Below are 57,671 nucleotides of genomic sequence, written 5' to 3' on the forward strand. Positions count from 1 at the left end.
GCGCATGGCGTCCGGATGATCCTTGGCGACCACGCGCACGCGGCGCTCGCCGGCACCGGCGCCGGAACCGTCGGGCAGCAGGTATTTGGCAAGCGGCGCATCGAGCACCTTCTTGTTGGCGGGCCAGTCGCCCTCGACCAGCGCCAGATAAGTCTTGCCGGTCTCGCGCTCGCGGAACTGGTCCTGCAGGGCGACCAGCGCGCTGCGCTTCTTGGCGACCAGCAGGATGCCGGAGGTCTCGCGGTCGAGCCGGTGCACCAATTCCAGGAATTTGGCGCCCGGCCGCGCCGTGCGCAGTTGCTCGATCACGCCGAAGCTCACGCCGCTGCCGCCGTGCACTGCCACGCCGGCCGGCTTGTCGATGGCCAGGACGGCGTCGTCTTCCAGCAGCACCGGAAATTCGCGCGCCGGCGCGGGCGGGGCCGCGCCCTCTTCCGCGCGCGCCGAAATACGGATCGGCGGCAGCCGCAGCACATCGCCGGCTTCAATACGGGTTTCGGCCTGCACACGGCCCTTGTTGATGCGCACCTCGCCCGACCGGATGATCCGGTAGACATGCGTCTTGGGCACGCCTTTCAGATGGCGGAACAGGAAGTTGTCGAGCCGCTGCCCGGCGGATTCGGCATCGACCGTGAGGAATTTGATGGCGGCATTCGGCGCCCCGGACTCGCCTGAGGCTTTTTGGCCTGCGGGATTTGGAGCAGCCGCGAGGCTCTGCTTCGCACCTATAATGTTTTTCACCAGCGCGGTCATGTAAGTGCTTGATTAGACAGAAGTTTAGTCCACTGCCATCAAATACCCAGGGCGGCGCTGTGAGGTCGATGCCGCTTTGGCGCCGAGCTGCAAACCCCGCGCAATTGCGCAAAGTGGCAGGCCCGGCACCCGAGTCAAGCCGACACCCACGAAACACCGATACGGAATACCAGCCTGCAGCTGTCCAAGCTGCCGGCGGATCGAAGCGAGTCCCTTGTTGTGTTGATGCTGCTGATTCAAATGTGCCTGCACTGGCTGATGCCAGTGGCCTCAGGCATTGGATCGCCCGCAGCGCGCGCCACCATTGCGCAACCGGCTATCAAAAAGATAGCCACTCAACACCGAATCTGGCTCGCGCCCATCCACGCGCCCCCACCCCGACTGTCTTCTTGAGCTAGCGCTCTAGAGGCCTGCTCGCGCCTGGCGCGGCAGTGAACAGCATTCGGGGCCGAAGCGGCAATTCCCTGGTTTCGCGGGCGTCGTCCGTGCATCGTTGGCTCGTCAAGAGCCGGTAGAACGATACATATAAGGACAACGCATCATGAAGCGGATGCTGATCAATGCCACGCAGGCCGAAGAACGCCGCCTGGCCATCGTCGACGGGCAGAAACTGCTCGACTACGAAATCGAAATCGAAGGGCGCGAACAGCGCAAGGGCAACATCTACAAAGCGGTCGTGACCCGCGTCGAGCCGTCGCTCGAAGCCTGTTTCGTCGACTACGGCGAAGACCGCCACGGCTTCCTGCCGTTCAAGGAAATCTCCAAGCAGTATTTCGCCGAAGGCGTGTCGGCCAGCCAGGCCCGCATCCAGGACGCGATCCGCGAAGGCCAGGAACTCACCGTCCAGGTCGAAAAGGAAGAGCGCGGCAACAAGGGCGCTGCCCTCACCACATTCATCTCGCTGGCCGGCCGCTATGTCGTGCTGATGCCCAACAACCCCCGTGGCGGTGGCGTTTCGCGCCGCATCGAGGGCGACGACCGCGCCGAACTCAAGGAGGCGATGGACCAGCTCGAGTACCCGAAGGGCATGAGCATCATCGCGCGCACCGCCGGCATCGGCCGCATCGCGTCCGAACTCCAGTGGGACCTGAACTACCTGCTCAAGCTCTGGAGCGCCATCGACGGCGCCGCCAAGGGCGGCAAGGGCGCTTTCCTGATCTACCAGGAATCCTCGCTCGTCATCCGCGCCATCCGTGACTATTTCAATCACGACATCGGCGACATCCTGATCGACACCGACGACATCTACGACCAGGCGCAGCAGTTCATGGCGCATGTCATGCCCGAGCATGCCGCCCGCGTGAAGCGCTACCGCGACGACGCCGCGCTGTTCAGCCGCTTCCAGATCGAGCACCAGATCGAATCGGCCTACGCCCGCACCGTGCAGCTGCCCTCGGGCGGCGCCATCGTGATCGATCACACCGAAGCACTGGTTTCGGTCGACGTGAACTCGGCCCGCGCCATCAAGGGCGGCGACATCGAAGAGACCGCCACCCGCACCAACCTCGAAGCCGCCGACGAAGTGGCCCGCCAGATGCGCCTGCGCGACCTGGGCGGCCTGATCGTCATCGACTTCATCGACATGGACGAGTCGAAGAACCGCCGAGAAGTCGAAAGCCGCCTGCGCGACGCACTGCGCCAGGACCGCGCCCGCGTGCAGTTCGGCTCGATCAGCAAGTTCGGCCTGATGGAAATGAGCCGCCAGCGCCTGAAGCCGGCGCTGTCGGAAGGTTCGTCGATCCCCTGCCCCCGTTGCGGTGGCTCGGGCCACATCCGCGACACCGAATCGAGCGCGCTGCAGATCCTGCGCATCATTCAGGAAGAGTCCATGAAGGACAACACGGCCGCCGTGCATGTGCAGGTGCCCGTGGAAGTCGCCTCGTTCCTGCTGAACGAAAAGCGCCCCGAAATCGCCAAGATCGAGCTCAAGCAGCGCGTCACCGTGCTGATGGTGCCCAACAAGACGCTCGAAACGCCGAACTACAAGCTCGAGCGCCTGAAGCACGACGATCCGCGCCTCGACCACATCGAAGCCAGCTACAAGATGGCCGACGAGATCGAAGACCCGACCTCGGTCACGCGCCGTTCGCAAGAACCCACCAACAAGCAGACGCCGGTCATCAAGGGCGTGCTGCCCGATGCGCCCGCGCCCGTGGTGCCGCCCAAGCCCGAAGCCGTGCGCGCGCCCGTCGCAGCACCCGCGCCGGTCGCACCGCCCGTGGTCAGCGCGCCGGTTCCGGCACAGACCGGCTTCTTCGCCTGGATCAAGAACCTGTTCGGCGGCACGCCGGCCCCTGCTCCGGCGCCGGCCCCGTCCGCGATTCCGGTCGAGGCACCGAAGCCCCGTCGCGATGGCCGCCCCGGCCGCGACGGCGAAGCACGCGGCGGTTCGCGTGACGGCGAACAGCGCCGTGGCGGCCGTGGTGGCGAAGGCCGCGGTGAAGGTCGCAACGCGGAAGGCCGCGGCGAAGGCGGCGGACGTTCGGGTGGTCGCGACGGCGAACGCCGTGGCGGCCGCGGCGGCGAGCGCCGTGAAGGACGCGAAGGCCGTGAAGGTCGCAACAGCAGCGAACTGCGCGCCGACGGCGCCCCGCAGCAACCGCGTGAACAACGCGAGCCGCGCGAACAGCGTGAACCCCGCGAGCCGCGCGAAGCACGCGCACCGCGCGACGGCGAACAACGCCGCAACGGCCGTGGCGAGCGCCGCGAAGGCGAAGGCCGCGATGGCCGCAACGCACCGGCAGAAGCACTCGAAGGCAACCTGAACCTCGAAGCCCAGCAACTGGTCTCGGGCGAAGAAGGCAATGCAGGCGAACGCGCACCGCGCGCCCGCGGCGAACGCCGTGAACGTGGCGAGCGCAACGAGCGTGGCGAACAACGCGGCGAGCGCAACAACGACCGCGCCGAACGCAACGGCGACGCCCAGCAGCCCCGCGGCGAAACCGCCGTTGCCGGCGAAGAAGCCGCCCAGGGCGAGCGCCAGCCGCGCAACGGCCGCGACGAACAGCGCGCTCCGCGCGGCGAACGTGGTGGTGAACGTGGCGAGCGCAACGATGGCCGCCGCGAGCGCCGCAACGACGCGCCGCAGGCCGAAGCCGATGCAAGCGGTGCCGAGGCGGCAGCAGCCGACGTCGAACAGACCAACGACGGCGGCAACGAGCAGGCACCTCGCCGCGAAGGCGACGAGCGCCGTGGCCGTTCGCGTGACCGTTACGGCCGCGATCGCCGCGAACGCGGTCCGCGCGACGAAAACGAAGCCGGCGCACCAACCGCCGATGCCGCCGAAGTCGCCGTGGCGGAAGCCGCACCGACGGCCGAGGTGCAGGAAGAAGCCCCGGCGCAGCGCCGCCAGCAGCAGCAACTGCCGATCGCGTCGGAGCAGGCCGTCGTGGCCGAAGCCGCAGTCGCCGCGCCGCAAGCACGCGAGCCCGCGCCCCAGCCGGTGCGCGCCGAGCGCCCCGCGCCGGCCGTCGTGCCTGCAGCCGCTGCGGTACCTGTCGCCAACGGCCGCGCGCTGCCGAAGGTTCAGCCCTTCGAACTGCCGCTGGACGAACTCGCGCAGATCGCCCGGAACTCGGGCCTGCAGTGGGTCAACTCCGATGCCGAACGCATTGCGCAGGCACGCGCCGCCATTGCCGCCGAGCCGAAGCCGGTGCATGTGCCGCGCGAGCGTCCGCCGCTGGTGGTGCTCGACGAAGGCCCGCTGGTGCTGGTCGAGACCCGTCGCGACCTCGGTTCGATGTCGCTGCCGTTCGAACAGCAACAGCAGCAACATCCCCTCTGAGCGGCACCCGCAGGCCGTGTAACCGGTCTGCTGGTCGCTTGAATCGAAATGCCCCGCAATGAGCGGGGCATTTTTCATTGGGCGAGCGAATTGCGCGATGGTCTCGTGATCGAGCGCGCAAGACGCCCGCGCCGTCTTCAGTCAGTCCCGAAGCATCGCGCCGCCGCGTCCGCCGTGTCCTGCGGCGTCGTGTTGAAGGCGATGGCCGTGCCGGGTGCGGCCCGGTGCACGGCGTTCACCAGTTGCTCGAAGAGCAGCAGGCTCTTCGGCGGGATGCGGATGCCGCCGCCGATCACCACGCAATCGTAGGCCTGGCCGGCGAGCTGCTTCTTCACCATCTCGGTCGCCGAGGCGTCGGGTGGCACCAGGCACAGCTCGGCGGCCCAGCCGCGATCGGCCATCTGCTGCATGCCGATGGCGATGCCGGCATGGATCTTCGCGGCGTCGAAGCCGGGCGGCAGCGCCGGGTCCGAAAAATCGACGGTCTCGGGCTGCTGGCCGATGAACAGCACGCGCTTGGGGGCAATGGACGAGGTCATGAAAATCTCCTGCTGGTTCGTTGAAGAAATGAAGTGCCGTGGACGGACAGTCGATCACGCCTGCCAGCCGAGGGCCGTCTCGCGCGCGAAGTCGCGGTAGCTGCGCGGCGGGCGGCCCAGCAGGGTCGTCAGCCGCTCGATGTCTGCTGGCGTGGCGACCGCGCCGTCGACCTGGTAGCGACGCATCATCGCGCGCAGGTCATACGCCAGCCAGGCCGGCGCCTGGGTCTTGACGGCCCTCTCGAACGCGTCGAGATCGCCGCCCGCGTAGCGAACGTCGCGGCCCAGCGCGTCTGACCAGAGGTTGGCCAGCGAGGCGCCGGTGAGCGCGTCGGGGCCCGACAGCTCATAGGTTGCGCGTGGCAGCGCGGCTGGCGAGCGATCGCGCCGCAGCAGCTCGACGACGGCCGCATCCGCGATGTCGCGCACGTCGACCATCGACACACCCTTGTCGCCGACCGGCGAGACATAGAGCCCGGCTTTCGTCAGCGGATCCTTGAGCGTTGCGTCGTTCTGGAAGAAGTAGGACGGGCGCAGCACGGTCGCGGGCAGTTCCATCTGTTCGATCATCCGCTCGACGGCGTACTTGGCGGTGAAGTGCGAGACATCGGTGTACTCGGCACTTCGCGTCACCGACAGGTAGACGATGCCCTTCACGCCCGCCTCTCGGGCCAGCCCGAGCGTGTTGATGGCCTGGGTCAGTTCGTCGGGCGCGTTGCTGACGAGCAGGAAAAGCGTGTTCACGCCAGCGAGGGCCAGGCGCATCGCGTCGGCGTCCAGCAGGTCGCCGCGGACGGCGGTGACGCCGGCGGGAAAGCCGGCCTTCTGCGGCGTGCGGGTGAGCGCGCGGACGCTGGCGCCGCTCGCGGCGAGTTGGGCGACGACCTGGGCACCGATGCGGCCGGTGCTGCCTGTGACGAGGATGGACATGATTTGCTCCGAAAGTGAAGCGCGGCGGATGGCTGCGCTGGGTTGGAAGGGATCTTTCCGCTGTCGGCCCGGCGGGGTCGGCATGGCGTTCTGTTCCCGTGACTGAAGATTAGGTTGTCTCTATTCCGGCGCATAGACTCCAGCATCTAGACGGTTCGTCTCATATCCGGAACAGCCATGGATCTTCATGCCCTCGCCGATTTCCACCTCGTCGCCACCCACGGGGGTTTCGGCCGCGCCAGTCGCGCAAGCGGCCAGCCGAAGGCAACGCTGTCCCGTCGCGTTCGAGAACTCGAGAAAAGCCTCGGAGTGCGGCTGATCGAGCGCGGCTCGCGCACGCTGCGCCTGACGGACGAAGGCGTGGCCCTGCACGCGCGCACCGGCTCCCACATGGGCGAGATTGCAGAGGCCTTGCAGGACGTCAGGGCCGGGCTGGGTCGACCGAGTGGCCGCCTGCGCGTCAGCGTGCCCCTGTTGTTCGCGCAGACGAGCCTGGGTGCGGTGGCCGCCGCGTTCCTGGCCGCTTTTCCGGAGGTGCTGCTTGAGGTCACTACCGACGACCGCTTCGTCGACCTCGTCGCCGACGAAGTCGACGCCGTCATCCGCGTGAACCCTCGCCCGGACAGCGAACTCGTGGGGCGATGCTTTCTGCGCAATCGGCTGATGCTGGTCGCGCCGCCCGGCTTGCCGCGGCCCGCCGTCGACGCTCAACCGGATCGGCCCGACCGCTTCCCGGCGGTCATGCGCACGGGAGCGTCGCACGACGAGACGTGGCGCGTCATCGACGAGGAGACCGGCCTGGAGAGGGTGTTCCATCCGCAGGCGGTGCTGCGCCTGGCGTCGCCGCTGTCGATGCGAGACGCTGTTCTGGGCGGTGCGGGCGCCGCCATGATCCCGCGCACGATCGCGGTCGACGCTCTCGCGTCAGGCCGGCTGGTGAGCTGGGGCTTGTCGACGGCGGTCGCGACCGAAATCTGGGTGCTTCATGCGTCGCATCGACTGGTGAGCCCCAAGGTCAGCGCATTCGTCGCCTTCGTCTGCGACTACTTCAGTGAGGATGCCCATCGCGACGCGCTGAGTCACGGTTGAGCGGACGAACACAGTCACTTGTCTCGGACCCGACGCGGGCTGTTTGCAGGGCTTGTTCGGGCGACGTTTTTCATGCCTTCCCGTACACCGGCAGGTCCGGCATTTCGAGAATCAACTGGCCGAAGCGGCAGGCGCATTCCGTGCGCCCACCCTCGCTCCAGATCAGCGAGAAATCCACGCTGGGCAGCGGCGGCAGCCCATAGCGGCCGTCGACGATCTTCATGCCCGGCTCCACGTCCTCGCGCGCCAGCACCGTGACCGCCAAACCTGCCAGCACTGCCGCGCGAATGCCGTGCGGACTGACCGAAGTGAAGACGACATGCCATTCGAACGGTGCGGCGTCGAGCGCGGCGCCCGCCACCTCCCGGTTGACGCAGGGCTTGGGAGAAAACGCCATCGGCAGCGATGCGCCCGGCGGCGGCTCTAAGGTTTCCGCTGCCACCCAGACCAACTGCGAGCGACGCAGGCGCGTGCCTTCCACGCAGTCGGGCGGGGACATCACCACCGCCAGATCAAGTTCGCTCGCGCGGATCATTGCGCGCAAATCAACCCGCACCCGATGTTCGATTTCTCGGTGTTCCACATCCGCAACTTCTCGGGCTCGATGATCGGATCGGTCGGCATGAACTTCAGCTTCTGGCCTTTCATGATCTACCTGCCGCTCTACTTCCAGGGCGCGCTGGGCTACGACGCCGTCACCGCCGGCTCGGCCTTGCTGGCGTACACGCTGCCGACGCTGGTGCTGCCGCCGTTGGCGGAGCGGCTGTCGCTGCGCTGGCAGCCCGGCGCCGTCATTCCCATGGGCCTGTTCGTGATCGGGCTGGGCTACATGGCAATGCGGCTGGGCAGTGGCATGGCCTATGCGAGCTGGGTCACGATGCTTCCCGGCTGCCTGCTGGCCGGCGTCGGGCATGGACATGAGCGCGCGCCTGATCACGCTGGCCATCAACATCGCGTTGATGGGCTTCATCCTGCTCGAGGGCATTCACGCGCACCTGAAAGCCGCGCTGTCCGCGTCGCTGGACGCGCCGCAGCTGCGCGCTTTGGCGGAGAAGATCGCGGCCGGCAGCTTCGCATCGCTCGGCGAGAGTTTTCCGGCGCTGTCGCAGGCGGACCCGTCGGGTGCCACGGTGCACGCGGCACTGGTGCAGAGCTTCGGCTGGGTGATGCTCTACGGCGGTATCGGCGTGTGGGTGCTGGCCGGCGTCAGCCTGCTGATTTTCGGCAGCGGCCGGCTGCCGGTGCCGGCCGGTGGATTGAAGGCGGCGAAGGAATCCGCCCGCTCCTGAAGCCGCCGCGCGGCGCGCTCAGGCGCTCTCGACCTGCGCCGCGCGCTTCCAGGCTTCGGCGGCCTGCGCGGTGTCGTTGCGGTCTTCGGCCAGGTAGGCCAGCGCCAGCCAGGCGCGGCGGTACAGATCCGTGTCCTGCAAGCCCAGCCCGGCCTGCATGAGCAGCTGCTGGGCCTTGCCCCACAGCTGCCGCTTCATGCAGGCCATGCCTGCGAGGTACTGCAGATTGGGGTCGCGCGGATTGTTGCGCTGCGCACTCTCGATGCGCGCCAGCCATTCCGCATCGACCGAGTCCAGCCCCGCCTCGAGCGCGCGCGCCAGCTTGACGCGCAGCGCATCACCCAGGCTGCGCGGATTGCCGACCATCTGCTCCCAGGCCGGCAGCAGCCAGCCGCGCGCGAGCACCAGGTCGCCACGCAGCGCGACCATGCGCTGGGCCGCGTGGATCGCGACTTCGGGCATCTGGCGTTCGTTGGCATCGAGTTCGGACCATGCGCGCTGCAGTTGCGCCGGGTCGTGCGCGCCCGCCAGCAGTTCGGTCGCGAGGCCGCGCACGATGCTCTGTGCGGCGGCTTCCGAGAAAGCGCGGTGCTTGGCGAGCAGGCGCGCGGTTTCGAGTGCCTCGAGCGTCCGCCGATCCTGCCGGGCCGCCTTGAGCCGCAGCCGCAAAGCGAGCGTGCGGCGCTGCGCGCCCTGCGGCAGTTCTTCGAGGCGGGCGAGCGCAGCGGCCGCATCGCGGTCTTCGAGCGCCCAGCGCGCCGCGCGCAACTGCACGCCTTCGCGCGTTTCCGGACTGGCCAGCACGGTGCGGTCGGCGCTTTCGTTCAGTGCCTGCTGCAGATGGGCATCGCGCGCCGGCTTGTCTTGCAATGCCTGCGCGCTCTCGGCCGCGAGCAGGTGCGACAGCACGCGCACCTGCTGCGCCTGCGGCAGGCTGGCGCCTAGCGCCGACAGCGCTTTTTCCTGCGTCAGCGCGGCCTGCGCGGCCTTGCGCGCACGCGAGAAACGACCGGAGATCAGCTGCACCATCGCATCGAGCAGCGCCGCATGCAGCGTGCGCTCCTTCTGCTGCAGCCGCCATTGGCGCGCCTGCTTGGGCAGCGAGAACAACGCCGCCAGGGCACGCAGCGCGGCATGCAGCAGCACGAACACCACCAGCAGGATCACCAGCACCAGGTTCAGCGAGAGATCGACACGCCACGGCGGCCAGAACACAGTGATCGTGCCCTGGTTGTTGCCTGCGAAAAGAGCGACTGCCGCGGCGACGGCGAACAGTGCGAGGAGCCAGATTGCTGCGCGCATTTGCTGGTCAACGTCCTGCGGCGGCGGTAGCCAGGGCGGCCAGCGTGTCGTCGATGCGGACCGGCTCGGTCGTCCTCACCTGCTGCTGCAATTGCTGCAGCAGCGTGGCGGCAGCCTGCGTGCGGCGCGATGCGGGGTCGAAGTACCGGTTGAGCGATGCCGCGACCTGGGACAGTTCGGTGCGGGTGGCATCGACCTGGCGCGACAGCAACGACAGCCGCGCGTTGAGCAGCTTGAGCTTGAGGTTCTCGCGCAGGAAGTAAGACTGTTCGGGCGCCAGCAGGACCGCTTCCGGGCTCTGGATGCGGCCCACGCGCACCAGCGAGCGGGCCTCGCCACGAATGGCCAGCAGCATGCGCTGCCACCAGGGCGCGTCGGCGGGAATCGGCTCGGCCTGCCATGCATTGGCGCCGGTGCCGCGCAGGGCCACCGCATTGAGCGTGGGCAGGTCGTCCACGCCGCGCATCAGTTCGTCGAGCCTTTGCAGGGCCTCGGCGTTGTCGGTGCTGGCGCTGCTGCGCAGGCGGTCGGCATCGCGCTGCATGGCGCGCTGCAATGGGGCGAGCCGCGGTTGCGCCGCACGCGAAATGCGCACGTCGCCGGCCTTCAGCGCGGCCAGCAACGGCTCCACGCTGCCGGTGACCTGGGCCTGCTGCAGCGCGAGGCGCACGGCCGACTCGATGTCGATCACGAGGTTCTCGTCGCGCGAACGCGAGAGGCTTTGAATGAGTTCTTCGAGCTGCGAACGCTGCAGCGCGACTTCTGCCACCCGCGTCTCGACCAATGCCACGCGGGCCGAGGCGTCGCGCACGGTGTCGCTGGCCTGGCGCGCCAGCGTGCGCGCTTCCATCGACTGCGAAAGGGCATCGGCACTCTGGCGCGCCAGCTGTTCCTTCATGCCGCTGACCTTCTGCCACAGCGCGATCGCCATGATCAGCGCCACCAGCGCGATGAAGGCCACGAGGCCGAATCCGAGACGCGACAGGATCACTGCGCCCGCAGCCTGGGCGGCAGGGGTCTGGTGGGGGGCGACAGTGGCAGGCACGGGCACCGTTGCGGCGGAAGGGGGAGAAAGGTCGTCGGACGGGGACGCGGCGCTCATGCGAGGGATTCTATCGACGCGATCAACGCATCCTGCAACGGTGTGCACACACGCAACGCCCCGAAACCCGCGGCGCGCGCGGCTTCGCCGATGCGTGCATGGGTGGCGACGGCGCGCGCCGCATGCCAGTCGGTGCCGGGCATCGCGCGTTGCAGATTGCCGATGGCTTCGGAACTGCTGAAGAGCCAGATCGCGCGGCCCTGCGCGCCGTCCGTCGCGATGCGGAGTTGTACGACGTCCAGCGACGGCGGCAGGCGCCGATAGGCGACCACGGTGTCGCGCTGGCCGCCCGCGGCGTCGATTTCCCTGGCGAGCCAGTCGCGTCCGGCGGGTTGCCCGGACTCGTCGCCGCCACGCACGATCAGCACGCGCACGCCGGTAGTCACCTGGCCGTGCACGCGCTCCCACAGGGCCTCGGAATCGAAGCGCGTGGCTTCGGGCGGCGGTGCGTCGATCTGTTCCGGCGGCACGCCCGCACGCAGCAGGGCGCGCGTGGTGCCCGGGCCCGTGGCCCAGAAACGGCGCCCGGCCGTCATGCCCGGTGTTTCATGCTGGAAGAAATTCTCGACCGCGGTGGCGCTCACGAACATCAGCGCCGCATAGCCGTCGAGGCGGCGCCAGGCCGCGCGCAGCGGCTCGGCATCCGCCACCGGCGCGATCACGATCAGCGGCAGTGCCACCGCGTCGAGCCCGGCGGCGCGCAGGTCATCGACCCATTGCGCCGCCTCGCGCTCGGGGCGCGTGACGATGACGGGACGGGCGGTCATGCGATGACCACCGGAATCAGTGGGCCCCGGCGTCGCGCAGCAAGGCGGCGGCTTGCTGGCCGAGCGCATCGGCCTGGGCGAAGTCGCCGGCCTGCGCCAGCGCGTGCACCTTCACCAGCGGCACCCTGCCTTCGGGGTCGCCCCAGGCGGCGTCTATGCGCAGCGTGCCGTCGGCCTGCCAGCGGGCATGGGCCGCGAGCGGCATGGAGCAACTGCCACCCATGGCGCGGCTCACGGCGCGCTCGGCGGCGGTGGAGAGCCAGTCGCCCCTGTGGGTGATGGAGGCGAGCAGTTCGATGAGGTCGGCGCGATCCGCCCGCACCTCGATGCCCAGGGCGCCCTGCCCGGCCGCGGGCAGCATGGTGTCGGGATCGAAGGCCACGCGGATGCGGCTTTCGAGCCCCAGCCGCTTGAGTCCGGCTGCCGCCAGCACGATGGCGTCGTATTGGCCTTCATCGAGCTTGCGCAGGCGGGTGTCGAGGTTGCCGCGCAGCGGTTCGATGCGCAAGTCGGGCCGCAGCGCGCGCAGCAATGCCACGCGGCGCAGGCTGGAGGTGCCGACCACCGCGCCGTGCGGCAGTTCGTCGAGCGAGGCATGGCGGGGGGAGACGAGCGCGTCGCGCGGGTCTTCGCGCTCCAGCACGCAGGGAAGCACGAAGCCCTGGGGAAGCTCCATCGGCACGTCCTTGAGCGAATGGACGGCGATGTCGGCGCGCCCTTCTTCGAGCGCAAGTTCCAGTTCTTTCACGAAGAGGCCCTTGCCGCCCACCTTGCTCAGCGTGCGGTCGAGGATCTGGTCGCCGGTGGTGGTGAGCCCCAGCAGGCTGACCGTGTGGCCTCTTTCCTGCAGAAGCGCCTGCACGTGTTCGGCTTGCCACAAGGCCAGCCGGCTTTCGCGCGTGGCGATCACGATATTGCTCAAGGCCGTTCCCAAAAGTACATGTTTCAAACCGCTGGAATGCTAGCATGTTGCGCCGCAACAACGCAGGCGGCGCACCCATTCAAGACCAGGAAAAAAATCGAATGAAAGCCAGCAAGACAACTGCTCCTCCCAAGCGCCGCCAAGCCGAAGACCAGCCGCTGATCGACGATATCCGACTGTTGGGCCGCATCCTCGGCGACGTGATCCGGGAGCAGGAAGGCGAAGAAACCTATGCGCTTGTCGAGAAGGTCCGCACGCTGTCGGTGGCGTTCCGCCGCGACGCCGACCACGCCGCCGACCGCGCGCTGAAGAACCTGCTCAAGGGCCTGAGCGCCGCGGAAACCGTGCGCGTCATTCGCGCCTTCACTTACTTCAGCCACCTGGCCAACCTGGCGGAAGACCGCCACCAGATCCGCCGCCGCACCGAGGCCGAGCGCGCCGGCGAAAGCGCCGAAGGCGACCTGCAGACTGCGCTGGCCCGCATCCGCAAGGCCGGCGTGAAGCCCGACGAGATCGTGGCCTCGCTGGCCCACAGCTACGTGTCGCCGGTGCTCACCGCGCACCCGACCGAAGTGCAGCGCAAGAGCATCCTCGATGCCGAGCGCGCCATCGCGCTGCTGCTCACCACCCGCGACGAAATCAGGCTGCGCCAGAGCGCCTATGCCGGCGGCAAGGACACTCTTTCGCCGCTCGAGTTCGCGGAGAACGAAACGCAGATGCGCATCCGCGTCACGCAGATCTGGCAGACGCGCCTGCTGCGCTTCTCCAAGCTCACCGTGGCCGACGAGATCGAGAACGCGCTGAGCTACTACGAAGCCACTTTCCTGCGCGAGATCCCGCGCGTGTACGCCGACCTCGAGAAGGCGCTGGCCCAAGGCGGCCACGCGCCTTCGGTCGCGCCCTTCCTGCGCATGGGCCAGTGGATCGGCGGCGACCGCGACGGCAACCCCAACGTCACCGCCGATACGCTCAACTACGCGCTCAGCCGCCAGAGCGAACTGGCGCTGCGCCACTACCTCACCGAAGTGCACTACCTGGGCGGCGAGCTGTCGCTCTCGGCCACGCTGGTCGACGTGACGGTCGAAATGCAGGCGCTGGCCGAGCGTTCGCCCGACACCAGCGAACACCGCAAGGACGAGCCCTATCGCCGCGCCCTCACCGGCGTCTACGCGCGCCTGGCGGCCACGCTGCGCGAGCTCACCGGAGGCGAGGCCGCGCGCCACGCGGTCGCGCCGCAGAACCCGTATGCCACGGCCGAAGAGTTCCTGGCCGACCTGCGCACCATCGAGGAGTCGCTCGACGAGAAGCACGGCAGCGTGCTCGCGGAGCCACGCCTGCGTCCGCTGATCCGCGCGGTCGAGGTGTTCGGCTTCCACCTGGCCACGGTCGACCTGCGCCAGAGTTCGGACAAGCACGAAGCCGTGATCGCCGAACTGCTGGCCACCGCGCGCATCGAGCCCTCGTATGCATCGCTGGCCGAAGAGGCCAAGCAGACGCTGCTGCTGAAGCTGCTCGACGACGCCCGCCCGCTGCGCGTGCCCGACGCCGACTACTCGCCGCTCGCCAGGAGCGAACTGGCCATCTTCGCCGCCGCCCGCGCCGCGCGTGCGCGCTACGGCGCGGCGGCCATCCGCCACTACATCATCAGCCACACTGAAACGGTGAGCGACCTGCTCGAAGCCCTGCTGCTGCAGAAGGAAGTGGGCCTGCTGCGCGGCGCGATGACCAGCAACGCGACCTGCGACCTGATCGTGGTGCCGCTGTTCGAGACCATCGAAGACCTGCGCAACGCCGCGCCCATCGTGCGCGCCTTCTATGCGCTGCCCAACATCCAGGCGCTGATCGAACGCTCGGGCGCCGAGCAGGACGTGATGCTCGGCTACAGCGACAGCAACAAGGACGGCGGCATCTTCACCAGCAACTGGGAGCTGTACCGCGCCGGCATCGCGCTGGTGGCGCTGTTCGACGAGCTCAACAAGAAGAAGGCCAACCCGATCCGCCTGCGCATGTTCCACGGCCGTGGCGGCACGGTGGGGCGCGGCGGCGGCCCGAGCTACCAGGCCATCCTCGCGCAGCCGCCCGGCACGGTGCGCGGGCAGATCCGCTTGACCGAGCAGGGCGAAGTCATCGGCTCGAAGTACGCCAACCGCGAGATCGGCCGGCGCAACCTCGAGACGCTGGTGGCCGCCACGCTCGAAGCCACGCTGCTGCCGCAGGGCAAGTCGGCGCCCGCCGCCTTCCTGTCGGCCGCGGGCGAGCTTTCGAGCGCCAGCATGGCCGCCTACCGCAAGCTGGTGTACGAGACACCGGGCTTCGGCGACTACTTCTTCGGCTCCACGCCGATCCGCGAGATCGCCGAGCTCAACATCGGCTCGCGCCCCGCCTCGCGCAACCCGAGCCACAAGATCGACGACCTGCGCGCGGTGCCGTGGAGCTTCAGCTGGGGCCAGTGCCGCCTCACCATTCCGGGCTGGTTCGGCTTCGGCTCGGGCGTCGAGCAGTTCCTGGCCGCGGCGGGCAACGCAGCCGGCAAGAAAGAACGCCAGGCGCTGCTGCAGCGCATGTACGAGCAGTGGCCGTTCTTCCGCACGCTGCTGTCGAACATGGACATGGTGCTGGCCAAGAGCGACCTCGCGCTGGCCTCGCGCTATGCCGAACTGGTGACCGACCGCAAGCTGCGCCAGAAGGTGTTCTCGATGATCGACGCCGAATGGCACCGCACGTCGGACGCGCTCACGCTCATCACCGGCGCGAAGCAGCGGCTCGAGGGCAATGCCGAGATGCAGCGCTCGGTGCGCCACCGCTTTCCGTACATCGATCCGCTGCACCACCTGCAGGTCGAGCTGATGCGCCGCTACCGCGCGGGCGACGGCGGCGAGAGGCTGCAGCGCGGTATCCACATCTCGATCAACGGGGTGGCTGCGGGGCTGCGAAACACGGGTTGACGCGTCGCGGCGCTTCGCTGTCGAAAGGGGCGCCTTGTGCGCCCCTTCCTACGTGAACACGAGGCAATGAGGCACCCGTAAGGTCATTTAAAGGGGTACGGTCGGACACGGTCAAAGTTCTCGCAATCGCGCGGCAGCTCGAAGTCGTTACAAGGAGCCCGTTGCCATGCCAGTCCCGCAGTCCCTTACCCATTCGCAGATCGATTTCGTCGGCAGCGATTTCGAAGCGCTGGCTTCCCACATGCGCCACTGCGCGCGCGCCCACGGGCGATGGTTCTCGGTGCGCAGCCATATGCAGCGAGTGCGTGCACTGGCTGCCGGGCGCATCGTCACGATGGCCTGCGTGGCCGTCGTTCTGGGCGTTGGCCTGTTCGCCCTCACTTGAGCGCCGCAGCCGTTGTCGACCGCCTCGAGGGGCTCAGTCACTACGCCCGGACCCTTCTGCTGGGCCCGCACGACCCGGTAGCACCTCCGATCAGAGCCGAACTCTTCGGCGCCCAACGCTTCGAGCAGCACGGCCACAGCCTGGCCCGTGCCCAGGTGGTTGAAGACGAGCACCGCCGCACACGCCAGGGCGCGCCTTTTTTTCCGCGCGTGGACGAGAACCTCGCCTCGCTGCGCAGCGCCTTCGACTACATCGCGCTGACATCGCTCAGCGGACGCTACGTGTCGCCGGCCGCCGAATGGCTCCTCGACAACTTCCACCTGGTCGAGGCGCAGCTCCAGCAGATTCATGACGGCGTGCCGCGCAGCTACTACGCGCGGCTGCCCAAGCTGGCCACGCCGCCGCTCGCGGGCCTGCCGCGTGTGTACGGCATTGCCTGGGCCTACGTGGCCCACACCGACAGCGTGCTCAACAAGACGCTGTTCACCGCCTTCCTCAACGCCTACCAGGACATCGACGAACTCACGCTCGGCGAGCTGTGGGCGCTGCCCACCACCTTGCGCGTGGTGCTGCTGGAGAACCTGCGGCGCATGGCCGAGAGCATCGCCGAGAACAAGGTCGCGCGCGAAGTCGCGCATGCCGCCTGGGACGGCGCGGCCAAGCTCTCCGAGCAGGACCTCGACGTGCTCTACCGCGCGCTGCAAAGCCACGGCCTGCAGGACAACTACCTCACGCAACTGTGGCAGCGCCTGCCGGTGGAGCGCAGCGAGGACACGCCCGCGCTGGTGCGCTGGACCGAACAGCACTGCCCCAACGGCCCGGCGCTGATCGGCGACGCGCAGAACGCGCAGGCGGCCGCCAACCTCACGGTCGGCAACATCATCACCACGCTGCGCATGATCGGCCAGGTCGAGTGGAGCGACCTGATCGAGCCGGTGAGCCGTTCGCTGCGCGTGCTTCGCGAGCTGCCGAGCTTCGCGAACGAAAGCGAAATCACGCGCCAGCAGATCACGCATGCGATGGAGCAGGTGGCGCGCGGCACCGAGCGGCCAGAGCGCGAAGTGGCACAGGCCGTGGTGCGGCTGGCCGCCGCCGCGCCGGCCGAAGACGCCGGGGCGGAGACCGACCGGGCCGACGGCACGGCGGGCTACTACCTCTTCGGACAAGGGCGCCCCTCGCTGATTGCCGCGCTGCAGGCAGGCAGCCCGGCGGACCGCGCCACTCCGCGCACCGAGCGCCTGGGCCGGGCGCGCGGCCGTCGCGGCTGGCGCCTGCCCGTCTACGTGAGCGCGGTGGCCCTCGGCACCGCGTTGCTGCTGGCTTGGGTGGTACACAGCCTGCCGCACCGCGAAGACTGGACCACGGTCCTGGCGCTGGTCCTGCTGGCGTGGCCGCTGTCCGAGGCGCTGATCGCGCTGGCCCAGCGCATCATGGCGGAATCGGTGCGCGTGCAGGCTCTGCCGCGCCTCGACTTCGCCACCGGCATTCCCGAACGGCACCGCGCCCTCGTCGTCATCCCCACGCTGCTGAGCTCGACCGCCAACAACGCGCAGCTGGTTCACCGGCTCGAACTGCACTGGCTCTCCAACCGCGAAGCCCACGCGCAGTTCGCGCTGCTGACAGACTGGGCCGACGCCGCCCAGGCCCTGCTGCCCACCGACACGCCGCTGCTCGACGACGCACTGCAACGCATCGCCGCTCTGAACACCAAGTACCCCCCGGCCGAAGGTGCCGCCCCGCGCTTCCTGCTGCTGCATCGCCCGCGCAGCTGGAGCGACACCGAGCAGCGCTGGATGGGCTGGGAGCGCAAGCGCGGCAAGCTGGAGATGCTGGTGCGCCTGCTCGCGGCCGGCGACGCCAGCGGCTTCCTGCCGCTCGCGCCTGGCCAGCAGCTCGCCGCCGGCCGCACGCCCTACGTGCTCACGCTCGACAGCGACACCGGCCTGCCGCCCGGCGCATTGCGCGACCTGGTGTCGATCGCGGCCCATCCGCTCAACGCCCCCGAGATCGATGCGCAAAGCCGGCGCGTGGTCGCGGGCTTCGGCATCCTGCAGCCGCGCATCGTCACGCCGTTCCCGATGCGCAACGAGCGCTCGCCGTACCACTGGATGTTCGCGGGCCAGTGCGGCCTCGACCCCTACGGCAGCGGCGCCTCGGACATCTACCAGGACGTGTTCGGCAGCGGCTCCTTCACCGGCAAGGGCCTGCTCAACGTGCGCGCCCTGCACGCCACGCTCGACCGCCGCCTGCCCGACGGCGCGGTGCTCAGCCACGACCTGCTCGAAGGCACGGTGGCGCGCTGCGCGATGGTGAGCGACGTGGTTCTTGTGGAGGACCATCCGCACCATGCCGGCGTTGCGGCGTCGCGCGTGCACCGCTGGGTGCGCGGCGACTGGCAACTGCTGCCGCTGATGTGGCGCGCGCACCGCTTCGGCATCGACGCGCTGGGCCTCTGGAAGATGAGCGACAACCTGCGCCGCTCGCTGGTCGTGCCCGCCTCTTTCGCGCTGCTGGCGCTGGTGATCTTCACGCAGGCCATGCCGCTGGGCTGGGCGCTGGCGGCAGTGGCTTCGGCGCTCACGCTGGGCCCGCTGCTCGGCGCGCTGGCCGGGCTGGTGCCGACGCGGCGCGCCATCGAGCTGCGCCACTTCTTCGACGTGGGCGCGGTCGAGCTGCTGCGCTCCATGGCGGGCGCGGCATGGCAGTTCGTGCAACTGGCTGCGCAGACGCGGCTGCTGCTCGATGCCTGGTTCCGCGCGACGTGGCGGTTGGTCGTGAGCCGGCGGCACTTGCTCGAATGGACAACGGCGGCGCAGGCGCAGGCGCAAGCCAGCCAGCAACTGGCTCCGTTCCTGCGCAATGCGGCCGTCAGCAGCGTGCTGTGCCTCGTGCTCGCGGTGGCCGCGCACTGGAGCGCGTATCCGGTGGTCGGACCTTTGCTGTTCCTGCTGTGGGCGCTTGCGCCGGTCGCGGCCTGGTGGAGCAGCCGCGTCGAACCGAAGGCGGCCGACCCGCTCGGCGCCGGGCAGCGCACTTACCTCGACAAGCTCGCGTACGACACCTGGCAATTCTTCGTGCGCGTGGTGGGACCGGAGGACAACCACCTGCCGCCCGACAACCTGCAGCTGGAACCGCAGCCCACCATTGCGCACCGCACATCGCCGACCAACATCGGCATGTACCTGCTGGCCGCCTGCTGCGCGCGCGAGTTCCGCTGGATCGACACCACCGCGCTGCTGGCGCGCCTGGCGGCCACGCTGGACACCGTCGATCGCCTGCAGAAGCACGAGGGCCACCTGTTCAACTGGTACGACACGCAGACGCTCGCGCCGCTGCCGCCCCAGTATGTGTCGAGCGTGGACAGCGGCAACTTCGCTGGCCACCTGGTGACGGTGGCACAGGCCTGCCGCGCATTCGCTGCCGAAGGAGGCCATCCGCAGGAAGCGGCGGCGCTAGAAGCGCTGGCCCGGCGCTGCGACCTGCTGCACGACGGCATGGACTTCAGCGGCCTCTACGACGCCAAGCGCCACCTGTTCCACATCGGCCTGCGCGTGGAAGAGAACGTGCTCGACGCCAGCTACTACGACTTGCTGGCCTCGGAATCGCGGCTGCTGAGCTTCCTGGCGATCGCCAAGGGCGACGTGCCGCGCCGCCACTGGATGGCGCTGGGCCGGCCCTTCCTGCTGGTGGGCTTCCAGCCCAGCCTGAAGTCGTGGTCGGGCTCGATGTTCGAGTACGTGATGCCCGCGCTCGTGATGACCGAGCCCGAAGACGGCCTGCTGCAGGTGGCCAACACCGCCGCCATTGCCGAGCAGCAGGCCTTCGGCCGCGCGCAGAACCTGCCGTGGGGCGTCTCGGAGTCGGCCTATTTCGGGCAGGACCATTCGCTGGCCTACCAGTACTCGCCCTTCGGCGTGCCGCGCCTGGCGCTGCGGCGCACGCCGCCGGCCGACCGCGTCGTGGCGCCCTATGCCAGCGTCATGGCGGCGCCGTTCGCGCCCGAGGCCGCCGTGGTCAACCTGGAGTTGCTCGAATCGCTGGGCGCGCGCGGCGAGTTCGGCTTTCACGACGCGATCGACTTCACCGTCTCGCGCCAGACCGAAGGCCAGGACTTCACCGTGGTGCGCAACTTCATGGCGCACCACCAGGGCATGTCGCTGGTGGCGCTGTGCAACCTGCTGTGCGCCGACGCGCCGCGCCGCTGGTTCGGCAGCGCCGCGCTGGTGCAGGCGCACGAGTCGCTGCTGCACGAACGCACGCCGCGCCAGATCATCGGCAGCGCCGATCCGCGCACACCACCCGAGCCCGGCCAGGCCGAGCTGGCGCCGCTGTTCCAGCCACGCGTGGTCGACCCGATGGCGCCCGGCTTCCAGCCCACGCACCTGCTGTCGAACGGCCGCTACACCGTGTCCCTGCGCGCCAACGGCGCCGGGGTGAGCCGCTGGCATGCGTTCAACGTCACGCGCTGGCGCGACGACCCGCTGCGCGACAGCTACGGCACCTTCTTCTACCTGCGCGACGAGGGGCAGCAGGCGCTGACCTCCCTCACCGCCCTGCCCGCCCCCGGCGATGGCTGGCGCTACCGCACCCGCTTCCTGGCCGACCAGGTGCAGTTCGACGCCGCCGGCCCGGGCCTGCAGGTGCGCACCACCGTGCTCATCAGCCCGGAGGACGACACCGAGCTGCGCAACATCACGCTGCACAACTCGGGCGACGAGACACGCACGCTCGAACTGCTGTCGTACTTCGAGCCGGTGCTGTCGAACCCCAAGGCCGACGAGGCGCATCCGGCGTTCGCCAACCTGTTCGTCGAGTCGCGCTGGGAGCCCGCATGGCGCGCGCTGCTGCTGTCGCGCAAGCCGCGCCTGCACGGCGACGCGGTGGCCGCGGCGGCGCACTTCCTGGCCTCGGTGGACGCCAACGTGCTGTCCGTCGACTGCATGACCGACCGGCGCGCCTTCATCGGCCGCAACCGCACGCTGGCCGATCCGGCGCTCGATGCGCAGCCGCTCGCGCACAACGGCCGGCCGGTGAACGGCCTCGACCCCATCGCCTGCCTGCGGGTGCGCCTGTCGCTCGCGCCGGGCGCCACCGCGCGCCTGAGCTTTGCAACCGCCGCCGCGGAGAGCATCGAGGCGCTGATGCCCGGCATCGACCGCTACATGCAGCCGATGCACGTGGAACGCGCCACCCGCATGGCCGCCACGCTGGCACAGGTGCGGCTGCGCGACCTGAGCATCGCGCCCGCCCAGAACGTGGCGCTGCAGGACCTGACGACCATCCTCACCTACACCACGCCGCGCGTCATGAGCGACCGCGGGCTGATCGACCTGCGGCAGATCTGGCGCTTCGGCATTTCCGGCGACAAGCCCATCCTGCTGGTGCACATCCACTCGATGATCGGCATGGGGCTGATCAACACGCTGCTGCGCGCGCAGCCCTGGTGGGGCTTCGGCGGCGTGGCCTGCGACCTGGTGGTGCTCAACAGCGAACCCAACTCCTACCTGATGCCGCTGCAGCGCGAGATAGAGACGCTGCGCTCGCGCGTGGCGCAGCAGACGCAGAACAGCTTTCCGCGCAACGACACGGCCGGCTTCTACCTGCTGCGCGACCAGGACGTGGTGCCCTCGGAGAAGGCCGCGCTTTCCAGCCTGGCGCGGGTGGTGTTCACCGCCGAGGGGCGCTCGCTCGAAATGCAGGTGGCGGCGCTGCACGAAGCCCGCAACGAGGCCCGCAACGACACGGCACCGGTCGCCGACGATGCCGCTGCGCCGCGCGGCGTGCCGCTGCTGTCGCACACCGCCGCCACGCCTTCGGCCGGCGCGCCCACGGGCGACTTCGACGCCGGAACGGGCGAGTTCCACTTCGAGGTCGGCGCGGGCCGCCGCACGCCGCGGCCCTGGGTCAACGTGATCGCCAACGCGAACTTCGGCTTCCAGGTGTCCGAGTGGGGCACGGGCTTCACCTGGGCCGGCAACAGCCGCATGCACCAGGTTACGCCGTGGGCGAACGACCCGGTGCAGGACCCGGCCTTCGAGCACTACCTGCTGCAGGACGTGGCAACACGCAAGATGCTGCCCCTCACGCCCGCCGGCAGCGGCGACGGCGAGTCACTGCACCGGGTGCGGCACGGCCAGGGCTACACCGTGTTCGAGTGCCGCCAGGGCTCGCTCATGCTGGAAACCACCTTCTTCGCGGACCGCGACGAGGCCGTGAAGATCGTTCATGTGCGCGTGCGCAACGAAGGCAGCGGCCAGCGCCGGCTGCGCGCGCTCTCGATGGTCGAGTGGCAAATGGGCTCGGCACGCGGAGAGCGCCGCACGGTGCATTGCTGGAAGCCCGAGGACCAGCCGGCCGTGTTCGGCCAGCAGCGCGAGTCGAGCGCGGGCTTCGGCGGCAGCGCGGCCTTCCTGCTGCTCGCGGGCCTGCCCGGTGCCACGCAATGGACCTGCGACCGCAATGAGTTCTTTGCCGGGCGCGGCATCGTCGAGGTGCCCGACACCCTGGCCCAGCGTGCGGGCAGCGGGCTCGACGCATGCGCGGCCATCGGCGGCGAATTCGTCGTGGCGGCGGGCGAAACGGCGAGCTTCAGCTTCGTGCTGGGCCACGCCGACAACGCCGAGGCCGCGCTCGGTCTTGCACGCCGATGGCGCCAGCGCGACGTGCCCGAGGCACTGGCGCAGGTGCGCGCCTTCTGGGACGACCTGCTCGGCCGGCTGCAGGTGCGCACGCCCGATCCGCTGTTCGACGCGCTGGTCAACCGCTGGCTCGTGTACCAGACGCTGGCCTGCAGGCTCTGGTCGAAGGCCGGCTTCTACCAGGCCGGCGGCGCCTTCGGCTTTCGCGACCAGCTGCAGGACGCGATGGCCTTCGCGCTCACCGATCCCGCGCGGCTGCGCGAGCAGATCCTGCTGAACGCGGCGCGGCAGTTTCCAGAAGGCGACGTGCAGCACTGGTGGCACATGCCCGGCGGCGCCGGCGTGCGCACGCATTTCTCCGACGACCTGCTGTGGCTGCCGTATGCATCGGCGCACTACGTCGAAGTGACGGGCGATGCCTCGCTGCTCGACGAGATGGCCGGCTTCATCGAAGGCCCCGCCATTCCGGACGGTGCCGAAGACGCCTACTACGCACCGCAGCGCAGCGGCGAGACGGCCAGCGTGTTCGAGCACGGCGCGCGCGCCATCGACCGCAGCCTGAAGACCGGCGTGCACGGCCTGCCGCTGATGGGCACCGGCGACTGGAACGACGGCATGAACCGCGTCGGCAACGAAGGCCGCGGCGAATCGGTGTGGCTCGCATGGTTCCTGTGCCGCGTGGTCGAGCAGTTCGTGCCCCTCGCCCAGGCCCGCGGCGACCACGAGCGCGCCGCGCGCTGGACCGCCGCGCGCACCGGCTGGATCGCCGCGCTGCACGACGCCGGCTGGGACGGCGCCTGGTTCCGCCGCGCCTTCTTCGACAACGGCGCGCCGCTGGGCTCGTCGGCCAACGACGAGTGCCGCATCGACCTGATCGCGCAGGCGTGGTCGGTGCTTTCTGGCGCCTCTGACGATGCCCACACCCGGCCGGCGATGGCATCGGTGAAGAAGCTGCTGCACGACGAACCGGCCGGCCTGCTGCGGCTGCTGACACCGCCCTTCGCCAACTCGCCCAACAACCCCGGCTACATCCAGGCCTATCCGCCGGGCGTGCGCGAGAACGGCGGCCAGTATTCGCACGGCGCCGTATGGGCGCTGATGGCGCAGGCGCAGCAGGGCGACCATGAGGCGGCATGGCAGAGCTTCGAGGGCCTGAGCCCGGCCCACCGCGCGCGCCATCCCGTGCGTGGGCCGGCCTACGAACTGGAGCCCTACGTGATGGCGGGCGACATCTACGGTTCCGCGCCTTACGTCGGCCGGGGCGGCTGGAGCTGGTACACCGGCTCGGCCGCATGGCTGCACCGCGCGGCGGTCGAGTCGCTGCTGGGCCTGAGCGTGAAGGGCCGGCTGCTTTCGCTTACGCCGCACGTGCCGGCGCACTGGCCGGGCTTCGAGATCGCGCTGCGGCTGGGCGCGCGCACGCTCACGCTGCAGTGGGGCGACGTGCCGGGCGCCGCAGCGCCGACGCAGCACCTGGCGGCTGGCGAATGGATCGACTGGCAGGCGCTGCCGGCGGGTGCGGTGCTGCGGGTCGCGTGACGGGCCCTGCGCTGGCCTAGACTCGCAACCCCACTCCCATCCTGCGACCGATAAAGGAAAAGCCATGAAGGGCTCCTGCCTCTGCGGCACCGTCCGGTACGAGGCCACGCGCCTCGCCGGCCCCATCGTCCACTGCCATTGCCAGACCTGCCGCAAGGCGCACAGCGCGGCCTTCACCACCACCGCGCGCGCCGACCGCAGCGACTTCCGCTGGACCACGGGCGAAGAAGCGATCGGCTCCTTCGAATCGACGCCGGGCAAGCTGCGCCACTTCTGCACCCGCTGCGGCACGCAGCTGATCGCCGAATGGGTGGCGCAGCCGCAGGTGATATTGCGCGTGGGCTCGCTCGACGAAGACCCGGGCGAGCGGCCGTCGATGCACATCTGGACCTCGCACGAGCAACCATGGCTTGACCACGAAACCGACATTCCCTCCTACCCGGAAGCGGCGCCGCCCAAGGCATGAGCACCACCAAGATCCAGTTCCGGCGCAAGCTCATCGTCGCCATCCTGCTGTGCGTGGCCGTCGGCGGCGCGGTGGTGCGGCACTATGCGGCGCCCGGCACGACCACGCGCGACATCGCCACGCTGCTGATGGTGCTGTGGGTGCCGATCATCGGCAACGTCATTGCGTGGCTCATCGGCAAGCGGCCGCGCCGCGCGCCGAAGCCGGTGACCGATGCGCCTCCGAGCTTCGACGCGCTGGGCGCCTTCACGCCGCATGCGCTGGTCGAGCTCACCTTCCGCAAGCCGGCCATCCCATCGCAGGACGTGCCGGTGGCGCCGGGCGAATACCGCTGCGCGCTGGTGCTCGACAAGGAAGGCTTCTCGGCACGCTGGGTGGTGCCGCCCGGCGACGCGCTGGAGCGCGGGCTGCCCGCATCGCTGGCCATCGAATTCCTGTCCCCGGCCCAGGCACGGCCGCGCTTTCCCGAAGGCACGGCCTTCCGCGTGCTGATCGGCGATTCGTTCATTGCCGACGGCCGCGTGCTGCGGGCAGAGCCCTGAGGCCTGCAACAGGGTGGCGATAGCCACCAGAACCCCCTATTGTTCGCCGCAGGGAAACTGACTACTGCTGGCCGGCCCCTTTGTCGCGAAGGCGACGCCTCGCACACTCCAATGCCCTCTCACCAGCATTGGCGCGTGCGCCGCCGGTGCTTCTCCAGGACAGCATTCCATGATGAATTCACCCAGCAGCAACCCGTGCATCGACGACGTCGGCGCAGTGCCGGCGGCTCCGGCAGCGCCAGCGGTGGCGGCCACCCGCTCCGCATGGCTCGCGGTCGGCTCCATCGCGGTCGGCACCTTTGCGATGGTCTCGACGGAGTTCATGCCCATCGGTCTTCTGACCGACATCGCGCGCGGCCTCAACGTATCTGACGGCACGGCCGGCCTGATGGTCACGATGCCCGGCGTGCTGGCCGCCTTCGCCGGGCCGGCGCTGATCGTCGCCTCGGGCAAGCTCGACCGGCGCACCGTGCTGATCGCGCTCACCACTTTGCTCATCGCGTCGAACCTGCTGGCCGCGTTCGCGCCCAACTTCGCCACCATGCTGGTCGCGCGCCTGCTGCTCGGCCTGTGCGTGGGCGGCTTCTGGACCTTTGCGCCGGCCGCCGCCACGCAGCTGGTGCCGCATGCGGCGCAGGCCCGTGCCATGTCCTACGTGCTGGCCGGCGTGTCGGCCGCCACCGTGCTCGGCGTGCCGGCCGGATCGTTCCTCGGCACGCTGTTCGGCTGGCGCGCCTCTTTCGCGGTGACCGGCGCGCTCGCCACCGTGGTGCTGCTGGTGCAGCTGTGGCTGCTGCCGGCGATTCCGCCGCTGCGCGCCATCGGCGCACGCGACCTGCTCACGCCGCTCACGCGCCGCATGGCGCAGGTCGGGCTGCTCGCGGTGCTGTTCTTCATTGCCGGCCACTTCGCGGCCTACACCTACCTGAAGCCGCTGCTGCAGCAGGTGTTCGGCCTCGCGCCCAATTCGGTGTCGACGCTGCTGCTGGTCTACGGCGCGGTGGGCTTCATCGGCACCTTCCTCGGCGGCAGCCTGGTGGCCCGCAGCGTGCGCGCCACCACCCTGATGGCGGCGCTGATGCTCGCGACGGCGCTGCTGCTGTCGACGGTGATCGGCACCGGCTTCGTGCCGGGCGCGGTGGTGGTCGTGATCTGGGGCGTGGCCTTCGGCCTGATCCCGGTGGCGCTCACCGGCTGGATGATGGAAGCCGTGCCCGACGCACCCGAAGCCGGCCAGGCGCTGCTGGTGAGCGGCTTCCAGGTGGCCATTGCCTCCGGCGCGCTGATCGGCGGCGTGACGGTCGACAACCACGGCATCTCCAGCGCGATGGTGCTCAGCGGCGCCCTGGTGCTGATCGCGGCGCTGATCGTCGGCACGCTGGGCCGTGCGCGCGGCGGTGCGCCGCTGGCCGCGATTCCGGAATAACTTCTTGTGCCTGGCGGCGGCCGGGCTTGCCGGCCGCCACGATGGCATCGAGCACCACGCGCAAGGCCTTGCTCACGGGCTTGTCCCGTCGCAACGTGGCGGCGCCGCACCGGCTGGGCATCGCTTTCTCGGTGCGCTCGGTGATGGGCTTCGGCCTCGCGCCCGACTGGGGCCAGACGCGCTTCGGCATCGGCAGCACGCAGGGCTGGCTGGGTGGCGACGTGGAGCTCGGTCGGCCTGGGTGCGCTGCCGGGGCCGTGGATGATTGCGCGCTTCTCGCGGCCGCACCGCGCGCGCCTGGCCGTTCACCGAGACTCGTCTTCCGACCACTCGGGGCTGTAGCCGCCGAGCGTCGGGTGGTACATCTCGTCGCCGGAATGCTGGGTGAACTCGACGTTGAGCCGGTCTTCCCGCAGGCCCAGGATGTCGATGCAGTCGCGGCACAGCGCCTTGGCCACCTCGAGCCGCAGCTCGGCGGAGCGGCCGCGCCGGATGTCGCACATCAGCACCGACACCTCGACCGGCTCGCCATCGACCATGCGCCACACGCCGCCCTCGCCCACCTCGCGGATCGCGATGCTGATGCGGCGGATGTCGACGCTCATCATGCGGGCGCAGGTTTCGCTGAGCTGCCTGGCGAGGCGCTTCTTGTCGGCCACGGCGTGGTGGCCGTTCACGTCGAGTTGGAGGTAGGGCATGTCGGGGCTCCGTTGGCTGCCGGCGAGAAAAGGGCCGAGACACCACGGTAACCCGGCGACGCGCCGGGCGCGGGCCCGCCGCTGCCTATTCCCCCAGCAGCTCCCCAATCGGCTGCAGGTCTTCCACCCGGTCGCAGATCGCCTTGATCACCATGGTGATGGGAATGCCCAGCAGCAGCCCCCAGATGCCCCAGAGCCAGCCCCAGAAGATGACGCCCACGAACACCGCCACCGGGTTCATGCGGCTGGTGCGGCTGGTGAGCCAGGGCATCAGCAGGTTGCCGATGAGCGTGTGGATGCCCAGCGACACGCCGGCTACCACGACGCCCATCTGCAGGCTGTTGAACTGCAGGAAGGCCACCAGCCCCGCAGCCACCAGCACGATCACCGAGCCGATGTACGGAATGAGGTTGGTCACGCCCGCGATGATTCCCCAGACGGCCGCGTTCTCCACCCCTATGACCCAGAACGCCAGGCCGGTGGCCACGCCCACCACCACGCTCACCAGGATCTGCACGAGCAGGTAGCGCTCGATGTTGCGGGTGATGTCGTCCAGCACATGGACCGTGACCTTTTTCTTCTGCAGGCTCGAGCCGGTGATCTTGATGAGCTTGCGGCGGAAGGTGTCCCCCGAGCACAGCGCGAAGTAGGTGAGGAATGCCACCAGCGTGAGCTGCCCCATCGCGCTCAGCAGGCCGACGGTGCCGCTGAGCAGGTAGTCGCGCACGTTGAAGCCGGGCCGCTCGATGATGACGCGCGCCACGCCCCGGCGCGAGGCTACCTTTGCCGAGTTTTCCTCGGCGGCCTTCTCCAGCTGCGCGGCGGCGGCCTGCACGCTCTCGAGCGGCGTGGCGCTGGCGTTCTTGTCGCGCCGCATGGCCTGGCCCAGCTTCTGCGCGGCGACCGGCAGCGAATCGAGCAGCTGCGAAGCGCTGCCCGAAAGCGAATAGCCGGTCCAGCCGAGCCCGCCGAACAACCCCATGAGGATCAGCGCCGCACCGATCCAGCGCGGCAGCTTCCAGCGATGCAGCATGTCGACCAGCGGCGACAGCGCGTAGGTCAGCAGCAGGCTCAGCATCAGCGGAATGAACACGGCCTGCCCCCACTGCAGCGCGAACACACTGGCCAGCACCGCGAGCACCACCAGCGAGGCGCTGCGCACGTCGACGGGCATGTGCAGCATCAGGCGTTCGCGCTCGCGCTTGCGCGCGGTCGCGGAGGCCGGCGCTTCCGGGGACGGCGCTGCCTCCGGGGCGGGCACCGCAGCCGCGGCAAGCGCGGGCTCGGCGGCCGGAGGCTCCGGCGCGGGCTTCGGGGCCTCGCCCGCGGATGCGTCGTGCTCGGCGGTCATCGCGCTTCCTTGATCACTTCGCGCACGGCCGCCAGCTGGCGGCGCGACACCGCGACAGGCTCGGGAATGGCGTCGAGCCTCAGCGCCCAGCCCTCGGCGTCTTCGCCGTCGTCGTATTTCTCGAGCGCGCGAATGGCCGCGCGCGCCACCAGCGCGTTGCGGTGCACGCGCAGGAAGCGGTGCGGATAGCGCTCCTCGAACTCGTTGAGCGAGCCGTCCAGGATGTGGCTGCGCGTGGCGGTGCGCACCGTGAGGTACTTGTATTCGGACTTGAGGTAAAGCACTTCGGACAGCGGCACGCGCTCGGCCCGGCCGCGGTCCTGGATGAGCACGGTTTCCGGCGCGGCCTCGGCCTGCAGGGCGCGGCGCTCCTTCAGGAAGCGCTCGGCCTTCTGCAGCGCCTGCTGCAGGCGCTCGGCGCGCACGGGCTTGGTAAGGTAGTCGACCGCGTCGAGGTCGAAGGCAGTCACCGCATGGGCCGCATGCGCCGTCACGAAAACCACCGCAGGCGCGTCGGCCCGGCTGCGCAGCGCGCGTGCCACTTCGATGCCGTCGATGCCGGGCATGTGCACGTCGAGCAGCACGAGATCGAGCGCCAGCGTGGCCAGCTGCTGCTGCGCCTCGGCGCCCTGCGCGGCTTCGGCCACCACCTCGGCGCCGGGCGAGCTGCAGTCGCGCAGCAAGGTGCGCAGGCGGGAACGGGCCAGGGCTTCGTCGTCGACGATGAGTGTCTTCAGTGTGCTCATGTTCATGATTCAGCCGGGATCGCAATGCGCACCCGGTAGTTTTTCTGGTCCATGCCGGCGCTGAACTGCATCTGCATGTCGTGCAGGAGCCGCAGGCGGTCTCTCACATTGGCCAGCGCAATGCCGTGGCCGCGCGGCAGCGGCTCGTCGGCCCAGCGCAGCGGCGGCAGGCTGTTGACCACTTCGATCACCACCATGGAGCCGCGCCGCTCGGTGCGGATGCGCAGCCTGGCGCCCTCGGGGCTGGGCTCCACGCCGTGCTTGATGGCGTTCTCGACCAGCGGCTGCAGCAGCAGCGGCGGCAGCCGCGCTTTGCTGGCGGCGGCGTCCAGGTCCCAGCGGATGCGCAGCCGGTCGCCGAAGCGCACCTGCTCGATGGCCAGGTAGCGCTCGGCCAGCGCGATCTCGTCGGCCAGCGTGCACGACTCGCCCGGGTCGGCCAGCGCCTGGCGGAACAGCTCGGCCAGGTCTTCCAGCATGGTCTCGGCCTTGGCCGGCTCCTCGCGCACCAGCGCGATGGCGCTGTTGAGCGTGTTGAACAGAAAGTGCGGGCGGATGCGCGACTGCAGTTCCTCGAGCCGGGCCGTGGTGGCGGCGGGCGTCTGCCCTTGCGCGCGCAGCACCATCGCGGCCATCACCAGCCCCGCGAACAGGGCGCCGGTCAGCGCGCTGGCCAGCCAGGGCGCATTCGAAAGCACCCCGGTGAGCCGCAGCAGCCCGCAGCCATAGAGCGCCGCGACGGCACCGAGGACCCCGCCCGCCGCGTACTGCCATTGGCGCGGCAGCCGACGCAGCGGCTTCTTCAGCCCGCAGGCCGCCACCAGCCACAGCAGCGTCGCGGGCAAGGCGCCCCCGGTAACGGTGGCCGCCTGCACCAGCCACTCGGCCGGCGAGGAAACCACGAACAGCGTGGCAATGGCCACCACCGCCTCGACGAACACCACCGTGCGCAGCACCACGCCGATGCGGCAGGCGTCGAACAACGACGGCGCCCCGCGCAAGGCGTTGCGCGCCCTTTCCGACGATGGCGGGGACGTGGTTGAAGAGCTGGCCGATAAAATCGCCGGGTTGCGCATCGCAGACATCAGTTACATCGGGTGACCAACCCATTATTGCCTCCTGGACGGCTCCCATGACCCAAAACCAACTCGACAAGAAATCCGAAGCCTGGTCGGCCCTGTTCTCAGAACCGATGAGCGACCTCGTCAAGCGCTACACCTCCAGCGTCTTCTTCGACAAACGCCTGTGGCAGGCCGACATCCAGGGCTCCCTGGCCCATGCCGGCATGCTGGCCGCGCAGGGGATCATCGGCGTGCAGGACCACGCCGCGATCGAACGCGGGATGGCGCAGATTCGCGCCGAAATCGAATCCGGCGCCTTCGAGTGGAAGCTCGACCTCGAAGACGTGCACCTGAACATCGAGGCCCGCCTGACCCAGCTGGTGGGCGACGCCGGCAAGCGCCTGCACACCGGCCGCAGCCGCAACGACCAGGTCGCCACCGACGTGCGCCTGTGGCTGCGCGGCGAAATCGACCTCATCGGCGACCTGCTGGTCGACCTGCAGAAGGCACTGGTGGACATCGCCGAGAAGAACGTCGACGTGATCCTGCCGGGCTTCACCCACCTGCAGGTGGCGCAGCCGGTGAGCTTCGGCCACCACATGCTGGCCTACGTGGAAATGTTCAGCCGCGACGCCGAACGCATGGGCGAAGTGCGCAGGCGCGTCAACCGCCTGCCGCTGGGCGCCGCCGCGCTGGCCGGCACCAGCTACCCGCTGGACCGCGAACTGGTCGCCAGGACGCTGGGCATGGACGGCGTTTGCCAGAACAGCCTGGACGCGGTGAGCGACCGCGACTTCGCCATCGAATTCACCGCCGCGGCCAGCCTGTGCATGGTGCACGTGAGCCGCATGAGCGAAGAACTCATCCTGTGGATGAGCCAGAACTTCGGCTTCATCCAGATCGCCGACCGCTTCACCACCGGCTCGTCGATCATGCCGCAGAAGAAGAACCCCGACGTGCCGGAGCTGGCGCGCGGCAAGACCGGCCGCGTGGTCGGCCACCTGATGGCGCTCATCACGCTCATGAAGGGCCAGCCGCTGGCCTACAACAAGGACAACCAGGAAGACAAGGAGCCGCTGTTCGACACCGTCGACACGCTCAAGGACACCCTGCGCATCTTTGCCGAGATGATCGGCGGCATCACCGTGAAGCCCGAGGCCATGGAAGCCGCCACGCTGCGCGGCTACGCCACCGCCACCGACCTGGCCGACTACCTGGTGAAGAAGGGCCTGCCCTTCCGCGACGCGCACGAAACCGTGGCCCATGCCGTGAAGGCCGCCACCTCGCACAAGGTCGACCTTGCCGAACTGCCGCTGGCCGTGCTGCAGCAGTTCAACCCGGGCATCGAGAAGGACGTGTACGACGTGCTGAGCCTGCGCGGCTCGCTGAACGCACGCAACATCCTGGGCGGTACCGCCCCGGCGCAGGTGAAGGCGCAAGTGGCGCGCCACCGCGCCCGCCTGGGCTGAGCGCACTCCAGGCAGCACCGTGTTCTACGCCATCCCGCTCGAAAACAAACCGAGCTGGCGCAACCCGCCGTGGATGACGGTGCTGCTGATCCTCCTGAACATGATCGTGTTCTGGGGGCCGCAGCGCAGCGAGGAAAACGCGCGGGAGCGCGCCGCCGACTATTACGTCAAGAGCGTGCTGCCCGCGCTGGAGCTGCCGCCCTTCGTCGAATGGCTGGAAAAGACGGACCCCAGGCGCGGCAAGCTGGCCCGGCGCATGCTGGCGCACGAAGAGGCCTACCCGCAACTGCTCGAGGGACTGCAGGGCGACAGGCAATTCCTGCAGAAGCTGCAGGCCGACGAAGTCGTCACGCCCACCAACCCGCAATACGGTGAATGGAAGCGCGACCGCCAGCAGTACGAGGCGATGCTGCCCGCGCCTTTCACCAGGCGCTGGTCGCACGACCACGGCAAGGACGCGGAGTTCAAGCCCTGGACCTGGATCACCTCGGCCTTCCTGCACGGCAGCACCGGCCACCTGCTGGGCAACATGCTGTTCCTCTTCCTGTTCGGCTTTTCGGTCGAGCTGGCATTGGGGCGCGGCACCTACCTGAGCTTCTACCTGCTGGGCGCACTGGGCTCTTCGCTGCTGGCCGGCTGGGCCTACGCCGGCAAGGGCAGCTACGGGCTCGGAGCCTCGGGCGCCATCTCGGCGCTGATGGGCATGTACGCGGTGATGTACCGGCTCAAGCGCATCCGCTTTTTCTACCAGCTGTTCTTCTATTTCAACTACGTCACCGCACCGGCCCTGCTGCTGCTGCCGGCATGGATCGTCAACGAGCTGATGCAGCACTGGCTCGGCGGCCAGGGCATTGCCTACATGGCCCACCTGGGGGGCCTGCTGAGCGGCGCCGCGCTGATGGCCGGCGCGCTGCTGCTGCGCCGCGTGAAGGCACCCGAAGCGGTATCCGCCCCCGAGCCCGACCGCTTTGACGAGCACGTGGCCGCCGCGCAGAAATACGGCGCCGCGATGAACTTCGACCGCGCCTGCGCCGAGTGGCGCGCCGCCGCCGCCCTGCGCCCCACCGACGCCGGCACGCTGCGCGCCTGGTTCAACACGGCGCGGCTGCAGCCCGCGAGCGACGACTTCCACCATGCCGCGCGCCGCATCTTCCGCCTGCCCGCCACCGACCCGGCAACGCTCGCGCTGCAGCACGCCAGCTACAAGACCTACCTCGACCAGGCCAGGCCCGGCGCGCGCCTGAAGCCCGACGACATGGCGCGGCTCGCGCGCCGCTTCGCGCGCATCCGCGAGTTCGGCGATGCCGACAAGCTCTGCCGCATCCTGCTGAAGACAGCGCCCGACCATGCCGAACTGCCCGACACGCTCTCGGCCTGCGCCAACGGCCTGCTGCACGCGGGCGAGCGCGACCGTGCCGTGAGCCTGCTGCCCGACCTGCTGCGCCTCGCGCCCAACGACATGGTGACGCGCGCCCTGCAGCGCGCCTGACCGCGGCACGGCGGCGGCTCCGGCCGTCACCTCGCGCCCTGTCTCGGGGCTGTCACGCAATCTCCAGCCGTGGCACTGCAATTGCAGTAAACCGCGTGTAAAGCCGCCCTCCGCCCCCGATGCCTCGTTGAACTTGAGCGCGCTCGGCTGCTCCATCCGGAGGCCCCCCGATTTCCCTACCTCCAGAACCTGTCTGATGCCTGACCCAACCCACTCCCGCTTCGCCCTGCTGTTCACGGCCATGGCCATCGCCGCGCTCGCAGGTTGCTCGCGCACCAGCGTGGAAACATCCGGTACATCGAAAGCAGTCGCCGCACCGGAAAAGGAAGTCGGCACCGTCACCCTGAAGCACGAGACGCTGGCGCAGAGCACCGAGTTGCCCGGCCGCACCGCCGCGCCGGTCATCGCCGAGATCCGCCCGCAGGTCGGCGGCATCCTCAAGGAGCGGCTCTTCACCGAAGGCTCGCAGGTCAAGGCCGGCCAGGTGCTCTACCAGCTCGACCCGGCACCGCTGCAGGCGGCACACGCCAGCGCGCAGGCCGGCGTGCGCAAGGCCGAGTCGGCCCTGGCCACCGCGCGCACGGTGGCGCGCCGCAATGCCGAACTGGTGAAGATCGACGCCATCAGCCGCCAGGTGTTCGACGAATCGCAGGCCACCGAGCAACAGGCCGAAGCCGACCTAGGCGTGGCCCGCGCCGCCGAGCAGACCGCGCGCATCCAGCTCGGCTACACGCGCATCACTTCGCCGATCGCCGGCTGGGCCGAGCTGTCGACGGTCACGCCCGGCGCGCTGGTCACGGCCAACCAGACAGCGGTGCTGACGACGGTGCAGCAGCTCGACCCCATTCATGTGCATGTCACGCAGTCCAGCCGCGAGCTGCTGCGGCTGAAGCGCGAACTCGCCAGCGGCCGCCTGCAGCGCGCGAGCGACGCCGAAGCCCGCATACAGCTGGTGCTGGAAGACGGCAGCAAGTACCCGCATGCCGGCCGCCTCACCTTCAGCGGCGTGACGGTCGATGCCGGCACCGGCAGCGTCACGCTGCGCGCGGTGGTGCCCAACCCCGACAAGCTGCTGATGCCCGGCATGTACGTGCGCGCCGTGCTGCAGGAAGGCACCGATGCCACCGCGCTGCTGGTGCCCCAGCAGGCGGTGACGCGCGCGCCCGACGGCAGCGCATCGGCACTGGTGGTGGATGCGGAGAACAAGGTCGCCAAGCGCCCCATCCAGGTCGGCCGCGCGGTCGGCACGCGCTGGCAGGTGCTCGAAGGCCTGGCCGCGGGCGACCGCGTGATGACCGAAGGCGCGCAGCGGGTGAAGGTGGGCGACAAGGTGAAGGTGGTCGACCTAGGCGCCAAGGCCGCCAGCCCGGCATCAGGCCCCGTGGCCAGTGTGCAGCCCGACGCCGCCGACGCGGCATCCGGCCCCGTGGCGCGCTGAGGTCCGGGCATGGCTCAGTTTTTCATCGACCGGCCCATCTTCGCGTGGGTGCTTTCCATCGTCGTCATGCTCGCGGGCCTGATGGCCATCCGCACGTTGCCACTGGAGCAGTACCCCGACATCGCGCCGCCGCGCGTGTCCATCAACGCCACCTACACCGGCGCCTCGGCCAAGACGGTCGAAGACTCGGTCACGCAGGTCATCGAGCAGCAGATGAAGGGCCTGGACAACCTGCTCTACATGCAGGCGACCAGCAACTCGTCGGGCGTGGCGCGGCTGTCGCTCACCTTCGACGCCGGCACCAACATCGACGTGGCGCAGATGCAGGTGCAGAACAAGCTGCAGCAGGCCATGTCGCGCCTGCCGCAGCAGGTGCAAAGCCGCGGCGTCACCGTCACCAAGGGCGGCAACGACTTCCTGATGATCGTGTCGATGTACTCCGGCGACGGCAGCGCATCGGCGGTGGACGTGGGCGACTACATCTCCAGCAACCTGGTGGACGTGATCAGCCGCATCGACGGCGTGGGCGAGGTGCAGACGCTGGGCACCGGCTACGCCATGCGCCTGTGGCTCGACCCCGACAAGCTGCGCAAGTACGCGCTCATTCCCTCCGACGTGAGCGCGGCCATCACCGCGCAGAACGCACAGGTCTCGGCCGGCCAGCTGGGTGCCCTGCCCGCGGCCGCCGGCCAGCAGCTCAACGCCACCATCACCGCGCGCAGCAAGCTGCAGACCGCCGAGCAGTTCGAGAACGTGGTGCTGCGCTCCACGCCCGACGGCGCCGTGGTGCGCCTGAAAGACGTGGCGCGCGTGGAGCTGGGCGCCGAGAACCTCACCGTGCGCTCGCAGCTCGGCGGCCGCCCCGGCGCGGGCCTGGGCGTGGTGCTGGCCGACGGCGCCAACGCGGTGCAGGTGGCCGAGGCGGTGAAGGCCAGGATCGAGGAGCTCAAGCCGCTCTTCCCCAACCAGCTGCAGACCTTCGTGAGCTACGACACCACGCCCTTCGTGAGCGCCTCCATCGACGAGGTGGTCAAGGCGCTGCTCGAGGCCATGCTGCTGGTGGTGCTGGTGATGTACGTGTTCCTGCAGAACATGCGCGCCACGCTCATTCCGGCCATCGCGGTGCCGGTGGTGCTGCTGGGCACCTTCGGCGTGCTGTCGCTGGCGGGCTACTCGATCAACACGCTCACCATGTTCGGCATGGTGCTGGCCATCGGCCTGCTGGTGGACGACGCCATCGTGGTGGTGGAGAACGTCGAGCGCGTCATGCACGAGGAAGGCCTCTCGCCCAAGGAGGCCACGCGCAAGTCGATGGCCGAGATCACGCCGGCGCTGGTGGGCATTGCGCTGGTGCTGTCGGCGGTGTTCATTCCGATGGCCTTCTTCGGCGGCTCGACCGGCGTCATCTACCGGCAGTTCTCGATCACCATCGTCTCGGCGATGGCGCTGTCGGTGTTCGTGGCGCTCACGCTCACGCCGGCGCTGTGCGCCACCTTGCTCAAGCCGGTCCACAAGGGCGAACGCGCGGTGGCGCGCCGCGGGCTGCTGGGGCGGCTTGACCGCTTCTTCGCGGCCTTCAACCGCGGCTTCGACAAGAGCGCGAATCGCTACGAACGCATCGTCGGCGGCATCGTGCGGCGCGGCAAGCGCAGCCTGGTGGTGTACCTGCTGATCGCGGGCGTGATGGCGCTGCTGTTCATGCGCCTGCCCACTTCGTTCCTGCCAGACGAAGACCAGGCCTTCCTGCAGGTGCAGGTGACCCTGCCGCCGGGCGCATCGAACGCGCGGCTGCAGCCGGTGGTCGAACAGGTGCAGCAGTACTTCGGCAAGCAGGCCGAGGTGCTGAGCGTGAACGTCATCACCGGGCAGAACGGCGACCAGAGTTCGGCGCGCGCCTTCGTCAAGCTCAAGGACTGGTCCGAGCGCACCGGCGCGGGCCAGTCGGCGGCCGAGCTGGCGCGGCGCGCCAACAAGGACCTGTCGACGGTGCGCGATGCGCGCGTCTTCGTGCTGCTGCCGCCGGCGGTGCGCGGGCTGGGTGCCAACGCGGGCTTCAACTTCCACCTGAAGGACATCAACGGCCTGGGCCACGATGCGCTGGTGAAGGCGCGCGACCAGGCCATCGAGCTGCTGGGCCAGCGGCCCGAAGTGGCCAACGTGCGCAGCAACAACCTCGACGACACGCCCGAGTTCGCGGTGGACATCGACGACGCGCGCGCCGGCGCGCTGAGCCTGGCCACGTCGGACATCGACAGCACGCTGTCGAGCGCCATGGGCGGCACCTACATCAACGACTTCCTCGACAAGGGCCGCGTCAAGCGCGTCTACATGCAGGGCGACACCGACTTCCGCATGCTGCCCGCCGACATCGACCGCTGGAGCGTGCGCAACAGCCTGGGCCAGATGGTGCCGTTCCCGTCGTTCTCCAGCTCGCGCTGGAGCTACGGCTCGCCGCAACTGCAGCGCTACAACGGCAGCCCGAGCTACGAGTTCGTGGGCGACGCCGCGCCCGGCGTGAGTTCGGGCGACGCCATGGCCGCGGTGGACGCGGTGATGAAGCAGATGCCGCCCGGCATCGGCTACGAATGGACCGGCGCGTCGCTGCAGGAGCGGCTTTCGGGCGCGCAGGCGCCGCTGCTCTACGCCATTTCGATCTTGTTCGTGTTCCTGTGCCTGGCCGCGCTGTACGAGAGCTGGTCGGTGCCGTTCTCGGTGATCCTGGTGGTGCCGCTGGGCATCGTGGGGGCGCTGCTGTTCACCAGCTTCCGGGGGCTGAGCAACGACGTGTACTTCCAGGTCGGCCTGCTGACCACGGTGGGTCTGTCGTCGAAGAACGCGATCCTGATCGTGGAGTTCGCCAAGCAGTTGCAGGAACAGGGCAAGGGCGTGATCGAGGCGACGCTGCAGGCGGTACGCCTGCGGCTGCGGCCCATCCTCATGACATCGCTGGCCTTCGGCTTCGGTGTGCTGCCGCTGGCCATCGGCACCGGCGCGGGCGCGGGTGGCCGCCAGTCGATCGGCACCGCAGTGCTGGGCGGCATGGTGGTGGGCACCGCGCTGGGCATCTTCTTCGTGCCGCTGTTCTTCGCGTTGATTCGCGGCTGGCTGGAGGGACGGCGCAAGGCGAAGCCCGCGCGGGAAACCGTTGCCGGCACGACGGCGGAACAGGGAGGCCACTGATGAAGCGCGCACTCCCCCTTCGCTCGCTGGCCCTGTCGGCCATGGCCTCGGCCGTGCTCGCGGGCTGCGTCAACCTGGCGCCCGAATACAAGGCGCCCGCATCGCCGGTGCCGCAGGCGCTGCCCTCTTCCGGCGTCGAGGCGCCAACGCCGATCGACGTGGGCTGGCGCAACTTCTTCGTCGAGCCCCGGCTGCGCGGCACGATCGAGCTTGCGCTCGCCAACAACCGCGACCTGCGCGTGGCGGCGCTCAACATCGAGCGCGCGCGGGCGCAGTACGGCATTGCGCGCGCCGGTCTGTTCCCCACTGTGGAAGCCGGCGCGGGCGGCAGCCGCTCGCGTACGCCGGGCAGCCTGTCCACCAGCGGAGAAGCGCGCATCAGCTCGCAGTACAGCGCCGACCTCGGCCTCACGAGCTACGAGATCGATTTGTTCGGCCGCGTGCGCAACCTCGGCGAATCGGCGCTGCAGAGCTACTTCCAGATCGAGGAAACACGGCGCAGCACGCAGATCAGCCTTATTGCATCGGTCGCGACCGCGTGGCTGCAATTGGCGGCCGACGAGCAGCGCCTGCTGCTAGCGCGCAACACGCTGGAGAGCCAGCGCAAATCTTTCGACCTGGTCCAGCGCAGCCACCGGCTCGGCGCGCAGTCGGGCCTGGCGCTCGCGCAGGCGCAGAGCACGGTGGATGCCGCGCGTGCCGACGCGGCGGCGTTCGACAGCCAGGTCGAGCAGGACCGCAATGCGCTCGCACTGCTGGTTGGTGCGATGCCGCCGGCCGAGTTGCTGCCTGCAGCGCCCGCTTCGGACACCGCGGCACCGGCCACCGCCGCACAGCTGCTGGTTCCGCCGCCGGACCTGCCCTCGAGCGTGCTGCACCGGCGCCCCGACGTACGCGCCGCCGAGCACGCCTTGCGCGCGAGCAATGCCGACATCGGTGCCGCGCGCGCGGCGTTCTTCCCGCGCATCGCGCTCACCGCGTCGGCGGGCACGGCGAGCAGCACGCTGTCGGGCCTGTTCACGGGCGGCAGCAAGGCCTGGAGCTTCGCGCCCTCGATCAGCGTGCCGATCTTCGACGGCGGCGCCAACCGCGCCAACCTGCGCGTGGCCGAGGCGCAGCAGAAGATCCAGATCGCCACCTACGAAAAGGCAGTGCAGACCGCCTTCCGCGAAGTGGCCGACGCATTGGCCGAGCGGCGCACGCTGGCTGAGCGGCTCGACGCGCAGCGCTCGCTGCTGGGCGCCACCTCGCGCAGCTTCGAGCTGTCGCAGTCCCTGTTCAGGAGCGGCGCCAGCAGCTACCTCGACGTGCTCGATGCCCAGCGTGCCTACTACGCGGCGCAGCAGACGCTGATCGGCCTGCAGCTCACGGAGCAGACCAACCGGCTGACGATCTACAAGACGCTCGGCGGCGGCTGGGAAGAGAGTTAGGCGAGTCAGGCAGCCGGCGTGGGCCGCAGCAGCCAGCGCACTTCCTGCGTCTGCTCGCTGTTCGGGTAGCGCGCCTCCATCGTCGTGAGGATGGGCCGGGCCATGTCGGCGCGGCCCAGGCCCTGCACCAGCGCGCGCGCCGCCAGTTCATAAGCCTGCGGGATCGCCTCGTGGCCGCGGAAACGCTTGTCGAAACCCGACAGCAGCGCCAGCGTGGCGTGCGCGTCGCCGTTCCGCCATTCGGCCCGCGCCATCGCGATCACCATGGCAGGGTCGTCGAGCGAAAAGGTCTTTTCGCGCTCGCGGCAGGCCTTGAAGACCTTGAGCGCCTCGGAGGCGAGGTCGCGCCGCATCAGCAGTGGAATGAAGCGCCGCGCCTGGTCGAGCATGGTGTCCTTCTTCTCCGGCATCATGGCCAGCACGCGGTGGTAGCGGCGCTGTGCAGAGAGGTCGTCCGACGCGGCAGTGCGCTGCGCTTCGTAGGCGGTGCCCAGCGCGGTGACCAGGTCGCCCTCGGTGATCAGCTGCGCCACCTCGGCGTCGGTGCGCTGCGCGGCGATCTGCTCCGGGGTGCGGCGGTCCGCCGGGGCTCCGCCGTCGAGCTCGCTGCCCGGCGCGGCATCGAAGCCGAAGGCGTCGTGGTGCTGGAACATCACGTAGCCCAGCAGGCTCGCCATGACCCAGCCGAAGTAGATGAATGCGAAGTTGGCGATCGGCAGCACGATGCGCCCGTCGAACATGGGCAGCACCAGTGCCAGCGCCACCTGCGCGCCCGAACTCAGCAGGAACAGGAAGAAGCACAGCAGCGCATACGGCCAGCCGATGATGCGCATCGCGTCCATCACGTGGCCGGGGTTCATGGCCTGGAAGAAGCTGCCGGACTGCACCAGCACGATCACCGCCGCCGGAAAGGTGAAGGACATGACGAACAGCCCCACCGTGCCGAGGATCGGCGCGTACCAGCCGAGCCAGCCGATCAGGAAGGCCTGCACCAGCGTGATGGCGAACAGCTTCCACGGCAGGTAGGTCCACTCGTCGCTCGAGTCGCGCCCGAAGTCGGCCGAATCGCGGATGCCGCGCGCACCCAGCGCGATGATCTTGAAGCTGTAGCGGCTGGCCGCCAGCATGATGCCGATCTCGATGATGACCAGCGCCAGCGCGTCGGGCAGGAAGAACACGCCCTCGAACAGCAGGCTGCAGAAAGACAGCAGCAGGCCGTAGGCCAGCGGCCGCAGCTGGAAGGGAAAGGCGAAGAAGCTGTTGAGGCGGTGCCAGAACGGCGGAGGCGGCGGCAACACATCTCGGATGATCATGGCTGTGTCTATTTGAAGAAGTCGCTCTGGCTCATGGCGCCGCCCGCGGCTCCCCTGTTTTCGCGGCAGTATACGGTCACACAAGCACACAAAAGTTTCGACTGCTTGCTTTCATGCGCCTGACACGCGGACGGCCTCTTGTCTGAATCCGACCCGGGGAGACGCCCGTATATCAGGCATGCGCCCCCATGCCCGACAATCCGTCGATGACAGTACCCAGCCCCGACGCCGAACTGATGGCGCTGATCGACCGGATCGGCCATCGCGACGAAGCCGCACTGCGCCTGCTCTACGACCGGACCTCGCCCAAGCTCATGGGCCTGGCGATGCGCGTCGTACGGCAACGCGAGTGGGCCGAGGACGTTCTCCAGGAAGCCTTTCTGACTGTCTGGCGAGTCGCGAGCGACTATCGCTCCTCGCTCAGTCCGCCGCTGGCATGGCTGGGCCTGATCGTTCGCAGCCGGGCGCTCGACCTGTTGCGCCGGCGCACCGCCGACCGCGCCCAGCTGACCCAGGAATTCGACGAGCTGATGGCCGACACCCTCGAATCGGATGCCCCCAACCCGGCGGATACCGCCGATGCCAGCGAGCAGGCGTGGGCGCTGCACCAGTGCCTCAGCCAGCTCGAGGGCCGGCAGCGCGAGGTGGTCAGCCTGGCCTACCTGCGCGAAATGAGCCACGGCGAACTGGCCGACCAGCTCAAGCTGCCGCTGGGCACGGTCAAGACATGGATTCGGCGCGGGCTGGAGAAACTGCGCGTCTGCATGGGGCGCTTTGCATGAAAGCGATGACGACGACGAAGGCGGTCCTCCTATGAATCTCATCGCACATCCCGAACTGCTCGAGCTGCTGGCCGCGAGCCACGCCCTCGGCACCCTGCGCGGAGGCGCCCGCCGCCGCTTCGAGTCCCTGGCCCGCGAGCAGGCGCCGGTGCGCGCCGCGGCGCTGGTCTGGCAAGGCCGGCTCGCCAGCATGACCGAGCTGCAGCCCTCCGTCACGCCCGACCCCGCGGTGTGGACCCGTATCCGCAACATGATCGACGCCGAGCAGGCAAAGATCGCCATCGGACGCCAGCGCGACGCCGCCAATGCACGCGACGCCGACAAATCCCGGCAGCCGCAACAGGGCGGCTGGCTGCGCAGCCTCACGCTCTGGCGCGGCGCCACGGCGGCCGGCGCGCTGGCCACCGTGCTGGCCGTGACGGTCGGCCTCAACCTGCGCGACCAGCTGCACAACGCCCCCGCGGTGCAGTACGTGGCCGTGCTGAACGACGACAAGGACGCGGCCTCGATGCTCGTGACCTTCGACCCCAGGAAGAAGCAGCTGGTGCTGCAGCGCGTGGGTGGCTTCAACGAGGGCAACGACAAGTCGCTGCAGCTCTGGGCGCTGCCGCCGGGCGGCGCGCCACGCTCGCTGGGCGTGCTCGACAACGCGCCGGGCCTTCGCCTTGCCGCATCGGAGTCCGACGTGCATGCCGTGCCCACGCTGGCTATCACGCTGGAAGCCAAGGGCGGCGTGCCGCCGGGCAGCGGACCGAAGGGACCGGTCGTGTTCAAGGGCGCGCTGATCGAGAAAACCATCTAGGCCGGGCGGCTTGCCTGTCAACGGCCACGGGCCCTGGGGCGTCGTGGTAGAAAACCCCGCCCGCCCTTCGTACTTCTTCCCGTCCTTCCGATGCCTTCGATGAAAACCGCGCTCGCCGCGGTCGCCCTGCTGACGGCGGCGCTCGCCGCCCAGGCCCAGCCCGCTTTCTTCCCCCAGGAGTCCGAGACGGCCGCGGCCGAGGCCGCTTCCGCGCGCGACTACCTGGCCGCCAAGGAGCGCTGGCACAACGAGCTCGCGGCCTTCGCGCGCGCCGACCAGGAGCGCTTTCCCGCCCCCGGCGGCGTGGTGTTCGTCGGCAGCTCCACGGTGCGCATGTGGACCCGCCTCGCGCAAGATTTCGCCCGCGTGCCCGGCGGCGTCGTGAATCGCGGCTTCGGCGGTTCCACGCTGAACGACTGCAGCCTGTTCGCACGCGACCTCGTGGTGCGCTACAAGCCCCGCCAGGTGGTGGTCTACGCCGGCGACAACGACTTGGCCGAGGGCCGCACCCCGCTGCAGGTGCTCGACAGCTTCGCGCGCTTTGCCAACGCGGTGCGCGCCGAGCTGCCCGATACGCGCATCAGCTTCGTCTCGGTCAAGCCCAGCCCCTCGCGCGAACAGCTGCTGCCGCAGATCCGCGAGACCAACCACGTGATCTCGGCCTACCTCAACCTGCTGCCCAACAGCGAGTTCATCGACATCTACACCCCCATGCTCGGCGCTGATGGCCGCCCGCGCATGGAGCTGTTCCGAGGCGACAAGCTGCACATGACGGACGAGGGCTACCGGCTGTGGCACTCGGTGATAGCGCCGCACCTGCCGAATCCTTGACTCGCCCCCAGGCTCCGCGCACTTCGTGTCGCTTCGCCAACCCCCTGCCGGGGGCAACACCGGTAGCCCGGCAAAGCCGGTTCCACGGTGTTTCTCTAAAAGACCTCAGGCCCGTTCCGGCTCCGTCGGCACGTCGTCGGCCGGCGGCGGCACGTCGGCCCCTCGCGTGAAGCGCGCCACGAAGTACATCCCCGAGAACACCGCCAGCAGCAGCAGGCCGTCGCCCCACCAGGGCCGCGCGGTCTGGCTGTCGCCGTAGAAGGCCAGCACCAGCAGCACCGCCACGAGGTGCGCGCAGAACACCGGCAGCGACGCCGAGCCCATCGCTTCCAGCCAGTGCAGCCGCGGTATGCGACGCATGAGCCACGGTCCGAAGCGCACCGCCAGGATGCCCAGCGCCACCAGGTTCACCAGCCGCAGCGGGCCGAGCTGCCATTTGTCGAACAGCAGGTTCAGCTCGACGTCGCCGCCGAACGGCGCCTGCCCGTTGATGCCGTGGTGGCGCCAGTACAGGCCGTAAAGCGCAATGCCCGCCGCCAGCAGCAGCACCCACACCGGAAAGTTCAAGGGCTTCGCGCCCGGCCCGTTGCGGGTAGCGCCGATGCACAGGCCGGCGAACCACAGGAACTGCCACGCGTAGGTGTTGAACGCGCCCATCTCATGGAACGGCACCGGCACGCCGAGGTAATGCACGGCCAGCCCGTACACCCATTCGCTGAGGCCGAACTGCGCCGCGGCCCACACGGTCGCGCTCACCGCCATCACCCATGACCAGCCGTGGCGCATGGCAAAAGCCAGCACCCAAGGGCTCATGAGCATGAAAAAGATGTACATCGGCAGGATGTCGAGCAACGCCGGCTCGTAGATCAGCAGCAGCCCGTACAGGAAGCCGTCGCGCGGCTCGGCCAGGTAGTAAGACACCAGGTTCTTCACCGCCGGCTGGTCGATGTGCAGGCCGAGCGCCGCGATCACGGTGAAAAGGAACAGCAGGATCGCCGCCTGGCACAGGTAGACCTTGAGCACGCGGCGCCAGAAGGCCTGGCGCATCGAGTCCACGCCGCGCGCATAGCCGATGCGGCTGTACACCAGCCCGGCCACGAAAGCCGACAGCAGAACGAAGCCCTCGGCGGCGGAAACGAAACCAAAAGGCTGACCCAGCGGGTCGGTCAGTCGCGTGGGGAGGTGGGTGACGGTCATGAGCACGAGCATCAGCCCGCGCAAGGCGTCTATTTCCCAGTAGCGTTTCATCGGTCGGCGGCGAGGTCTTGGTGGCGGTCCGCGCGGCGCACGCACGAGGGCCTCGATTGTAAGAAGACCGGCGTACCCGCGCTGCGAAAGCGAAGGACATATGACCCTTGGCACTGTCGAATCGTCGTTCAAATCGGCTACGCTGCGCGCTGCCTCTAGGTGGAGATACAAAAAAGTGAACCGTTTCCTTCCAACATTGCTCCTGGCCGGCGGCGCGCTCCTGTCCGGCCCGGGCCATGCCCTCCAGATCACCAGCCTCACGCCCCAGGGCGAAGTGGCGCGCGTGCGCCAGATCGTTGCCAAGTTCGACCAGCCCGCCATCAATTTCGGCGACCCCAAGGCCCCCGCGCCGTTGTCGGTCAGTTGCACCGACGCGCAGGCCGGCAAGGGCACCGGCCGCTGGACCGACGCCAAGGCCTGGGTCTACGACTTCGAGAACGACCTGCCCCCCGGCGTGCGCTGCACCGTCACGCGCATTCCCACGTTCAAGCCCGCCAGCGGCGAGCTGACCGGCCCGGAGCGCTACCAGTTCAACAGCGGCGGCCCGTTCGTGCGCGGCTATATGCCGGGCAGCTACAGCCGCATCGACGAACAGCAGATGTTCGTGCTCGAGCTCAACGGCGCGGCCACGCTCGACAGCGTGCGCCAGAACGTCTGGTGCTCCGCCGACGGCGTGGGCGAGCGTATTCCGGTCAAGCTGCTCGACGGCGACCAGCGCGCCGGGCTGCTCAAGGCCTTCGGCCGCGACAAGGCGGCCGAGAAAGAGCCGCTGCGCTTCGTCACCATGCAGTGCAACCGCACGCTGACGCCCGGTGCCAAGGTGCAGATCGTCTACGGCAAGGGCGTGGCCACGCCCTCCGGCGTGCCCAACAACGTGGAACGCCGCCTCGAGTTCCAGGTGCGCGAACCCTTCGCGGCGTCGTTCACCTGCGAGCGCGAGAACGCGCAGGCCGCCTGCCTGCCGCTGCGCCCGATGCAGCTGCAGTTCAATGCGCCGGTCACGCGCAAGCTGGCCTCGCAGATCCAGCTCAAGGGCGACAAGACCATCAAGGCCAAGCTCGACAACGACGGCGGCACGCAGAGCGACGACGACGTGGTCAACAGCGTGAGCTTCGAGCCCCCGCTGAGCGAGAGCACGCAGTTCACCATCGAGCTGCCTTCCAGGTTCGAGGACGCCTCTGGCCGCCCGCTGGCCTCGCCCGGCAGCTTCCCGATGAAGGTGGCCACCGGCATGATGCCGCCGCTGGCCAAGTTCGCCGCCTCGCCCTTCGGCGTGGTCGAGCGGCTGGCCGAGCCCGACACCCCGGCCATGATGCCGGTCACCGTGCGCCGCGTGGAGCCGCAGCTGATGGTGCAGGCCCTCACGCCCGGCAAGGTCAGCGACATGAACCCGAAGACCGACGCGGAAATCATCGCGTGGTTCCGCAAGGTGCGCCGCTACGACAGCTTCACCATCTCGCGCGAACAGGCCCGCAAGGACGTCAAGGGCCCGCTGCCCCCGGTGATCGACAAGGACGACCGCACCACGCTGCAGACGCGCATGCTGTCGCTGCTGTCGGGCCAGGCGGGCGTGAAGACGCTGGACATGCCCAAGTCGGACGCCGGTGATCCGCGCCCCTTCGAAGTCATCGGCGTGCCGCTGACGCCGGGCTTCCACGTGCTGGAAATCGCCTCGCAGAAGCTGGGCGAGGCGCTGCTCGACGAGCGCTACAACGCCGGGCGCACGATGTACGTGCGCACCACCGCGCTGGCCACCAACCTGGCCGTGCACTTCAAGCTGGGCCGCGAGAACTCCATGGCCTGGGTGACAACGCTCGACAAGGGCAAGGTCGTGGCCGGCGCCGAAGTGCGCGTGTCCAGCTGCGACGGCAAGGCCGTGGCCAGCGGCACCACCGACGCCAACGGCATCGTCATGCTCAACGGCATCTCGCCGCAGGCGCCGTCGTGCAACGGCCCGAACGAATACGACAGCGGCGCCTGGTTCGTCAGCGCCCGCGCCAAGGACGACAAGGGCGTGGAAGACCTCGCCTTCACCTGGAGCGACTGGCAGCGCGGCATCGAGCCCTGGCGCTTCAACGTGCCGACCAACCTGCAGGCCGAGCCCGACCGCATCGCCCACACCATCTTCGACCGCACGCTGCTGCGCGCCGGCGAGACGGTGTCGATGAAGAGCCTGATCCGCACGCAGACCAGCAAGGGTTTCGGCCTGCCCGAGAACCGCCCCGACACGCTGGTCATCACCCACGTGGGCAGCGGCCAGCGCTTCACCCAGCCGCTGAACTGGCGCAAGACCGCCACCGGCGGCCTGAGCGCGGAAAACAGCTTTGCCATTCCGCCCGCCGCCAAGCTCGGTGTGTACGAGGTGATGCTGCGCTCCGGCGGCGGCAAGGACGGCGACAGCGAAGGTGACGGCGACGGGGGCTACGACCGCAGCTTCAGCACCGGCATGTTCCGCGTCGAGGAATTCCGCCTGCCCGTGCTCGAAGGCCGCATCGCGCCCACCGAAAAGAAACCGCTGGTCGCTGCCACCAGCGTGCCGGCCGACGTGCAGATCAACTACGTCGCCGGCGGCGGCGCGGCCAACCTGCCGGTGCGCGTGTCGGCCATGGTGCGCGGCAAGAGCCTGAGCTTCTCCGACTACGACGCCTTCAGCTTCAACCCGCCGCGCGCCACGCAGGCCGACGGCAGCGAGGCCGCGGCGCCCGCGTCGGATTCGAACGCGGGCGAGGAAGACCTCAACAGCGTGAACGACACCCGCGTGATCGCCGACAAGCTGCCGCTCACCCTGAACAAGGACGGCGCCGGCAAGGTCACGATCGACAAGGTGCCCAAGGTCAAGTCGGCGCGCGAACTGCTGCTCGAAGCCACCTATGCCGACCCGAACGGCGAGGTACAGACCATCCGCAGCACGCAGACGCTGTGGCCGGCTTCCGTCATCGCGGGCATCAAGACCGAAGGCTGGGTCTCCACCGCCCAGAAGCTGAAGTTCCAGGCGCTCGCGCTCGACCTCGCGGGCAAGCCGCAAGCCGGCGTGACGCTCAACGTGCGCGCCGTGGCGCGCATCACCACCACCAGCCGCAAGCGCATGGTGGGCGGCTTCTACACCTACGACAACAAGACCGAGACCAAGGACATCGGCACCGTCTGCAGCGGCAAGAGCGACGCGCGCGGCCTGCTGCTGTGCGAGTCGGAGCTGAAGGAAGCGGGCGAAGTCGAACTCATCGCCAGCGCCACCGACAGCGAAGGGCGCGACGCCAAGGCCGTCAGCTCCGTCTACGTGACGAAGCAGGGCGAACTCTGGTTTGGCGGCGAGGACAACGACCGCATCGACGTGCTGCCCGAGAAGAAGAGCTACCAGCCCGGCGAAGTCGCCAAGTTCCAGGTGCGCAGCCCGTTCCGCTTCGCGACCGCGCTGGTCGCCGTGGAACGCGAAGGCATCATCGAGACGCACGTGGTGCAGCTCGACGGCAAGGACCCGACCGTCACCCTGGAGGTCAAGCCCGAGTGGGGCCCCAACGCCTACGTGAGCGTGCTCGCCCTGCGCGGCCGCCTGCGCGAAGTGCCGTGGTACAGCTTCTTCACCTGGGGCTTCAAGTCGCCGCGCGAGTGGTGGACGGCCTTCTGGTACGAAGGCAAGGAATACGTCGCGCCCACGGCGATGGTCGACCTGAGCAAGCCCGCCTATCGCCTGGGCATGGCCGAGATCCGCGTGGGCACGCAGGCCCACCAGCTCGACGTGACCGTCACCAGCGACAAGCCCAGCTACCCGATCCGCAGCAAGGCCCAGGTGACCATCAGCGCCAAGCTGCCCGACGGCAAGCCCGCCGCCGGCGCCGAAGTGGCGCTGGCCGCGGTCGACCAGGCCCTGCTGGAGCTGATGCCCAACGACAGCTGGAACCTGCTGACCGCCATGCTGCAGCGGCGCAGCTGGGGCGTGAGCACCTCCACGGCGCAGATGGAAATCGTCGGCAGGCGCCACTACGGTCGCAAGGCCGTGCCCGCGGGCGGCGGCGGCGGCAAGGGCCAGACGCGCGAGCTGCTCGACACCCTGCTGGTGTGGAACCCGAAGGTGGTGCTCGACGCCAACGGCCAGGCCGTGGTGACGGTGCCGCTGAACGACGCGCTCACCACCTTCAAGATCGTGGCCGTGGCCGATTCGGGCGTGGGCCTGTTCGGCACCGGCCAGGCGAGCATCCAGGCCACGCAGGACCTGCAGATCATCAGCGGCCTGCCGCCGCTGGTGCGCGAGGACGACCAGTTCCGTGCCCAGATCACGCTGCGCAACACCACGCAGAAGCCGATGAAGGTCGAGGCCACGCCGCGCGCCACCCTGCTCACGCTGGAGCCGCAGACCGTGGACATCCCGGCCGGCGAAGCGCGTGAAGTCGCCTGGAACGTGACCGCGCCCGCGCAGCTCGCGCAGACGCGCGCCGAAGCCATCCTGTGGGAAATCGAGGCCAAGGACACCATCGGCGGCGCGCGCGATGCCCTCAAGGTTCGCCAGCGCATCGTGCCTTCGGTGCCGCTCACGGTGCAGCAGGCCACGCTGGTGCAGCTCGACGGGCCGTTCACGCTCGACGTGGCCCCGCCCGCCGACGCCCTCCCCGGCCGCGGCGGCCTGAAGCTCGCCCTGCAACCCAAGCTGGCCGAAGGCCTGCCGGGCGTACGCGACTGGTTCGCGAACTACCCCTTCATCTGCCTCGAACAGAAGACCAGCAAGTCGGTCGGCCTGCGCGACGCGAAGATGTGGCAGGGCGTGCTGGCCCAGTTGCCCACCTACCTGGACAGCGACGGCCTGGCCAACTACTTCCCGCCGCGCGACGGCGAGGCCAACCGCGGCAGCGACATCCTCACGTCGTACCTGCTCGCGGCCACCAACGAAGCCGCCGCGCTCGACCCCGCCTTCGCGCTCGCCGACGACGTGCGCGCGCCGATGGAGTCGGGCCTGATCGCCTTCGTCGAAGGCCGTATCACGCGCGATTTCTGGAGCCCGCGCAAGGACCTGGACGTGCGCAAGCTCGCCGCGCTCGAAGCGCTCTCGCGCTACGGCAAGGCCAAGGGGAGCATGCTCGGCAGCATCACCATCGCGCCGAACCAGTGGCCCACCAGCGCGGTGATCGACTGGCTCAACATCCTCAAGCGCGTGAACGACGTGCCGCAGCGCCAGCAGCGCCTGGACGAAGCCAACAACGTGCTGAAGGCGCGCCTGTCATACCAGGGCACCAAGCTGATCTTCAGCACCGAGCAGGACGACTACTGGTGGTGGCTGATGACCAACGGCGACGTCAACACCGCCCGCCTGCTGCTCAGCGTGATGGATGACCCGGGCTGGAAGGACGACATCGGCAAGCTCGCCAACGGCTTCATCGGCCGCCAGCAGAACGGCGCGTGGCACACCACCACCGCCAACCTGTGGGGCGGGCTGGCGCTGGAGAAGTTCAGCAAGGTGTTCGAGAGCACGCCGGTGTCCGGCGTTACCGCCGCCACGCTGGGCGCGGTGAAGGCACAGGTCGACTGGAGCAAGGTCGAGCGCGTGAAGGCCAGCGACCCGGCCGGCGCGCCCAACCAGACCACCTTCTTCGGCGCGCCCGCCTCGCCGGGCAACCTGAAGAACAACACCATGTTCCTGCCGTGGGCCGCATCGCCATCGGGCGCGCCGACGCGCGACACGCTGCTTGTCACCCAGCAGGGCACCGGCAAGCCGTGGCTCACGCTGCAGTCGATTGCCGCCGTGCAGCTGAAGGCACCGTTCGCGGCCGGCTACGCCATCAAGAAAACCGTCACCCCGGTCGAGCAGGCAGTGGCCGGCAAGTACACGCGCGGCGACGTGCTGCGCGTGAGCATCGAAGTCAACGCCAGCGCCGACATGACCTGGGTCGTCATCAGCGACCCGATTCCGGGCGGCGCCACCATCCTCGGCAGCGGCCTGGGCCGCGACTCGCAGATCGCCACGCAGGGCGAGAAGAAGAGCGGCGCGGGCTGGCCCGCGTTCGAGGAACGCAGCTTCGAGGCCTTCCGCAGCTACTACGAGTACCTGCCCAAGGGCGTGGTGAAGATGGAATACACCGTGCGCCTGAACAACGTCGGCGACTTCGCGCTGCCGCCGAGCCGCGTCGAAGCCATGTACGCGCCGGAGATGTTCGGCGAGACGCCGAATGCGCGGGTGAAGGTGGAGGCGGCGAAGTAGCCGCATCGCGACCGATCGACGAAGCCAAGGGAGAAATACACCATGGGCCTTGCCATCAGCGTCGGCACGCTTGCCTACTTGCTGGAGAACGACACCGAAGGGGCCGAATGGCTCCAGGAGGAACTCGCGGTGGTGAACAAGGTGCTGGCGGCGGCGGGCCTTCCGCCGCACGCCGAGCCCCGTGAACTGCCGCCACTGCACTCGCGTGCGGCGATCGGCGGCTTCCCGTACTCGTTCATCCACTACCTGCGCCGGGCCTATGCGCACCGCGCGAACTCGCCCGACTGGATGGCAACGCCGGTGGAAGACGGTATCGACCCCTCGGAAGATCCGGCGGTCGAAGACGTGCTCTATAGCTCGGAGAGCCACCTGGTCTGCCACTCGGACGCAGAGGGGTTCTATGTGCCGGTCGATTTCGACGAGGTGCTGTATTCCGAACCGGATGACGACAAGCAACTGGCCGGCGGCATGCTCGGCTCTTCGTACCGCCTGCGCGACGAGCTGGTACTGGTGGCACCCGCGCTCGGCATCACCCTCACCGACGGCCAGCTGTTGGACGAGGAAGTGGCGCGAATCGGCCGCCTGATCGACGCTGACGAAGGCCTCCATCGGGAATACGTTTCGTGGCTGAGGCTGTACGAAGCGGCCCGGCTGAGCATTGCGCACAAGACCGCGATTGTTTTTACCTGAGCGACCCCGGAGGCCATGAAGATGAAGAAGCCCGTCCGCATCGGCCGCGCGCCTCTTCATCCGGCTTCCACGCCGACGACGCCGCAAGACGAGGCCCTGGCGTGCACCAAGCCGTGGGACACGCTCGAAGAAACGGCCTCGCCCGGCATTCGATACTGCGGTGATTGCCGGAAGAACGTGTCCTGGGTGGACACGCCGGAGCAGATGCATGCCGCGGCAATGCAAGACCTCTGCATCGCTGTCGAGCAAGGCAGCCTTCATTTCAAAGAGCGCAATGACACCATGAGCCCATCCCTCGCCGCACGCCGACTTGCCACCGTCACCCTGCTCGTGCGCGACTACGACGAAGCCATCCGCTTCTTCACCGAGGCGCTGCGCTTCGAGCTGCTCGAAGACACACCGCGCGGACCCGGCAAGCGCTGGGTGGTGGTCGCGCCCGCGCGCAATGCGGGTGCGGCGCTGCTGCTGGCCAAGGCGGTGACCGACGACCAGGAAGCCGGCATCGGCAAGCAGGCCGGCGGCCGCGTCTTCCTGTTCCTTCACACCTCGGACTTTGCGTCCGACCACGCCCGCATGGCATCGCACGGCGGCCGCTTCCTCGAGGAGCCGCGCCACGAGCCGCACGGCACCGTGGCGGTCTTCCAGGACCTCTGCGGCAACAAATGGGACCTGATCCAACCCAACGACGACGCATAGCGACGAAATGAACAACATCCGCCTCGCGCTCGCAGGACTTCTGCTGCCCTTGTCTGCACTGGCCGCATCGGGCGATGCGCCGGTGTCCGTCGACTACCGCTGCCTGACGGAGTCCTCCGCGCAATCGATCCGCCTGGAATGGCGGGTGTTTTCCGACCCGAACAGCAACTGGTCCGGTGGCTACGTCAGGTACAAGGGTTCGTCGCGCGTGATCACCATCGTCCCGGTCAAGAACGAAGTCGGCGACAAGCCCGAAGGCCGTCCGTGGGAATACATCACCACCTGGGCCGAGATCGTCGACGGCCGCATCGCGGGCCAGTACGTGGTGACGACCCAGGGCGCGAACATCTACGGCTTCGACTACAAGAACCTGCGCAGCGGCAAGCAGTATTCGTTCTCGCAGGATGTCGGGGCCGACGACGGCAGGAAGTGCAGCTGGTAACCGCCTGAATCGGCCGCATCGGCCTAAACTGCCTTCCCCTCTTCCTCAGGAGACAGGCCATGACCACGCTTGAAATCGCGAACCAGCTCGTCGCGTTGTGCCGGCAGGGAAAGTTCGAAGACGCGAAATCGCTCTATGCCGATGACGCCGTGAGCGTCGAGGCGGGTGCCCCGCCGGGCCAGCAGCGCGAGGCGGTGGGCCTTGCGGCCATCGAGGCCAAGGGCAAGTGGTGGAGCGACAACCACGAGGTGCATTCGTTCAAGGTCACAGGCCCGTGGCCGCACGACGACCGCTTCATCGTCGGCTTCGATTTCGACGTGACCATGAAGGCCACCGGCCAGCGTTTCAAGATGGAAGAAGCCGGCCTGTACACGGTGCGCGACGGCGCGATCGTGCGGGAAGAATTCTTCTATTCGATGGGCGCGTAGCTGCCTCCCATAACCGGCGTAACCGGCGTAACGGTTACGCCGGTTACGGCAGTGACGACAGGCATCGCCGCCCGCGTTGTCGCGGCGCGAGGGCGGCCGGATGATTCGCGCCGTCACAACTTCCGCTCTCGTGCTTTCATGCCCTCTTCCACACCCGACGAACACCGCCGCGCACTGCTGGTACGCGGCAGCGCGACCGTCGCCGCACTCGCCACCGCGTGGCACGGCGGCCTGGCCCGTGCAGCGACCGCGCCCGACGCTGCCGCCCAGGAGCGCGCGGACCTCACCCGCCATTTCACCGCCGCCGGCACGCCCGGCACCTTCGCGCTGTTCGACGCCGCCACGGCAAAGCTCACGCTGGTCGATGCCAGGCGCGCCGGCCAGCGCTTCGTGCCCGCATCGACCTACAAGATTCCCAACAGCTTGATCGCGCTGGAGACCGGCGCGGTGAAAGACATCGACGAAGTGCTGCCCTACGGCGGCAAGCCGCAGCGCCGCGCGGAGTGGGCGCACGACATGAACCTGCGCGACGCGATTCGCGTGTCGAACCTGCCGGTCTACCAGGGCGTGGCGCGGCGCATCGGCCTGGCGCGCATGAAAGAGTGGATCGCGCGCCTGCACTACGGCAACGAAGCGCTGGGCGACGTGGCCGACCGCTTCTGGCTCGACGGGCCGCTGAAGATTTCCGCGATCGAGCAGGCGCGCTTTCTTGCGCGGCTCGGGCAGCGACAGTTGCCGCTGTCGGCGCGCACGCAGGACATGGTGCACGACATCACCCTCGTCGAAAAAACGCCCACCCATGCGCTGCACGCCAAGACCGGCTGGTACTACAAGCCGCCGGAATCTCTCGGCTGGTGGGTGGGCTGGGTCGCGGGCGCGGACGGCGGCGTGAAGAGCTTCGCGCTCAACATGGACATGCGCCGCGACGAGGATGCGCCGAAGCGCATCGCGATCGGACGTGCGCTGCTGGCCGACCTGGGCGTGATGCCCGACACATCGCGCTGAGGCGACACGACATGCGCCACCTTCACCTCATCGCATGGGCCATTGCCACATTTGCCACATTTGCACCATTGCTCACCGCGGCCTGCGCGCAAGCCGAGCCGCTGAGCTTCGCCACGCCGCCGGCCGAGATCGCCGCACGCGTGATGCGCGACGCGCCCGGCAGCATCGTGGTCGGCGTATTGCGCCAGGGCGAAACACGCTTCGCGATGCAACGCAACAGCGTCGCGCAGGCGGGCCCGGTCCGGGAGATCGCCGCCGATGGCCAGCCGATCTTCGAAGTCGGCTCGATCAGCAAGCTCTTCACGGGCGTGCTGCTGGCGCAGGCGGTCGAGCGCGGCGACTTGTCGCTCGACGACACGCTCGGCACGCTGCTGGCCGGCCAGGCGACGCTGCCGCGGGAGACAGCGGGCATCACGCTTCGCCAACTGGTCACGCACACGGGTTGCCTGCCCGGCATGCTGCCGGCCTCCCCGGTTGCCGATGGCGGCAACCCGTTCGCGCATACCGATCGCGCACGGTTGCTCGCTGGCCTGTCGACGCTCAGGCTCGACCGTGTGCCGCCCTGCAACGGCCCCTACAGCAGCCTGGGCCTCGGCCTGCTCGGGCAGGTGCTTGCGGACCGCTACGGCAAGCCCTGGGAAATGCTGGTGCGAGAGAACATCGCCGTGCCGCTGGGCATGAAGGACACGATGCAGCACCTCGGCCCCGAGACAGGCCGCCTGGCGCCCGGCTACGAGGACAGGACACCGCGCGCGCCATGGGACTTCGATGCGCTGGCGGGTGCCGGCGCGTTGCGCTCCACGGCCGCCGACCTGCTGGTGTTCGCGCGTGCGCTCATGGCCGGTCGCAAGGGTCCGCTGGGCGCCGCGGCGGAACGCGCGCTCACCCCGCAGGGCCACAGCGACATCTACGAGCTGGGCTACGCCGTGCGCATCCGCGAGAACGCCGGACGCAGGCTCTATTTCCATACAGGCCAGACCGGCGGCTACCGCGCGCTGCTGGTGTTCGCGCCGGCCACGCAGGAGGCCGCGGTGATGGTGGCCAGCAATGCATCTGCCGGGGCGGCGCGCATGGCGGACGACATCACCCTGCCGCCGCTGGCTGAGGACGCGGCCTTCTTCAAGGCCAACGGACTGCTGCTGCGCAACACCTTCGCTATCAACCTGCTCGACGGCTGCGCCTTCAGCCTGCCCTGCCATGCGCCGGGCGAACTGCCGGTGGGGCTGATGCTGGCCTCGGTGCGCGGCGACGACGCACGGCTGGCGGCCGTGGCGCTGGCCGTGGAATCCGCGCTGCACGCACGCTGAGTGCGGCAGCAGCCGAGCTGAGTGCGGCAGCAGCCAAGGGGCACCGCGCTGGCGCCGCGGTGCCCGGTTCGGCTATCGTCTTGTGCATGAGCCCTGTCGTCGTCGTCCCCACGGCCGAATCCCATTTCGAGAGCCTGCACCGCGCGCTCGATGTCGTCGCCCGCGAGCACAAGTACCTTGCGCTGACCGAGGCGCCGCCGCTGGCGCAATCGATGGCCTTCTACCGGAACGTGATCGCCAGCGACTTCCCGCACTTCGTGGCGGTCGATGGCGACAGGGTCGTCGGCTGGTGCGACGTGTCGCCGGTGTTCGGGCATTCGCGGGCGCACATCGGCGTCCTGGGCATCGCGCTCTTGCCCGAGGCGCGCGGCCAGGGCCTCGGTGCCAGGCTGCTGCAGGCGGCCATCGACAAGTCGTGGGCGCGCGGGCTGACCCGCATTGCGCTGAACGTGCGCGCGGACAACCTCAATGCCAAGGCGCTGTACGAGCGGCTCGGCTTCGAGCACGAAGGCATCGTGCGCCGCGCCAGCCTGATCGACGGCGTCTACCACGATGCCCACGCGATGGCCCTGCTTCGCTAGACTGGAACCAGGTCGTCACCGAACGGAGAGCGCCCATGTGCCGCAGCATCAAGACCCTCTACAACTTCGAGCCTCCCGCCACCGAACAGGAGATCCGCGCCGCCGCACTGCAGTTCGTGCGCAAGCTCAGCGGCTTCAGCGTGCCGTCGAAGGCCAACGAGGAAGCCTTCGAACGGGCCGTTCAAGAGGTGGCGGCAACAGCAGCGCGGCTGCTCGAATCGATGGTCACCACGGCCGAGCCCAAAGACCGCGCGGTCGAGGCCGAACGCGCCAGGGCCCGTTCGGCGGCCCGGTTCGGCGCGGTGCCCGGCTGAGGGCAGGAAAAAGCCCCGCCGCTGCCCGCCGGCGCGGCATTTGATATGGTGTTTGCCGGCCGCTCCAACCGATCGGGAGCAGCGAACAAGCACATGAAAAAGACCTACACCGGCGGCTGCCACTGCGGCGCCGTGCGATTCGAAGCCGACATCGACCTGAGCCTTGGCACCCTTCGGTGCAACTGCGCCATCTGCACCCAGACACGCTTCTGGCCCGCCATCGTCGCGACCGATGCCTTCCGGCTTCTAGAAGGCGAATCCGAACTCAGCGAGCAGATGCTCGACACCCGCAACAGCCACTACATCGTCTGCAGGCACTGCAGCGTGCGCTCCTTCGGCGTGGGCCATTCGCCCGAGACCGGCGCGACCGCCTACGGCGTGAACGTGACCTGCCTGGACGACGCGGATCTCGACGACCTCGCCAACTCGCCCATCAGCTACGTGGACGGGCACCGGGGCACCTGGCACGTCGCGCGCACGGCCATCGGTACCTGAGCGGCAAACGCGCCCTGCGCAATCACGGTGCTGGCACTCACCTTCGTGGCACTGGCCGCAACCAACGCCACGCTCTATGCGGTGTTCGCGGCCTCGGCGCGCAAGCTGCTGTCGTCGCCGCGCGCGCAGCGGCGCTTCAACCTTGCCGGTGGCTCGCTGCTGAGCGCTGCGGGCATATGGGCGCTGATGGCCCGCAGGCCCGGCTGAAGCGGCGCAAGCTCAGTTGGGTCAGTTGCGGTTCGGATTGCTCGGCGCGCGGTCGTAGCGGTTGGGCACACCGTCGCCGTCCCTGTCGCGGTCGTAGCGGTTCGGCACGCCGTCGCGATCGCGGTCGCCGGCATGTGGGCGCGGCGGCGGCGGGCGGTCGTAGACCGGGGTCACGCAGCCGGCCAGGATGGCCGAGGCGGCCAGTAGCAGCGCCAGTGTTTTCTTTGTCATGAAAGCTCTCCTAGTAATGTTCGTGGAACCGGCGTCGCCTCCTGCGAGCCGGGGTGTGCGAACTTTGGAATGAAGCGTGCGTCGCCGCCATGAGGCCCGCACCCCGTCCACAGGTAGGCCGGCACCCCGAGGTGCTTCGCGGAGAATGTCACCGCCACATACTTTCCGAAACGACGCTCTCTTTCATGCAGTTCGCGCCCTTTTCCTTCGACCGAAAGGCCCTGGCCTTCACGCTGCTCGCAGCGGTTTGCGCGCAACCGGCGCTGGCGCTCGTGAGCTTCGAGGAAGTGAAGCGCGACTTCCGCTCCTCCGACACCGCCGTGCTCGACCGCAACGGCGAACTGCTGCAGCGCGTGCGCACCGACCCCACCGTACGGCGCGGCCAATGGACGCCGCTGGCCGACGTGTCGCCGGCCCTGCGCACGGCCATGGTGCTGAGCGAGGACAAGCGCTTCTACGAACACAGCGGCATCGACTGGCGCGCCGTGTCGGCCGCGGCCTGGGGCAACCTGTGGAACACGCGCACGCGCGGCGCCTCGACCATCACCATGCAGCTCTCGGGCCTGCTCGACGACGATCTGCGGCGCGCCTCGGGTGGCCGCAGCTTCACGCAGAAGATCGGCCAGACGGTGGCCGCCGCGCAGCTGGAGCGCAACTGGCGCAAGGACCAGATCCTGGAGGCATACCTCAACACCGTGCCGTTCCGCGGCGAGATCGTGGGCATCGACGCGCTCTCGCGCACGCTGTTCGGCAAGGCGCCGAGCGGGCTCGATGCGCGCGAAGCGGCGGTGGCATCGGCGCTGGTGCGAGCCCCCAATGCCAAGCCCGCGCT

The 57,671-nt window shown here is 69.1% G+C and carries 43 protein-coding genes and 2 pseudogenes (2 of these 45 running past the window's edge); 30 read left to right on the top strand and 15 right to left on the bottom strand.

All coding sequences use genetic code 11. The features are described 5' to 3' along the window. Positions 1-741 carry the 5' portion of an RluA family pseudouridine synthase gene (locus ACQY8B_RS17260; RefSeq protein ID WP_422087828.1) on the bottom strand. Its footprint begins 360 nt before the window's first position, so the window shows 741 of its 1,101 coding nt (coding positions 1-741); the start codon lies at positions 739-741; its stop codon lies beyond the left edge, outside the window. A 553-nt stretch (positions 742-1,294) separates the two neighbouring features. On the opposite strand from ACQY8B_RS17260, the gene ACQY8B_RS17265 reads away from it, so the two are divergent. After that, positions 1,295-4,537: an Rne/Rng family ribonuclease gene (locus tag ACQY8B_RS17265; protein WP_422087829.1), complete on the top strand. Its 3,243-nt coding sequence runs from the start codon at positions 1,295-1,297 to the stop codon at positions 4,535-4,537. A 137-nt stretch (positions 4,538-4,674) separates the two neighbouring features. Here ACQY8B_RS17265 and ACQY8B_RS17270 read toward each other — a convergent pair whose 3' ends face one another. Both ACQY8B_RS17270 and ACQY8B_RS17275 read right to left on the bottom strand, forming a co-directional pair. After that, on the bottom strand, positions 4,675-5,076 hold the full coding sequence (locus tag ACQY8B_RS17270; protein ID WP_422087830.1) for a hypothetical protein: 402 nt from the start codon (positions 5,074-5,076) through the stop codon (positions 4,675-4,677). A 54-nt stretch (positions 5,077-5,130) separates the two neighbouring features. Then, positions 5,131-6,006 carry an SDR family oxidoreductase gene (locus tag ACQY8B_RS17275; RefSeq protein WP_422087831.1) on the bottom strand — a complete coding sequence of 292 codons (876 nt, stop codon included), beginning with the start codon at positions 6,004-6,006 and terminating at the stop codon, positions 5,131-5,133. 177 nt (positions 6,007-6,183) lie between these two features. Here ACQY8B_RS17275 and ACQY8B_RS17280 point away from each other — a divergent pair, with 177 nt between their 5' ends. Beyond that, positions 6,184-7,095, top strand: coding sequence for a LysR family transcriptional regulator (locus tag ACQY8B_RS17280; RefSeq protein ID WP_422087832.1), 912 nt, complete (start codon positions 6,184-6,186; stop codon positions 7,093-7,095). Positions 7,096-7,165: 70 nt separating this feature from the next. On the opposite strand, the gene ACQY8B_RS17285 is transcribed toward ACQY8B_RS17280, so the two are convergent. Continuing rightward, a complete protein-coding gene (locus ACQY8B_RS17285) occupies positions 7,166-7,630 on the bottom strand; it encodes a LysR substrate-binding domain-containing protein (RefSeq protein ID WP_422089063.1) in 465 nt (154 codons plus the stop codon). Positions 7,631-7,636: 6 nt separating this feature from the next. Here ACQY8B_RS17285 and ACQY8B_RS17290 point away from each other — a divergent pair. Next, positions 7,637-8,384, top strand: a pseudogene (locus ACQY8B_RS17290) (MFS transporter); the annotation flags it as partial. Positions 8,385-8,402: 18 nt separating this feature from the next. Here ACQY8B_RS17290 and ACQY8B_RS17295 read toward each other — a convergent pair. Genes ACQY8B_RS17295 through hemC form a run of 4 tightly spaced genes read right to left on the bottom strand, consistent with a single transcriptional unit; the run spans position 8,403 to position 12,477 of the window. Then, a complete protein-coding gene (locus ACQY8B_RS17295) occupies positions 8,403-9,686 on the bottom strand; it encodes a heme biosynthesis protein HemY (RefSeq protein WP_422087833.1) in 1,284 nt (427 codons plus the stop codon). A 7-nt stretch (positions 9,687-9,693) separates the two neighbouring features. After that, a complete protein-coding gene (locus ACQY8B_RS17300; protein WP_237679200.1) occupies positions 9,694-10,788 on the bottom strand; it encodes a uroporphyrinogen-III C-methyltransferase in 1,095 nt (364 codons plus the stop codon). Then, positions 10,785-11,555, bottom strand: a complete 771-nt coding sequence (locus ACQY8B_RS17305; protein WP_422087834.1) for a uroporphyrinogen-III synthase — start codon at positions 11,553-11,555, stop codon at positions 10,785-10,787. Before ACQY8B_RS17305 ends, ACQY8B_RS17300 begins: the two co-directional genes overlap by 4 nt. Before the next feature lie 16 nt (positions 11,556-11,571). Further along, complete coding sequence (gene hemC, locus ACQY8B_RS17310) at positions 11,572-12,477, bottom strand: hydroxymethylbilane synthase (protein WP_422087835.1); 906 nt, start codon at positions 12,475-12,477, stop codon at positions 11,572-11,574. A 101-nt stretch (positions 12,478-12,578) separates the two neighbouring features. On the opposite strand from hemC, the gene ppc reads away from it, so the two are divergent. From ppc to ACQY8B_RS17340, 6 genes are all read left to right on the top strand, one after another. Beyond that, positions 12,579-15,422 (top strand): phosphoenolpyruvate carboxylase, encoded by a 2,844-nt coding sequence (ppc, locus tag ACQY8B_RS17315; RefSeq protein ID WP_422087836.1) that lies wholly within the window; start codon positions 12,579-12,581, stop codon positions 15,420-15,422. 166 nt (positions 15,423-15,588) lie between these two features. Then, the gene (locus ACQY8B_RS17320; protein WP_237679196.1) at positions 15,589-15,807 is read left to right on the top strand and encodes a hypothetical protein; all 219 of its coding nucleotides are present in this window, start codon (positions 15,589-15,591) and stop codon (positions 15,805-15,807) included. Then, positions 15,804-23,984 (top strand): GH36-type glycosyl hydrolase domain-containing protein, encoded by an 8,181-nt coding sequence (locus tag ACQY8B_RS17325; protein WP_422087837.1) that lies wholly within the window; start codon positions 15,804-15,806, stop codon positions 23,982-23,984. Before ACQY8B_RS17320 ends, ACQY8B_RS17325 begins: the two co-directional genes overlap by 4 nt. 64 nt (positions 23,985-24,048) lie before the next feature. Then, complete coding sequence (locus ACQY8B_RS17330) at positions 24,049-24,450, top strand: GFA family protein (RefSeq protein ID WP_422087838.1); 402 nt, start codon at positions 24,049-24,051, stop codon at positions 24,448-24,450. Next, complete coding sequence (locus tag ACQY8B_RS17335; protein ID WP_422087839.1) at positions 24,447-24,992, top strand: hypothetical protein; 546 nt, start codon at positions 24,447-24,449, stop codon at positions 24,990-24,992. Before ACQY8B_RS17330 ends, ACQY8B_RS17335 begins: the two co-directional genes overlap by 4 nt. A 169-nt stretch (positions 24,993-25,161) precedes the next feature. Continuing rightward, positions 25,162-26,418: an MFS transporter gene (locus ACQY8B_RS17340; RefSeq protein WP_422087840.1), complete on the top strand. Its 1,257-nt coding sequence runs from the start codon at positions 25,162-25,164 to the stop codon at positions 26,416-26,418. 305 nt (positions 26,419-26,723) lie between these two features. On the opposite strand, the gene ACQY8B_RS17345 is transcribed toward ACQY8B_RS17340, so the two are convergent. From ACQY8B_RS17345 to ACQY8B_RS17360, 4 genes are all read right to left on the bottom strand, one after another. Then, on the bottom strand, positions 26,724-27,116 hold the full coding sequence (locus ACQY8B_RS17345; RefSeq protein ID WP_422087841.1) for a tautomerase family protein: 393 nt from the start codon (positions 27,114-27,116) through the stop codon (positions 26,724-26,726). Positions 27,117-27,201: 85 nt separating this feature from the next. Beyond that, positions 27,202-28,467, bottom strand: coding sequence for an AI-2E family transporter (locus ACQY8B_RS17350; RefSeq protein ID WP_422087842.1), 1,266 nt, complete (start codon positions 28,465-28,467; stop codon positions 27,202-27,204). Further along, positions 28,464-29,213: a LytR/AlgR family response regulator transcription factor gene (locus ACQY8B_RS17355; protein ID WP_422087843.1), complete on the bottom strand. Its 750-nt coding sequence runs from the start codon at positions 29,211-29,213 to the stop codon at positions 28,464-28,466. Before ACQY8B_RS17355 ends, ACQY8B_RS17350 begins: the two co-directional genes overlap by 4 nt. 2 nt (positions 29,214-29,215) lie before the next feature. After that, the gene (locus ACQY8B_RS17360; RefSeq protein WP_422087844.1) at positions 29,216-30,214 is read right to left on the bottom strand and encodes a sensor histidine kinase; all 999 of its coding nucleotides are present in this window, start codon (positions 30,212-30,214) and stop codon (positions 29,216-29,218) included. Between ACQY8B_RS17360 and ACQY8B_RS17365 the strand changes: the two genes are divergently transcribed. The 6 genes from ACQY8B_RS17365 to ACQY8B_RS17390 all read left to right on the top strand — a co-directional run bounded on the left by ACQY8B_RS17365 (position 30,159) and on the right by ACQY8B_RS17390 (position 39,280). Continuing rightward, a complete protein-coding gene (locus tag ACQY8B_RS17365) occupies positions 30,159-30,314 on the top strand; it encodes a hypothetical protein (protein ID WP_422089198.1) in 156 nt (51 codons plus the stop codon). The genes ACQY8B_RS17360 and ACQY8B_RS17365 overlap by 56 nt on opposite strands. A 31-nt stretch (positions 30,315-30,345) precedes the next feature. After that, on the top strand, positions 30,346-31,743 hold the full coding sequence (argH, locus tag ACQY8B_RS17370) for an argininosuccinate lyase (protein WP_422087845.1): 1,398 nt from the start codon (positions 30,346-30,348) through the stop codon (positions 31,741-31,743). Between the two features lie 19 nt (positions 31,744-31,762). Next, entirely contained in the window at positions 31,763-33,232 is a 1,470-nt protein-coding gene (locus ACQY8B_RS17375) for a rhomboid family intramembrane serine protease (protein WP_422087846.1), read from the top strand. Between the two features lie 196 nt (positions 33,233-33,428). Next, on the top strand, positions 33,429-34,670 hold the full coding sequence (locus ACQY8B_RS17380) for an efflux RND transporter periplasmic adaptor subunit (protein WP_422087847.1): 1,242 nt from the start codon (positions 33,429-33,431) through the stop codon (positions 34,668-34,670). A gap of 9 nt (positions 34,671-34,679) precedes the next feature. Further along, positions 34,680-37,850, top strand: coding sequence for an efflux RND transporter permease subunit (locus ACQY8B_RS17385; RefSeq protein WP_422087848.1), 3,171 nt, complete (start codon positions 34,680-34,682; stop codon positions 37,848-37,850). Then, on the top strand, positions 37,850-39,280 hold the full coding sequence (locus tag ACQY8B_RS17390) for an efflux transporter outer membrane subunit (RefSeq protein WP_422087849.1): 1,431 nt from the start codon (positions 37,850-37,852) through the stop codon (positions 39,278-39,280). The genes ACQY8B_RS17385 and ACQY8B_RS17390 overlap by 1 nt, the downstream gene beginning before the upstream one ends. 5 nt (positions 39,281-39,285) lie before the next feature. On the opposite strand, the gene ACQY8B_RS17395 is transcribed toward ACQY8B_RS17390, so the two are convergent. Continuing rightward, on the bottom strand, positions 39,286-40,593 hold the full coding sequence (locus tag ACQY8B_RS17395) for a tetratricopeptide repeat protein (protein ID WP_422087850.1): 1,308 nt from the start codon (positions 40,591-40,593) through the stop codon (positions 39,286-39,288). Positions 40,594-40,799: 206 nt separating this feature from the next. Between ACQY8B_RS17395 and ACQY8B_RS17400 the strand changes: the two genes are divergently transcribed. The 3 genes from ACQY8B_RS17400 to ACQY8B_RS17410 all read left to right on the top strand — a co-directional run bounded on the left by ACQY8B_RS17400 (position 40,800) and on the right by ACQY8B_RS17410 (position 43,008). Next, complete coding sequence (locus ACQY8B_RS17400) at positions 40,800-41,375, top strand: RNA polymerase sigma factor (RefSeq protein ID WP_422087851.1); 576 nt, start codon at positions 40,800-40,802, stop codon at positions 41,373-41,375. 31 nt (positions 41,376-41,406) lie between these two features. Continuing rightward, positions 41,407-42,177 carry an anti-sigma factor gene (locus ACQY8B_RS17405; RefSeq protein ID WP_422087852.1) on the top strand — a complete coding sequence of 257 codons (771 nt, stop codon included), beginning with the start codon at positions 41,407-41,409 and terminating at the stop codon, positions 42,175-42,177. Between the two features lie 99 nt (positions 42,178-42,276). Beyond that, positions 42,277-43,008 carry an SGNH/GDSL hydrolase family protein gene (locus tag ACQY8B_RS17410; protein WP_422087853.1) on the top strand — a complete coding sequence of 244 codons (732 nt, stop codon included), beginning with the start codon at positions 42,277-42,279 and terminating at the stop codon, positions 43,006-43,008. A 105-nt stretch (positions 43,009-43,113) separates the two neighbouring features. Here the strand turns inward: ACQY8B_RS17410 and opgC are convergent, their stop codons facing one another. Beyond that, complete coding sequence (gene opgC / locus ACQY8B_RS17415) at positions 43,114-44,256, bottom strand: OpgC domain-containing protein (RefSeq protein ID WP_422087854.1); 1,143 nt, start codon at positions 44,254-44,256, stop codon at positions 43,114-43,116. A 175-nt stretch (positions 44,257-44,431) separates the two neighbouring features. Here opgC and ACQY8B_RS17420 point away from each other — a divergent pair, with 175 nt between their 5' ends. The 11 genes and pseudogenes from ACQY8B_RS17420 to ACQY8B_RS17470 all read left to right on the top strand — a co-directional run. Further along, positions 44,432-50,443, top strand: a complete 6,012-nt coding sequence (locus ACQY8B_RS17420; protein ID WP_422087855.1) for an alpha-2-macroglobulin family protein — start codon at positions 44,432-44,434, stop codon at positions 50,441-50,443. Positions 50,444-50,485: 42 nt separating this feature from the next. Then, complete coding sequence (locus tag ACQY8B_RS17425) at positions 50,486-51,133, top strand: hypothetical protein (protein WP_422087856.1); 648 nt, start codon at positions 50,486-50,488, stop codon at positions 51,131-51,133. A gap of 21 nt (positions 51,134-51,154) precedes the next feature. Next, complete coding sequence (locus ACQY8B_RS17430) at positions 51,155-51,829, top strand: VOC family protein (RefSeq protein ID WP_422087857.1); 675 nt, start codon at positions 51,155-51,157, stop codon at positions 51,827-51,829. A 7-nt stretch (positions 51,830-51,836) separates the two neighbouring features. Then, positions 51,837-52,271: a hypothetical protein gene (locus ACQY8B_RS17435; RefSeq protein WP_422087858.1), complete on the top strand. Its 435-nt coding sequence runs from the start codon at positions 51,837-51,839 to the stop codon at positions 52,269-52,271. Between the two features lie 59 nt (positions 52,272-52,330). Next, complete coding sequence (locus ACQY8B_RS17440; protein ID WP_422087859.1) at positions 52,331-52,699, top strand: SnoaL-like domain-containing protein; 369 nt, start codon at positions 52,331-52,333, stop codon at positions 52,697-52,699. 138 nt (positions 52,700-52,837) lie between these two features. Continuing rightward, on the top strand, positions 52,838-53,704 hold the full coding sequence (gene blaOXA, locus ACQY8B_RS17445) for a class D beta-lactamase (RefSeq protein WP_422087860.1): 867 nt from the start codon (positions 52,838-52,840) through the stop codon (positions 53,702-53,704). An 11-nt stretch (positions 53,705-53,715) separates the two neighbouring features. Continuing rightward, a complete protein-coding gene (locus tag ACQY8B_RS17450; protein WP_422087861.1) occupies positions 53,716-55,011 on the top strand; it encodes a serine hydrolase in 1,296 nt (431 codons plus the stop codon). Positions 55,012-55,097: 86 nt separating this feature from the next. Then, positions 55,098-55,592 (top strand): GNAT family N-acetyltransferase, encoded by a 495-nt coding sequence (locus tag ACQY8B_RS17455; RefSeq protein ID WP_422087862.1) that lies wholly within the window; start codon positions 55,098-55,100, stop codon positions 55,590-55,592. A 35-nt stretch (positions 55,593-55,627) separates the two neighbouring features. Continuing rightward, complete coding sequence (locus ACQY8B_RS17460; protein WP_422087863.1) at positions 55,628-55,906, top strand: DUF2277 domain-containing protein; 279 nt, start codon at positions 55,628-55,630, stop codon at positions 55,904-55,906. A gap of 93 nt (positions 55,907-55,999) precedes the next feature. Then, positions 56,000-56,401, top strand: a complete 402-nt coding sequence (locus tag ACQY8B_RS17465; protein ID WP_422087864.1) for a GFA family protein — start codon at positions 56,000-56,002, stop codon at positions 56,399-56,401. A gap of 24 nt (positions 56,402-56,425) precedes the next feature. Then, positions 56,426-56,608: pseudogene (locus tag ACQY8B_RS17470) on the top strand (LysE family translocator); the annotation flags it as partial. A 21-nt stretch (positions 56,609-56,629) separates the two neighbouring features. Here the strand turns inward: ACQY8B_RS17470 and ACQY8B_RS17475 are convergent. After that, entirely contained in the window at positions 56,630-56,839 is a 210-nt protein-coding gene (locus ACQY8B_RS17475) for a hypothetical protein (protein ID WP_422087865.1), read from the bottom strand. A 185-nt stretch (positions 56,840-57,024) separates the two neighbouring features. Between ACQY8B_RS17475 and pbpC the strand changes: the two genes are divergently transcribed. Further along, positions 57,025-57,671: the 5' portion of a penicillin-binding protein 1C gene (gene pbpC, locus ACQY8B_RS17480; RefSeq protein WP_422087866.1), read on the top strand. 1,579 nt of this gene lie beyond the right edge of the window; the window shows 647 of its 2,226 coding nt (coding positions 1-647); its start codon is at positions 57,025-57,027; its stop codon lies beyond the right edge, outside the window.

The sequence above is a fragment of the Variovorax sp. genome (genome assembly GCF_965279555.1).
Lineage (GTDB): Bacteria > Pseudomonadota > Gammaproteobacteria > Burkholderiales > Burkholderiaceae_C > Variovorax.

Bases quoted from the DNA above. Each gene is read 5' to 3' on its own strand.
- ACQY8B_RS17465 (WP_422087864.1), top strand. From the start codon at position 56,000: ATGAAAAAGACCTACACCGGCGGCTGCCACTGCGGCGCCGTGCGATTC.
- ACQY8B_RS17270 (WP_422087830.1), bottom strand. From the start codon at position 5,076: ATGACCTCGTCCATTGCCCCCAAGCGCGTGCTGTTCATCGGCCAGCAG.
- ACQY8B_RS17300 (WP_237679200.1), bottom strand. From the start codon at position 10,788: ATGAGCGCCGCGTCCCCGTCCGACGACCTTTCTCCCCCTTCCGCCGCA.
- ACQY8B_RS17335 (WP_422087839.1), top strand. From the start codon at position 24,447: ATGAGCACCACCAAGATCCAGTTCCGGCGCAAGCTCATCGTCGCCATC.
- ACQY8B_RS17275 (WP_422087831.1), bottom strand. From the start codon at position 6,006: ATGTCCATCCTCGTCACAGGCAGCACCGGCCGCATCGGTGCCCAGGTC.
- ACQY8B_RS17430 (WP_422087857.1), top strand. From the start codon at position 51,155: ATGAAGAAGCCCGTCCGCATCGGCCGCGCGCCTCTTCATCCGGCTTCC.
- ACQY8B_RS17285 (WP_422089063.1), bottom strand. From the start codon at position 7,630: ATGATCCGCGCGAGCGAACTTGATCTGGCGGTGGTGATGTCCCCGCCC.
- opgC (WP_422087854.1), bottom strand. From the start codon at position 44,256: ATGAAACGCTACTGGGAAATAGACGCCTTGCGCGGGCTGATGCTCGTG.
- ACQY8B_RS17390 (WP_422087849.1), top strand. From the start codon at position 37,850: ATGAAGCGCGCACTCCCCCTTCGCTCGCTGGCCCTGTCGGCCATGGCC.
- ACQY8B_RS17475 (WP_422087865.1), bottom strand. From the start codon at position 56,839: ATGACAAAGAAAACACTGGCGCTGCTACTGGCCGCCTCGGCCATCCTG.
- ACQY8B_RS17460 (WP_422087863.1), top strand. From the start codon at position 55,628: ATGTGCCGCAGCATCAAGACCCTCTACAACTTCGAGCCTCCCGCCACC.
- ACQY8B_RS17340 (WP_422087840.1), top strand. From the start codon at position 25,162: ATGATGAATTCACCCAGCAGCAACCCGTGCATCGACGACGTCGGCGCA.
- ACQY8B_RS17450 (WP_422087861.1), top strand. From the start codon at position 53,716: ATGCGCCACCTTCACCTCATCGCATGGGCCATTGCCACATTTGCCACA.
- ACQY8B_RS17440 (WP_422087859.1), top strand. From the start codon at position 52,331: ATGACCACGCTTGAAATCGCGAACCAGCTCGTCGCGTTGTGCCGGCAG.
- ACQY8B_RS17265 (WP_422087829.1), top strand. From the start codon at position 1,295: ATGAAGCGGATGCTGATCAATGCCACGCAGGCCGAAGAACGCCGCCTG.
- ppc (WP_422087836.1), top strand. From the start codon at position 12,579: ATGAAAGCCAGCAAGACAACTGCTCCTCCCAAGCGCCGCCAAGCCGAA.
- ACQY8B_RS17410 (WP_422087853.1), top strand. From the start codon at position 42,277: ATGAAAACCGCGCTCGCCGCGGTCGCCCTGCTGACGGCGGCGCTCGCC.
- ACQY8B_RS17355 (WP_422087843.1), bottom strand. From the start codon at position 29,213: ATGAGCACACTGAAGACACTCATCGTCGACGACGAAGCCCTGGCCCGT.
- ACQY8B_RS17295 (WP_422087833.1), bottom strand. From the start codon at position 9,686: ATGCGCGCAGCAATCTGGCTCCTCGCACTGTTCGCCGTCGCCGCGGCA.
- argH (WP_422087845.1), top strand. From the start codon at position 30,346: ATGACCCAAAACCAACTCGACAAGAAATCCGAAGCCTGGTCGGCCCTG.
- ACQY8B_RS17330 (WP_422087838.1), top strand. From the start codon at position 24,049: ATGAAGGGCTCCTGCCTCTGCGGCACCGTCCGGTACGAGGCCACGCGC.
- ACQY8B_RS17425 (WP_422087856.1), top strand. From the start codon at position 50,486: ATGGGCCTTGCCATCAGCGTCGGCACGCTTGCCTACTTGCTGGAGAAC.
- ACQY8B_RS17400 (WP_422087851.1), top strand. From the start codon at position 40,800: ATGACAGTACCCAGCCCCGACGCCGAACTGATGGCGCTGATCGACCGG.
- ACQY8B_RS17320 (WP_237679196.1), top strand. From the start codon at position 15,589: ATGCCAGTCCCGCAGTCCCTTACCCATTCGCAGATCGATTTCGTCGGC.
- ACQY8B_RS17405 (WP_422087852.1), top strand. From the start codon at position 41,407: ATGAATCTCATCGCACATCCCGAACTGCTCGAGCTGCTGGCCGCGAGC.
- ACQY8B_RS17280 (WP_422087832.1), top strand. From the start codon at position 6,184: ATGGATCTTCATGCCCTCGCCGATTTCCACCTCGTCGCCACCCACGGG.
- ACQY8B_RS17435 (WP_422087858.1), top strand. From the start codon at position 51,837: ATGAACAACATCCGCCTCGCGCTCGCAGGACTTCTGCTGCCCTTGTCT.
- ACQY8B_RS17455 (WP_422087862.1), top strand. From the start codon at position 55,098: ATGAGCCCTGTCGTCGTCGTCCCCACGGCCGAATCCCATTTCGAGAGC.
- ACQY8B_RS17305 (WP_422087834.1), bottom strand. From the start codon at position 11,555: ATGACCGCCCGTCCCGTCATCGTCACGCGCCCCGAGCGCGAGGCGGCG.
- ACQY8B_RS17345 (WP_422087841.1), bottom strand. From the start codon at position 27,116: ATGCCCTACCTCCAACTCGACGTGAACGGCCACCACGCCGTGGCCGAC.
- ACQY8B_RS17385 (WP_422087848.1), top strand. From the start codon at position 34,680: ATGGCTCAGTTTTTCATCGACCGGCCCATCTTCGCGTGGGTGCTTTCC.
- ACQY8B_RS17350 (WP_422087842.1), bottom strand. From the start codon at position 28,467: ATGACCGCCGAGCACGACGCATCCGCGGGCGAGGCCCCGAAGCCCGCG.
- ACQY8B_RS17380 (WP_422087847.1), top strand. From the start codon at position 33,429: ATGCCTGACCCAACCCACTCCCGCTTCGCCCTGCTGTTCACGGCCATG.
- blaOXA (WP_422087860.1), top strand. From the start codon at position 52,838: ATGCCCTCTTCCACACCCGACGAACACCGCCGCGCACTGCTGGTACGC.
- ACQY8B_RS17395 (WP_422087850.1), bottom strand. From the start codon at position 40,593: ATGATCATCCGAGATGTGTTGCCGCCGCCTCCGCCGTTCTGGCACCGC.